Here is a 57,671-nt window from a genome sequence, read left to right as displayed (position 1 = left end):
GCTCCCCTCGCCGCTAAAACCCTCTTTGGTGCATGACCACAAATAGCATACGCTTAAAAATAAACTAATGATTATCAAATACTTATTATATAAATTTTTCATGGTTTTCTAATTTTTTTGGTGGTTCTTACTTAGCTCTTTTTTTCCAAGCCATAATGACTTTATCTTTGAAAGGATTGCTGACGATGCGTCCATCAGGAGCAGTAGTCATAGGGGGAAAAACGCCCTCGTTGCGTGCTACTACACTGACCTTGTTAGGAAGTTCGCTCAAATCCACGACTACTAAGTCGGTGGCATTGTCTGCATACAAAAAGTTATTTTTTATCGCAATATCCACATTTCCCGCAATGTGCAAAAAGCCTATCTTTTGAGGAGAGGCAGGATTGCTGTTGTCAAAAACATGCACCCCTTTATACAATTCATTGATGAATAGTAAATTACCCTTAGTGTATATCTTCCCTACTTCTTTCAAATCTACAGAAGTATTAGCCCAGAACACCGAGTTTGGCAGTTCGCTCTTGCTAATATAAACAGGGTCATACTCGGAAACATTGTTTACTGTAACTCTAAACTCACAGGCGGACAAGCCTAAAAAGAGCAGGAGAGACAGATAATAAGCATATTGTAGGTTTTTCATAGATAAAAATTGGGTTAAAGTTTTGAAAAAGGAAAAGCATTACTATATATAGATACGGATTTGACAAGCGAATAGTGGCAAGGAGGCATCGTAAATTTATTTCGCTTTACTGCTCCAAGGATTGCCTTTGATTCGGAATCGCCAAGGGAGCAGGGCATCTTCTTCCGCATAAGCTACCCCTACTCTTGGGCTGGCAATGATTTGATTTTCAGGAATAGCTATCCCTTCGTCTGCTATCCAAATCTTGTTACCGCACAAATCTGTGCCGTAGTAGTCGGTCGTAATGCCTAAGGCTTTGGACATAGCCCCAGGTCCTGCGGTGAGCGAATGAGCCAAGTGGGAGAAGCCTCGCCTTTTCAACATCAACTCTATGCCCTCGATGGGTTCTATGCCTCTGATAAGCACTGCATCGGCTAAACCTTCTTGGTTAGTAACTACATTGAAAAGGTGATGTACCCCATAGCAAAGATATACATAAGCCACCCCACCTCTGGCAAACATGATAGAATTTCGTCTTGTCCTTTTGAAATGGGCATGACAGGCTTTGTCGGTAGCCCCGCAGTAGGCTTCGGTTTCTACGATTTTGCCTATGGTCAGCCCCTCTCCAAAATCCGTGCAGAGATATTTGCCCAAGAGTTGCTTAGCGACCTCTACTACGTCAGGGTTCAAGTAAAAAGAAGGCAAAAGTTTTTTCATCTTGCTTGCTGATAGGTTTGGTAAGTTTCTAACAAAGCACTCACATACGCCTTGTTTTTTTCATTCAACACTTTGAAATACGTAGGGCTGGTCAGGTGCGCTAACTCCTCATGCGTAATGTCGTAAAGCTGAGCGACCAAACAGTCTATTTCTATCTGCAAAAAGGTTTTTTGCTTGTCGGTTTTGGGAAGTTCTATTGCTGCCCCACTCAAACCCGCAAGGTTTTTAAAACCTTGCGGGTTTAAACTTTCTTTCAACTGAGGATTGTTCGCCACGTTGAGCTTCCAAGCATTGATGATGAGTTTTTGATACACCTCATTTTCCAACAGTTCCTCATCACTTGGCTGAGGAATAGGCAAACGCATGACGATAGACTTGACTACATTCATATCCACCAAAAAACGAATAAGAAAATCTACTACCAAAGCATTGAATACAGCATTGACGAACAGCACACGTTCTATGGGAATGGCTCTTACTTTGATATTTTTACCTTCTAATACATACTGTTTTGGAATATGCGCAAACATAGAATGTCCAAAGGTTTGATGAGGAGGCAAAATTGTAGAAATTAGCGTGCGTTCATTTGTACCTCCTGCTATTCCTCTAAATACCAATCTTGGAAATTCAGTGTCAAAAATCACTGCTTTCCTCAGGTCTTCGTAGCTCATGTCTAAGTATTTCATCACAAAGGCACGCTGGTTATCCTTGCCATTTTTTATGGGAATTTGCGGATAAATATCACTTACGAGACGGCTTATCTCTGTGTCTATCAGCCTATTCTCAAAATCTTCTTTGTTTACCCAATACTGTGCCTCTCCAAACTTGCTATCAAACTGATGTATCATTTTGCCTTCGTAAAGCACCAAATCGTCGGGCTTTTCTTTGAAAATATCTCTATCGGCAGTCATGTGTATTTCATTCCTAAAATCTATAAATTCAGGAGAAATAGGCTCAAATTTTTGGTAACACTTGCGGATAATCTCCAAATCTTGTGCAGTCCTGACCTCAAACAAAGCCCAATGCTCAGGAGAAAGCTCTACAATGTCTGCCATAGGGTAGTGCAGGATTTCATCTTTCCCACCGTTGCGGTAGAGTATATCTGTATCCGTTTGCATAAAGCGAACAGGGAGATGCCTACCCTCTAAGTCCTCTCCTTTGGGGAGGGTTTGAGCGGGGCTAATGGTAATTTGAAAAATCGCAAATTTATAGCGACTATCCACATCAGGGAAAATGCCCTTTCTGTTTTCAAACTGATAGAAAAAATGCAAATGATAATTCTTAAAAATGTGCTTGCGGAGCGTAAGCGAACTGTCCTCGTATATCCATGCAGAAGGCGTTACATAGGTGAGAGAGCCATTTTTAGCAAGCAATCTTAAATTATGCTCTATAAAGAAGCGAAATAGGTTGTTGTCGCCTACGCCTGCATTATAGGGGTAGTGTGCTTTGAAATATTCGTTGCTTTGCGTAATAAAATCTTTTTTGGCTTCGTATTCTTCCTTTACGCCTTTGTAGTCCAAGACGGTAATCCTTACTTCCTCTTTTTCAGACTGTTTCATGGTGCGGTACGAACTGCGCCACATAGGGAAAAAGTCTTTGTCGTCAAACTTGGTCTTGTCCCAAGGCGGATTGCCTATAATCATGTCAAAACCTGCGTGTCCATTTTGGAAAACTTCGGCAAATTCTATTTCGTAGTTAAAGAAACTAAACTTTTGGGCTGTTTGGCTGATTTCTTGGATTAGTGCGTGGTTCTCTCCTTTGAAAATAGCCTTTTCAAAGCCTGTTAATGCGTTTTGCAATTCTATTTGCTTTTCCTTTGCTTTTTCTTTGTCAAACAAAATAGGAACAAAACGGCGATACGTATGAAAGTTGATGGCTAAATTGAGTTGCTCCAAGGCAGGCTCTATGTCCTTGTAAATCTGCTTAGACTTTTCTATTTCTTGGGCGGTAGAGTCTTTGAGTTCGCTCAGCACATTAAGCTGCTCTATGAGTTTTTTTATTTTATCCCTCAATTGAGTAGCAAAAAGGTCATGCGGGTCGGTTAAGTTATCAAACAATTCTTTTTTCGTACCTCCTATCAGTGCGTTCCCTTGCTTGATGTGATGCTCTATGAAGCTCAAAGGCGTACCCAAGATGAAGGTATCGAGCCAAAGGGAAAGGCGAGTAAGCTCGATAGCAAAGCTGTTCAAATCTACGCCAAAGATGATTTTTTTGAGCAAGATACGCCTCAGCAGTGTGTACTCATCAAGTTCTATGTTTTTGAGTACCCCGACCAAACCCTGCTCTATGATTTTCCGCTCTGTTTGCAGGGTTCGGTTTAGCTTTTCGTCTTTCCCTTCCAAGAGCCTTTGAATCGCCTTTTCGGTAAGTACATACAAACATTCAATTAGAAAATGTCCGCTCCCGCAAGCATTGTCCATTATCCTGATGTCCAAAATGCTTTCTTTCTGCACCAATGCCTTTTCTATCGCTTCTGTAACCATAAATTTGGTAATGTCAGAAGGCGTATAATACGAAGCCGTAGTTTTGCGGGTATTGGACTGGTTGGAAAGATAGATTTCGTTGCGATGATAAGTTCTTTCAGTAAGTATTTTTACTTTCTTATCGCTTTTAAGTCGTTGGTAATCATAACTATCAAAGTAACCTTCGCTTAGGTTTTTCCCTTGCTGATAGACCAAGTAGTAAGTAGGCTCAAAGGCAGGTCTGAACTCGGACTCGAGCAGCCCCTCGTAAATATTGCCGATGTGAGTAACAGAAAGCGTTTTGAAGTCGCGCCACGCCTTTGCGTCTTGGTGGTATAGTAGTTGGCTGAGTATCTGGTAGAGTTCTTGGTTATTGAGTACCAAAGGCATCGCGAGCAAGGGGGCTTTCGCCTCCGCAAACAATCCCCCGTCCAGCAAAGGAATTCTCAAATCAGGATTGCCTTTGTCCAAATATTGGAAAAGGGTTTTGAGGTCATTCCATGCTTCAAAATCTTCACTATCAAATTTGTTACTTTCTAATTTTTTCAGGATACTGCGAAGAGAATAGTATTTGTAGTTTTTGTGCTGCCCGAAAAGAATCTGAGAAAATTTATTTTCAAAGTAGGCAATGAAAAGCAAGCGGAAGGCAAAAAACAAAGAGTTAGCGTAAATCTCCCGAATGGAGTATTGATGTTGATACTTTGCAAAGAGGTTTTGCCCTATTTTCTCTATGATAGAATTATCTCCGTAAATCAATTCTTTCAAGTCGTTTTCTACTTGCAAGATATACCCTTTGCTCAGTTCCTCAAAGTTGGCTTGTTGAGTTTCTGGTAAAGGTTTTACGAGTTGTAAAAGATAGTTTTTATGAAAAATATAATAAAAATAATGGAAGGCTTCTATTTGGTTGTTTTCTATAATCCACTGTAAATCAATCTGATAAAAAATTTTATCTTTGTTTTGAATTTTTACATCATAAAAACGCCACAAACGCCCATTGGTCAAAAACCCATAGCCCAAATTCAAATCTTTCAAATACCTAATCAACTGAAAATGAGGGTTGTCTTCATTTGTTTTTTTATTATCCAAAGCCACGGGATACGCCTTGCTCTCACAAAGTGCCAAGATGTTCTCATTGCTTGCTTTGTCGTCTTTGTAGTGTGCATTTTTTATCTCCTCGCTTTCAAACAGGGCAAAGTCAGGCTTGTAGTTTTTTCCAAAGACTTTCTTATTAACTTGATAAGCAAAAGAATAGCCCAAGTTTTCTAAGACTTTTTTGATAAACTCCTGCTCCAATTGGGCTTCAGTAAGGTCTGCCAAGTCTAAGGCATGGTACATCGCTTTGATATTTTCAAAGGCAGTTTCAGGCTCTCCCCCTTGGAAATACTTAGGCATCTCATACTCGACAAAGTAAGAGTTGAAGTAGTTATTATCAATAAATTGGTCAATAGGCAAGGGCATAAGTAGCGCGATTTTGTAATTGTTAGACTCCTACCATTTCCAATACAGGCACTTCTGTTAGGGCATTTTCTACTATATCTTTTTCTATTTTCAAGTTCTCAATGATAAACTGCTGACGTTCAGGTGTATTTTTACCCATGTAATAAGAAAGTAGCTTGCTGATATGTGTTTCTTTTCGGAGCATCACGGGTTCTAAACGCATATCTTCGCCAATAAACTTACCAAATTCATCAGGAGAAATCTCGCCTAATCCTTTAAAGCGTGTAATCTCTGGCTTCCCTCCTAACTTTTTAATAGCTTGTTGTTTTTCTTCTTCTGAGTAGCAGTAGATAGTTTTTTGCTTATTTCTCACTCTAAACAGGGGAGTTTCAAGGATATACAAGTGTCCATTGCGGACTATATCTGGGAAATATTGCAAGAAAAAAGTCAGCATTAGCAAGCGAATGTGCATACCGTCCACATCAGCATCAGTCGCCAACACAATGCGGTTATAACGCAACTTTTCTAAGCCATCTTCTATGTCTAAGGCGTGTTGCAAGAGGTTGAACTCGTCGTTTTCATAGACCACTTTTTTAGTTAAACCAAAGCAGTTCAAGGGCTTACCTCTCAAACTAAATACGGCTTGTGTTTCTACATTTCTGGATTTGGTAATACTACCACTTGCCGAGTCGCCTTCGGTAATGAAAAGCGTACTTTCATAGCGTTTTTCATTTTTTACATCAGTATAGTGGATACGGCAATCTCTGAGTTTTTTATTGTGCAGATTGGCTTTTTTTGCCTTTTCATTGGCTAATTTTTGTATGCCTGCGATGTCTTTACGCTCTTTCTCAGACTGTTGGATTCTTTCCTCTAAAGCTTTGGCAGTCTGAGGGTTTTTATGCAAATAGTCGTCCAATTGCTTTTTCAAAAAGTCATTGACAAAAGAGCGAATCGACTGTCCCTCGGGAGCGATATTAATAGAGCCTAATTTGGTTTTGGTTTGCGATTCGAACACAGGCTCTTGTACCCTTATACTTACTGCGGCGGCAATGCCCATGCGCACATCGGCAGGCTCATAGTTTTTATTATAAAATTCTCTGACTGTCTTGACAAGTGCCTCTTTGAAGGCGGCTAAGTGCGTACCTCCTTGTGTAGTGTATTGTCCATTGACAAAAGAGTAATACTCCTCGCCGTATTGGTCGGTGTGTGTGATAGCTACCTCTATGTCCTCTCCTTTGAGATGAATAATAGGGTAGCGGCGATTGTCTTCGTTGGTTTTTCGTCCCAAGAGGTCAGCTAAGCCTTTGGCAGAATAGTATTCGTTGCCATTGAAATAGATTTTCAAACCTGAGTTCAAGAAAGCATAGTTCCAAATCTGGTCTTCAAGAAACTCAGGAATAAAGCGATAATTCCTAAAAATGGCATCGTCAGGCTCAAAAATGATGAGTGTGCCGTTTTTTTCTGTTGTTTTTTCTATGGGGTGGTCTTTGAGCAAGTTCCCAAATTGGAACTCAGCAGTTTTGCTTTCTCCCTCGCGAAAAGATTGTACCCTGAAATAAGAAGAAAGGGCATTCACCGCTTTTGTACCCACGCCGTTCAAGCCCACTGATTTTTGGAAAGCCTTAGAGTCGTACTTTCCTCCTGTGTTAATCTTTGACACGCAGTCTATTACCTTGCCCAAAGGAATCCCACGCCCGTAGTCGCGCACCGTAACTCGCCCTTCGTGAATATCTATACGAATCTGCTTGCCGTAGCCCATAGCGTGTTCGTCAATGCTATTATCCAAAATTTCCTTGACCAAGACATAAATCCCGTCATCTGCCGCCGAGCCGTCGCCAAGTTTGCCAATATACATGCCTGGGCGCAAGCGAATATGCTCACGCCAATCTAAGGATTTGATGCTGTCTTCGTTATAGATTACCTCTTGCATTTTTATCAATCAATGGTTAAATAGTTTTGAAAGTCAAATAGTTTGAAATGTAACGATTCAACTATTTTTATTTTCACAAAGATACAAAAATGCAATGCAAAGAAACAAGTAAATTTAATAATTATGTATAAAGTAAATAAATATTGTAAATTTGCTTAAAGAAAATAAAAAGCGGACTTTCTCTCCCCTTTAAAAATCACTCTGTATTGCTTTTATTCTATGAAGGTAATTTACTTTCAAAGATACCTGAAAATCTCAAAATAACATTTTTAACTATCTTATTTAGAAATGCTTGCTAAAAACTTGCACCCTTTTCATTTCTCATTCATTTTTTCAATCGCTTCCCGCCTATTTTTTACTTCCAAAATCTTGTAAATGTTATTGATATGCGTTTTTACTGTAGAAAGAGAAATAAAGAGCTTCTCAGCAATTTCTTTGTTGCTCAGTCCCTCCTTTATCAGTACTAATACTTCTATTTCTCTTGGCGAAAGCAAATGAGTGAAATTATTTTGCTCTCTGGCTTCAAGGTTTTGAGTGTATGCTGCGAGGATATTTTGCCGTTGCTTTTGTATTTCGAGTTTTAGCCAATACCTAACTGCAAAAAACGCAAACAAGAGCAGAAATACAGCAATGATGGGGTACATCTGCCAAAACCACAAGAAAGCAGTTCCATCAAATGAAAATCCAATAGAGCATAGTGCCAAGAAAATACTCAATGCGATGAGCAATTCTTGTTTGCGTTTTGCGGTCATCTTCCTTTTTAAAGATTAGAATGTTCTTTCAATTTTTGTAAGTTTCAACAAATATTTGACCTGTGGCGCACCCCACTCAAGAGAGGTGTTAAGAAGTGATAATCAATGTATTAGTTTCTATAAACTACCTTTTTAACAGTGAAAATTCCCTTTGTCTTTTTATGGACTTATCTTTTATTTTTGATTTTTTACTCATCGTCTAACCACATATTGCCAATTTTGTTGCGTTTTGCTTCCATCTGCTCGCCGTCCTTGATTTTTTTCCAAAACTGATAATTGACGGGAGTAGTGTAAGATTTGCCCGTATGGTCTTTTACAACGAGGTAGAAGTTTTCCATTTTATCTACCTCTCTCCAGTTTTCTTGGTTAGGAAGTTTAGTGTCGGGGTAACGCGGGTTGAGGTCGTAACCTTGCAAGGTATCGCGTTTGCCCACATCTACCCACTTCATGACCTCATAGGTATAGTAACGCTTCTTGACGGGTACTTGTTTGTATTGTACCTCATGGTAGGTTTCCGTCTTATAACCATATACGGGTTCGTCTTTATATACATCCTCGAAGTAACCATTCCCCAAGTCTTTTACCCCTACTTTTACTTTCTTAGTCCCTGTTTGTACTTTTACTTGCCTTGTTTTTGCTATCGTTCCATTGGGTACTTGGTCGTAGTGATGGAAATGTAATTCACTGTTTATGACCTTAGCACCATCGGGTACGTCGAAACTGCTTTCGGTTACTTTTTTGTACTGCTGCACTTGCAAAGAATACACCCAAAGGTGCTTGTCGACTGTAACTGTGAACTTCTCGGTACGAATGAGGTAGTACCAGCCCAAGAAACCAATAATCGCAGCAAACATCAGAAAGATAACAGTGCCTTTCCACGACTTTTTTTTAGCTTCCTGCCCTGAATTTTTGTGCTTTTTAAGCAATGCTTCTATCATTTCCTCTTCGCTTGCATACTGCTTACGCAAGCGCTCCTCGTGGTATTCTACGCTATCTTGGTTGTAAATGACTTTCTGCTCCCTATTTTTGTCATGGTGGTCGCGTGCATTGCCACAAGATTTGCACGCAGAGTTAATTGCTTTGTTCTCTGCACCGCAATAGTTGCACTCCCAATCCGCGCCCGATTTAGCCTCCCTAATCTTTTGTTCATTTTTTACCTCGCCCTCATCGTCCAAAAGATAAAACTTTACCTTTTGGTCGCGAGGTGCGCCGCAACTTTCGCAATGTGTCGAGGGTCCTAAATTTGCTTTATGCCCGCAAGCGGGACAGTCCCACCTTCCGACTCTGATGCTCATATCGAGTTCCTCCTTTGTTGATAGTATTTTTCTGGGTAATAGGTTCAGGAAAAAACTATACAAGTTATCCAAAAAAGCATGAATTTCAAAAAATTGGAGGGTAAAAATTTATCAATAAAGAAAAAATTACAAAAATGATAAAGTGTTTAGAAATTTAAGGCATTGATTTTTCATAAATGGCAAAAATAAAAGCCCCATAGGGGCTTTTCAAGAAATGGAGCATGTGTATTTTCTACCAAGATTCCATGCCTAAGGTGTTCAGAACAGCCTTTTCGTATTTTTCAAAAAATGGCTCGCTATTTTCTAAACATAGTCTAAAGATTAGAATGTTCTTTCAATTTTTGTAAAAATAGCAATTTGCCAATTAATACACTTGCTACTGCCCACGAAAGAATAGAGCTTGTGTACTTGTTCAGGATTAGAAAATAAGCCCCACTTTCATTGAAAATAAAGGTAAAAGGCACAACAAGATAAAGCACTGCCAAAGCAATAAGTTGGTTTTTGCTTAGGTTGTGCTTGGTCAGAAGTAGTAAAATCAAAATACATGTCTGCCCAGCCCAAACGGCATATTTAAAAGAGGTGTCCAGCAGTAGTTGTGTATTTTCTGTGGAAAATGTAAATGTCAGCGGCATTAATCCGACAAAAATGGCTAAGCCAAACAACAGTCCTGAAGTTGAATTTTTTGTGTTCATATTATTTTTCTTTTTTGTGTGAAACATGAGGCAAAAATATACTCGGCGTGTGTGATTATTCCTATGCAGAGAGGCGGAAAGAGGGTGGAAAGGTAGGTGGAAAATTCAATCCACCTGTTTATAAATTTTATAAATACTTGATTTTCAGTACTTTTTGATTGCTTCTGAATAAGCATGCTCTAATAATTTCCCTACTACACGAGCCGACATATGATTTTCTACTACTCCTCTGATTCTGTGGCTAATCTCCTTTAATTTGTCTGTATCAGCACAAAACTTGATGATTTGGTCTGCGGCTTTACCTATGTTATTTTCTAAAACAATGCCTATACCATGCCTCGAGATAAAATCTTTCATATATACTCCTTCGGAAACTATCAAAGGAAGCCCCGCACTTGCTGCCTCAAAGATAGATATGCCAAAGGCTTCCCATCGCGAATTTTGAATATAAGCGGTAGCGTTTTGAAAAACATTTAATTTTTCCTCCCCAAAAGCAGGGTTATGGAGAAATACCTTACGCAGTTGCAAGTCTTGAATTATACACTTCAAATTTACTAAATCCTCTCCCATGCCGTATAAGTGCAGTGATAAATTGACTTGCTTTTCTTCTATTGCTTTAAATATTTTGAGCAGAGTATCTAAGCCTTTGTGTTGCATATCGTAACGTCCCATATACACAATGTACTTCTCTTGAAGTGATTGTGAATCAGTATAATGGGTAGAATCTATCCAATCATTTTCTAAATCAATTGGATTAGGAATAGTAAAAACCAATCCTTTATAACTCAATTTCTCTATGCTCAATTTTTCCTTTTCGGCAACACAAAAAATGGCATTGGCATTGCCAATCAAAGATTTTTCAAAGAAAAAGTAATAGACTTGTTTTTTGAGCCAATCTCTTTTGAGGATATTGGGGTCATAGCCACCGTGAGGCGTAATCACATACTTGTAATGAAGTCTTTTGAAGCAAAAAGCAAAAAGTTTATTGAGCGGAATAAAAACACTGTGTATATGAAAAATATCAATTTTATCAGGATTTTGTTGGAGAAAACGATAAATATTGGGGAGAAAGGTAAAAAGAGTCTGTCCCTCAAAACCTCTCTTCGTAATGTTATCTTTGTTCGTTTCTATAAAAGCTCGTGGAGAACGAAAATAAAAATACACTTTATGACCTAAGCTAACAAGTATTTTTGCTTGCATATAAGCAGAAACAACGACTCCATTAACGGCATTTTCTTCATAGTTACCTACAAAAGCTATATTCATCAAGATAAATGTGTTTAACTTGTAAAAAAAACCATCATCTTTGATTTACTTAGGGAAGTAAACTTGGAATACGCTTCCTACACCTTCTTGGCTTTGCACATCTACCAGTCCGTTGAGGGATTCTATCTGCGTTTTTACTAAAAAAAGTCCCATGCCTTTGCCTTCTACATGGTCGTGCATGCGTTGGTAAAGCCCAAAAATTTTGTATTTATCGATATTTTGCAAATCTATGCCTATACCATTGTCAGCAACAGACAAGCAAATATAGTTATTTATTAATTCAGTTCTACAATGAATTTTTAATTCATGCCCATTTTTTCTGTACTTGATAGCATTGGAAAGTAGTTGATAAAAAATATCCTGTACGTAGCTGCGTACCGTATATAGGCTGCTCACTATATAAAAATCCGAAGTAATTTGGGCATTAGACTTTTGTATTTCGTCTATAAGCATATCTTTGCTAATGTCCAAAATGTCGTCCAATTCCACATATTCCTTTGTCTTGTCCAAGCTATTGCGGATAGAAACAATTTGGGTGAGGTCTTTGATGATTGTATCTAAGTCTAAGGACGTGTCTTTAAGCTTTTGTAAAATTTCCTTGTTGAAATTATCATTAAAGTTTTCATAGTTAAAGATATTGACCAAACCTGTAATACGTGCCACTGGTGCGCGTAGGTTGTGCGAAACGATGTAGGAAAACTGTGCTAAGTCTTGATTTTGCTTGACGATATTTTCCAAAACCAACTGCAATTCCTGAGTGCGCTCGCTGACTTTTTCCTCCAAAAACTCGCTAAAGGCTTGTATTTCCTCTTTCTGCACAGCAAGTTCGTAGTTTTGTGTTTCTATTTCTTTATTTTTCCCTTCTAATTCCGCCGTTCTTTCTTTTACCTTTGCTTCTAAAACTTGGTTTTGCTCTTTGATGAGTTCCATATTCTTCTTTTGTATCTCCTCATTATTTTTTCTCAGTATTTGTATTCTATTAAAAATAGCCATAGAAGAAATGACTGTTTCCAACACAATAGCCGTAGGGTATAGGTACTTCACAAAACTGTAAAATGGCAAAAAATCCATGTAAAAAGATACTCCTACTATGGTTAGTAAAGTAAAAATTCCCCAGCTACTGAAGTAGTAAATTGCATAAGGCTGTTTTTGGGCTAAAAAGTAAGCTCCCGTAGTTACATAAAACATCATATTAAAAACTACAAAGCCAATCGTACTTTGGAAAATAAAATCCCCCTTTCTAAACAAAGTCAGTACGACTTGCAGGCAAGCAATCCATAGAAGCACTTGTAAGAGGCGATAAAAAACTTGGCTATATTGCTTGATGTGTAAAAAATGAATGGTAAATAAAGTGATAAAGGGAATATATAGAACACTGGAAAGATAAGTATATTGATTAATAATTTCTCTGTAGTCAGGGAAAAAAAGGCTCAAGTAACCACGCGTATTAAAGACATTAAAAGCAATAATAAAAGTATAGATGACATAGTACAGATAAGCGATGTCCCTAAGCGAAATATAGATGAACAAATTGTAAATAATAGCTAAAATGATGATACCAAAATATAATAACTCTAAGGCATAACGCTGTATCAGCACAGTGGGTAATAAGTCAGTACATATTAGTTGCATTTCTAAGTTCATATAGCGGACTGAGGTGAGCCGCAAGTAGTAAGTCTGAGGTTGCTCACTATGGACTTCTGGCAAAGCGATGATACAATGCGTAGAGGGTATATCTTCGCTCGTCAAAGGGAACTTTTTACCCGTCATTTTCACTTGATACTTACCCTCTGCATCTGGAAAATAGAAAAGTACGCTGTCAAGATTAGTGTTATCAATTTGCAAGTAATACCGCTCCTTACTTTTTTTATCAAGAATTATCTTTATCCAAACAGCAGAAGCAGTTGCTCCTAAATTGAGTATCTCCTCAGGAAACTGTTGCGCAAACTTCTGAAAAGTAACTTGTCTAATTTCATTAAATACTAACTTTCTGCTTTTATCCTCATAGTACTGCACGTACTTACCCAAATCAATGGTTTTCTGCTCACCATTGATTTGGATAACGTCTTGTGCCTTAGCAGATATAAATAACAGCAACAGTACTGCACTTAACCAATATTTTTGCATTAAAACATAGCAATCTAATGTTCTAAAATAACAGAAAAATATTGGATATAAAAGCAAGTACTTGTGTAAATTTTCTTTTGCATAGAAACTCTTACTTCTGAACTAAAATTATCTTAATTGGTTTATAACAAATAATATAATGCCTAAATCTTGAAATACTTATGAAAGCACTTCACTATCTCATCTATCTTTCTTTATTTTTGTTTCTCTGTGCGTACAAGCAAGAACGCAAACCTTTGAAAATCACTTTTACCAACGTCAAAGACACACAAGCGACCATTCGGGTAGGTGTATATCGCCCACAAGACAACTTTCCCAAAGGCGACATCGCTTACAAGGGTTATGAAATCAAACCTGAAGGGAAAAATACTGTGGTGCTTTCCATTACAGATTTGGAATATGGAGAATACGCTATCGCCGTTTACCAAGATAAAAATGGAGATAAAAAGCTCAATACAGGAATGTTTGGGATTCCCAAAGAGCCTTATGCCTTTTCCAATAACTTCAAACCAACCTTTTCTGCCCCTAAGTATAGTGATTGCAAGTTTGACTACAAGGCAGAAAAAAATGAAATATCCATTGCCCTTTTGGATTAAATAAAGTTTTTTCTCTTGTGTAGTTTGCATTTTCTACGAAAATTCTCCAATTTTGGAGAATGAGTATAGTTTTTTTTTCTCTATCTCTTTCCTTTTAACATCTCTACTAAATGCAATACCTTGTATGACAGTATTTTAATTGTATCCATCTATACCTGATTATGATAGTTTCACCATTAGAACCATTCCAAATAGTTTATTCTCTGTTTCAGCACCAATTTTTAGGTTTTCTTTTTGAGTCTTTTGTGGTGCAATTAGATGCCAATAGGCGTCTGACTTTGAAGTACCAAAACATCTCTTCACAAAATGCAGCAGAGTTTGCAAGTGGGCTAAATGAAACGGATTATGAACTCATCAAACTCATGGATTCTATTCAGCAAGATGCAGTTACGCGCCAGTATTCCAATAAAAAAATGCTGCCCAATGCCTTTTTCCTCAAAGTATATGATGCGAAAACGGGCGACAAAGTCTTGCAAAATACCATTCACCAAAGTTTAGAGAGAAAGCGAGCCTTGATTTTAGAAAAGCTCAAAGGGAAGTTGCTTTTTGAGATGGGCAATGACGGCAACCCCACTAACAAAAGAATACACATAGAAAAAGAAAAAGCTACTGTGCTTTTCCATTTCCGTAGAAATGAGGAAGATACACACTATTTCCCTACTATTAAGCACAAAGGAGAAAAACTGGAGTTCCAATACCAAAACGCTATGCTTATTTGTAGCGAACCTGCATGGCTATTACTAAAAGGGCATTTATATCATTTTGAAAAAGAAGTAGATGGGCATAAGCTAAAACCTTTTTTGAACAAAAAATTTATTGCTGTCCCCAGAAAATTAGAAGAAGATTATTACAAAAAATTTGTTACCCCTCTCATTGAAAGCTTTGACGTATATGCCAAAGGCTTTGAAATCAAAACGATAGAAACTGAGTTAAAACCCATTTTATATTTTTATGAGCTGGCAGGGAATAGCACGACTTCGCTTTTTGGTGGAGACAGAGAGTTAGAAAGCAACATTGGCAAGATTGTTTTTGAATTAATTTTTGATTACAAGGGATACAGATTCAAGGCAGATAACCTAAACCCTGTGAATGTGCAGTTAGAAAAATATCAGGAAAATTATACTTTTTACAGGGTTAAGCGAAATCTGCTCAAAGAAGAAGGCATACAAATTAGTTTAATAGCTCAGGGTTTACCCTTAAAAAATGGCAAAGTTGCCTTAGAAAAAACCCTTGCTTTTCAGTGGCTTAGTGAACATCAGACATGGCTCAGAGAAGAAGGAATCGTTATTTATCAACAAGGCAAGGAAGAAAAAAGGTATTTTGTAGGTAAAACTCACATCAATTTGGAAATTAAAGAAAATTATGATTGGTTCGATATCAATGCCAAAGTTACTTTTGGAGATTTTGAAATTCCTTTCTTAAAAATCCGTAAACTGATTTTAAGCGGCAAGTACGAATTTACTCTGCCCAATGGAGAAATTGCGGTGATTCCAGAAGCGTGGTTTACCCAATATGGCGATTTGATGCATTTTATAGATGAAAAAACAGATGCCTTTACCTTAAAAAAACACCACTTATCGCTTGTGCAAGAGCTTCAGACGGGAGGCTATGCTCAGGTAGCTATGAGCAGAAAATTAGAACAACTGCGTGATTTTGAGCAAATAGAAGATAGCCAGCTGCCTGTGCATTTCAGAGGAGAACTTCGCCCTTACCAAAAAGCGGGTTTCAACTGGCTGATGTTTTTGAATCAATATCGCTTTGGAGGATGCTTAGCTGATGACATGGGTTTGGGGAAAACCGTACAAACCTTAGCTCTCCTTCAAGCACAAAAAGAAAATGCAGAAAAAAATGGAGAAACTAAACCTGTTTCTTTGCTCGTTATGCCTACTTCCTTGCTTTACAACTGGGAAATGGAAGCAAACAAGTTCACGCCAAAGCTAAAAATCCTTATCTATAACAAAACCAATCGAATTAAAAATACCGCAATTTTCAACTACTATGACCTTGTTTTAACTTCTTATGGCATAGTGCGTTTGGATATAGAAATACTCAAACAGTTTTATTTTCATTATGTTATCTTGGACGAATCCCAAGCGATTAAAAATCCTGAATCTGCTATTTCGCAGCTTGTCAGAGAGTTAAAATCAAAATTCCGACTGGTGCTTACAGGTACGCCCATAGAAAACAGCACTATGGACTTGTGGTCGCAAATGTCCTTTGTGAATGGAGGTTTGCTGGGTAGTCAGTCTTTTTTCCAAAAAGAATTTTTACAACCTATAGAAAAAAACCAAGACCTGAGCAAATTGCAAAAGTTACAGACTATCATCAAACCTTTTGTATTGCGAAGGCATAAATCCCAAGTAGCCAAAGACTTGCCAGACAAAGAGGAGCATATCCACTACTCAGAAATGAGTGAATTGCAAGAGAAAAAATATGAAGAAATCAAGTCGCACTACCGCAACCAAATCTTAGACCTGATAGAAAAGCAAGGCTTGGCACAGTCCCAACTCATTGTCTTACAGGGCTTAACAAAACTTCGTCAAGTGGCTAATCACCCCCGCATGATAGAAGAAGGCTATGAAGGCGACTCTGGCAAGCTAAGAGATGTACTGCATAAATTGGAAACTGCTCTGAGCGAAAAGCATAAAGTGCTTATCTTCAGCCAATTTGTTAAGCATCTTACCATCATTCGCCAAGAATTAGAAAAAAGGAATGTGCGTTATGCTTACTTAGACGGGGCGACCAAAGATAGACAAGAGCAAGTGGACTTATTCCAAAAAAATGCCTGTATCCCTGTTTTTCTGATTTCTTTGAAAGCAGGAGGTACAGGGCTAAACCTGACTGCGGCAGACTACGTTTTCCTGCTCGACCCTTGGTGGAATCCAGCCGTAGAAGCCCAAGCCATAGACAGAGCGCATAGGATAGGACAAGAAAACAAGGTACTTATTTATAAATTTATTACTAAAAATACAGTTGAAGAAAAAATCTTACTTCTTCAGCAAGGCAAAATCAAGTTAGCAAGTGAACTAATTACTACAGAGGAAAGTTTTGTAAAACAGCTAACACAGGCAGACATTGAGCGGTTATTGATGTAACCTTTTGGGGCTGATAAATAAGTTTTCCTGCTTCAATAAAAATGGCTATATTTTTTTATCTTTATTCATCAATAAGTTTGAAGTCTGCTCAATCCTACGCACCTAAACTCATGTATTTCAAAAAGGATTTCATATTGTCGTTGTTTTTTTTATGTTCTTTCTTTCTTGCTTTTGCTCAAAACAGCAAGAAGGTGGATAGCTTACAAGCTTTATTGGAAAAAAAGCAACTTTCAGATAGCTTGCACTTAGAAATACTGAGTAGCTTATTGCAAAACTGTCAGCATACATCTGCCAACTGCCTCCAATTCATTCAAAAAGGATTAACTTTAGCCCAAAAAAATCATAATCTTCTAAAAGAAGCAGAATTTTTAGCTCATTGGGGGAGTCTTAATCTAACCATAGGCGATTATCCTAAGTCCATAGAATACACGCTCCAAGCCTTGAAAATAGATGAAGAGTTAGGCAATCAAACAGGAATCTCCCGAGATTTGAACAATTTGGGCGTGGTTTACTCTGCCAAAGGAGAAATAGACAAAGCCTTAAAATACTATGAGCAATCTTTCAAAATAGACCATTTTATTAATGATAATTCAAAACTATCTATCACACTCAATAACATTGGGGTTATTTACTATCAAAAAAAACAGCTTAGTAAAGCCTTAGATTATTTTTGGAAAGGCTTAATAGAGGCAGAGAAGCAACAAGATAAGCACCGTGTCGGAGTTTCTCTCAACAATATTGGCGATGTGTATTATGATATTGGTGAATACCAAAAATCTAATCTTTTTCAGTACCAAGCCCTCAAAGTAGAGCAAGAAATACAAGACTACGAGGGAATAGCCTATTCGTATAACGCACTTGCCAAAACATACACAGAATTGAGTAAATTTGACTCAGCAGAGTATTTCGCACAGAAAGCACTTGAGTTCAATAAAAAATTTGGCTTTAATCCACAAGTTAAAGACAATCTGCAAACTTTGAAAGAGCTTTTCTACAAAAAAGGAGATTTTAAAAAGGCTTTTCTCTATGCAGACTCGGCTCTGACCATGATGGACAGCCTTTTTAGCGAAGATAAAAATAAAATAATCAATCAGTTACAGCAGAAATTTGAATTGGACAAAAAACAATCAGAAATAGAATCCTTGCAAAAAGATAACATTATTAAACAGCAAGAAATTGAAAATCAAAATCTTTGGAGGAATATATGGATTTTTAGCTTGGGAGTTACTTTGGCTTTTATAGCCGTATTGTTCTATTCTAACTACCAAAGAAAGAAAATCAATGACAGATTAAATGCTAAAAATGAGGCACTTAAAAACCTCAATGCCACCAAAGATAAGCTATTTTCTATTATCTCGCATGACCTTCGTAGCCCTTTTAACACACTTAAAAGCACATTGGAACTGATGAAGGAAAATGCCTTCTCTCCCAAAGAAATAGAATTGGTTTCCAAGCAAATGCAGAAAAATATAGAAAGCATTTCTTACACTTTGGACAATCTCCTGCAATGGTCGCTTTCGCAGATGAAGGGAGGAAATACCAACATAGAAAAAGTAGAATTGGGTGAAATCATCACCGAAACCATTAACTTTTACCAAGAAGTAGCTAAGCAAAAAGCCTTGCAAATAGTCAATCAGATAGATAGTCCTATGTTTGTATTGGCTGACAAAAATCAGTTGAGGCTTATTCTGAGAAACTTATTAAATAATGCAATTAAGTTTTCTTTTATCAAAGGAAGTATTAGCTTTTCATATATCATCAACGGCAAAGAAGTAGAAATAGCAGTAAGCGATACAGGGATAGGCATGACAGAGGAGCAGCTCAAAAACTTATTTTCGCCTGCTAACCGCTCCACACCCGGTACTTCAGGAGAAAAAGGAACAGGTTTGGGCTTACTGCTTTGCAAAGAGTTCGTAGAAAACAACGGCGGGAAAATCAACGTACAAAGCACGCTCTATAAAGGAACTACCATCGTCTTCTCTCTAAAATTAGCCTAACTTAGCGCTTATTTGACCAAAGTTTTACTCAAAAAAATATTTTGTATAGACTTTAAAAAAGGCATAGGTGGCACGGAAGCCATGATTTGCAAGTCGGTAACAAAGTTTGTTTTTTCATTTAGAAAAGCCAGCACCCGCTCAATAGGATTATTTCTGAACAAATCTGTAAAAATTTCCTTGATACTCTCTCCTTTGCGATTCATAATATTCAAAATCATTGCATCGTAAATCTCAAACTGCTTTCCATTTTTTTCTTTATAAAAAGGGTGTCCGCTTTGTACTAATGAATTGATTATCTCAGCGGTGTCTTGTTGAATCCGCAAAAAAGCATAACCTGTAGAGGGTTTGGCTCTGCCTCCTGCTACCCCAATTTTCATCATTCTTTTGCCTTGTTTTCTTTGGAATTTGTAATCTGTCATAGGAATAGTACCAAATTCAATTTCTTTGATTTGGTATTGACTAATTTTAAGCTGATAGGAGAAATAATCCTTTAATTTCTCATCATATTCTTCATGGGGCAGAAGATTTTTAGAAAATAAGGTATATTCGACTAAGGCTTCCGTTTCAGAAAAAGGAAGCACATAAAAAAAGCGTACCTCTCTGCTCTGCTCAGTGCGAAAATCAAACATTCTAATTCTGCTCGTATCAAAACTTTTCTCCTCAGTTTCCACTACCCAACCTTTGAAGTGCTGAATAAGGTAGTGATTGTGAGGCATATCCGCAGAAAACTGCCTTCCGTCAAAGCGAGAATCAAATACCCAGTCCGCAGAGTAGCCTTGTTGAGAAGTCTGAACCATTACTTTTTCACTATCTTCCTGCCAATCCACTACTTCATCATTTACTATCTCTATATTGGGATTTGCTGCGATTTTTTGCAAACACTCTTGGTAAAAATCAATCCCGCGAATCATCTTGTAGGTAAAGTTTTTCAGGGGAGCATGGAGAGTAAAATCATCGCTAAGAAATTCTATAATTTTCCATTGACGAAAAACAATATGGTCAAAAGGAGTAGCTTCATCAGTCCAAAAACACCAAGTGCGGTCGTTTTTGTTTTTCTGCTCTTTGTCTATGATTAATATTTTTTTGTCTTTTAATTTGCTCTGATTCAGTTGATAAGCTAAACTCAATCCTGCGCACCCTCCTCCAATAATGATATAATCGTAATGGTTCATAAGGTTTTAAAATTATTAGAAAAATCTCTATTGCTGATAAAACAGACAAAATACAGATAAGTTCTTTATATTAGAATAATTTTCACCTAAAATTACACCGAAATTAAAACTATTCTTTACTTTTATTTTTGATTCACTCTAAATTATATGCCGATGAGAAAAATATACTTTTTGTTGCTTAATCTATTTATTATTTGGCAGTTAGAGGCTCAGGATAAGCCCAAGACTGCTGTAGCTGACAAAAACACACCAGAGCCAAGTCTTTCTGTTACTTCGCACAGTATCAGGGTCAAAGGTCAAGTAATTAACTACAAAGCTACTACGGGCTATATGCTCATGCGTGAGGAAGATGGTAAGCCTAAAGCTAACATTTTCTTTATCTACTATGCCAAAGAAGGCGTTACTGACCCCCGCACCCGTCCTATCACTTTTTCTTTTAATGGAGGTCCGGGTTCTTCTTCTGTATGGTTACACATGGGGGCTTTAGGACCGAAGAGAATCCTAATGACCGACGAAGGGGAAATGACTAAACCGCCTTACGAGGTAGTAGATAACGAATACACTTGGCTTGATGAAACAGATTTGGTTTTCATAGACCCTGTGATTACAGGCTACAGCCGCCCAGCCGAAGGAGTAGATAAAAAAGAGTTCCACGGATATGTAGAGGATATTACCTCTGTGGGAGATTTTATCAGATTATTTACTACGCGTTTTCAGCGTTGGAACTCTCCTAAGTTTCTGGCAGGAGAAAGCTACGGGACTACCAGAGCCGCAGGACTTTCAGGCTATCTGCAAGACCGTCACGGCTTGTATCTCAATGGCTTAGTTTTGATTTCTTCCATTCTCAATTTCCAAACTGCTCGTTTTGAAAAAGGGAATGACCTACCTTTTATCTTATTTTTGCCTACCTATGCCGCTACCGCTTGGTATCATAAAAAAGTAAGCCCTGAATACAAAGACTTAAAAGCCTTCTTAGCTGAGGTAGAGCAGTTTGCTATGGGCGAATATACGCTTGCCCTCATGAAAGGAGAAAAGCTCACTGAGGCAGAAGAAACTAATATCACCAATAAGTTAGCCAAATACACAGGCTTATCACCTGAGTATATCAAGCAAACCAACTTGCGTATAGAAATCCAACGCTTTTGCAAGGAACTCAAACGCAAGGACTCCGAAACCGTAGGCAGACTGGACAGCAGAATCAAAGGCAAAGACTATGACTATGCAGGAGAACGCAACGAGTACGACCCAAGTTTGGCGGGAGCGATTTCAGGTCCTTACACTATGGCGATTAATGACTATGTACGTAGGGTTTTGAAATACGAAAACGACTTACCTTATGAAATCTTGACCAGCAGAGTACAACCTTGGAATTACAACAACGTACAAAATCAATACTTAAACGTAGCAGAAACGATGCGAAGTGCCATATCAAAAAATCCTTACCTCAAGGTATTAGTTTGCAATGGATACTACGACTTGGCAACGCCCTACTTTGCTACGGACTATACCATGAATCACCTTTTTTTAGACAAGTCATTGAGAAACAATATCAAAATGACTTATTATGAGGCTGGACACATGATGTATATTCACAAGCCTTCGCTAATAAAAATGAAAGACGATGTAAGTAGCTTTATGAAAGAAGCCTTGAAATAAATAATCTTTTACAAAAGAGTTCTTGCGAAAGCGCCTATTTCCCTCTCAAAAGGAGAGGCAGGGGAAAGGCGATAAAAAAACACTTTCGCAAGAAGTCTAATCTGAATATAAAATTGCATTTATGCGATGCTAAATAACTGAAAAGTAAGCCTTTCGCATAAATGCAAATATGTTCTTTTGAGTATCTAATCTCTGATTTGCACATGAAACATCTATTCAAACTTTTTTCGCTGTGGTTTCTTTATCTGGTGTTACAAAGCTGTGCCAACGAGCCATCTACTTTGCCACAGACTGCCCTACCACAATTAGTCCCAGCCAAATATGAAGATTTGGTAGCATTGTTTAGGGAATGGAGAAACTTTGAAACACCTCCGCTTCGTGAGGGGGCGCCTGATTATACCGTTTCTACTTTTGAGCAGAGAATGCCTACTTTCAAACACTTGCAAGCCAAACTTTTGTCTATGGACACAGCAAAGTGGACAGTGGAGCAGAAAGTGGACTGGTGCATCGTAAAGGCAGAGATGAACGGTTTTGATTTTAACTACCGCATACTTAGACCTTGGGAAAGAGACCCTGCTTTCTACAAGTCCGTTTGGACAGAACGCAGCGATGTTCCCGCCCATGAAGGACCTATTCATCATGCCATTATTGACCTTTGGACTTATACTTTCCCTTTGAGCGAAGAGGAAAAAAAGAAGCTAATCAAAGCCTTGCAAGTGATTCCGCCACTCAACGAACAAGCAAAGGTAAACTTAGTAGGCAATGCCAAAGATTTATGGATTGCTGGGATTAGGGATATTCGCTCTCAAAGTAAAGATTTGCAAGAACTGCTCAATTTCCCCTCTGTCAAAGAAGATAATGAGTTGGTCGCAACAATCAATCAAGCGATACAGTCCACCGAGGCACTGGTAAGTTGGTTAGAAGCACAAGCCAAGTCAAAAAATGGGGCATCGGGCATCGGAAAAGAGAACTACACTTGGTATCAGCAAAATGTGCATTTAGTACCACTTACTTGGGAGCAGGAAGTTATGCTCCTCAAAAGAGAACTTGCTCGCGCTTGGTCTGCCTTGAAACTGGAAGAGCATCGGAATAGGAAACTGCCTGAACTTATCGATGCAGATTCGCCAGAAGCCTACCAAAAATTAGCTAAACAATCTGCCCAAAGTTTGTTAAAATTTTTGGAAAAAGAGGAAATACTTAGTACGAAACCTTATTTTGAGCCTGCGTTAAGAGCGCATTTGGGAAAATACATTCCCAAAGAAAAACGACATTTCTTTTGGATTACTGCTCACTATGACCCCCGTCCTCTTTACTCACACTTTTATCATTGGTTTGAGTTAGCCCAGATGGACAAAGAACCGCATCAAAGCGAAATTCGCCGCAGTCCCTTGTTATACAACATTTTTGATTCTCATAATGAGGGCATTGCGACTGCGGTAGAGGAGATGTTTATGCAAGCAGGGTTGTACGATGACGCTCCAAGGGTGAAAGAAATCGTCTATATCATGCTTGCCCAGCGTGCTGCGCGTGGCTTGGGTTCGTTGTATGCCCACGCCAACCTAATGACTATGGAAGAGGCAGGAAACATTCATACCGAATACACACCAAGAGGCTGGATGAAAACAGAAAAAGAACTACGTATTTTTGAGCAACACCTTTACATGCGCCAGCCGGGTTATGGAACAAGCTACATTACAGGTAAGTATTTGATAGAAAATGCTATCATGGAATTTGCAAAAAAACAAGAAGAAGAAAACAAGCCCTTTCAAATCAAAACTTTCTTAGACCAGTTCAATGCCATAGGAAATATTCCCGTAGTGCTTGCTCAGTGGCAGATGACGGAACAGTATCCTTTTTCTGATAAAGTCATGCTAATCAAATAGATATAGAATAATGATGCAGGCTATTTAATTTAATCTAAAATTTTGCGTACATTGCGGCATAAATCAAACTAACCAATAAATGCAAATGACAACGCAAGATTTTATGCCTTTGAACGGCACAGACCACATAGAGTTTTATGTGGGCAATGCTAAACAAGCCGCCTACTATTATCAAAGTGCTTTTGGCTTTGAATTGGTAGCTTATTGCGGTCCGGAAACAGGAGTAAAAGACAAAGTTTCGTATGTACTCCAACAAAACAAGCTGAGATTTGTACTCACAGGGGCTTTGCACTCTCATTCGCCTATTGCCGAACACGTAAAAAAGCATGGTGACGGAGTAAAAGTTTTGGCTTTGTGGGTAGATGATGCGGAAAGTGCCTTTTATAATGCCATGAGTCGCGGTGCAAAAGAAGCCATGCCTCCACATACCCTCAAAGACGAATTTGGGGAGGTGGTAGTGGCAAGTATTCATACTTACGGTGAAACTTTGCATACTTTCGTAGAAAGAACTCACTACAAAGGAGCATTTATGCCGGGCTATATACCCGTCAAATCCAGAATGAACGTCAATCCTATTGGTTTGAAGCACGTCGACCATTGCGTAGGCAACGTCCAATTAGGGGAGATGAATAAGTGGGTAGAATTTTACGAAAAGGTCATGGGATTCAAGCTACTGATTACCTTTGACGATAAAGATATTTCCACCGAATACAGTGCCTTGATGTCCAAAGTAGTTGCTAATGGCTCAGGGTATGTCAAATTCCCAATCAACGAACCTGCACAAGGAAAAAGAAAATCTCAAATAGAGGAGTATTTGGAGTTTTACGAAGGAGCAGGCGTGCAGCACATTGCCATTGCTACTGATGACATTATCAGTACGGTAAGTAGCCTAAGAGATAGAGGGGTGGATTTTCTATATGTTCCTGAAACCTACTATGATGACCTTTTTGAGCGTGTAGGAAAGATAGATGAGGAGTTAGAGGCATTAAAGAAACTCAATATCTTAGTAGATAGGGACGAGGAGGGCTATTTACTGCAAATTTTTACAAAACCCTTGGTGGATAGACCTACTTTGTTTTTTGAAATAATCCAACGCAAAGGAGCTACCTCTTTTGGCAAAGGAAATTTTAAAGCACTTTTTGAGTCTATTGAGAGAGAGCAGGCGTTGAGAGGGAATTTATAATTTCTTTGTAAAAAAATTTACAAGCTGGCAGTGTTTTGCCTACTGTCAGCTTGTATTTTTAGATTGTTTTATTGTATTTTTACCCTGCCAACTCAAAGGCTACCTTCTTAGGGAGGTTACTTTTATTATACATTTTACTCACTATCGCTTGATAATGAAATACTTATTGGGTTGCATATTTTCTTTGCTCTCTTGCTCCTTGCTACTGGCTCAGGAAGAAGCACCCAAGTTTTATCAACTTTCCGTAGAAGATGGACTTTCTAACAATAATGCTACTTGCATTTTCCAAGATTCAAAAGGCTTTATTTGGATAGGCACACATGATGGATTGAACCTATATGACGGCTATGAATTTACACATTTTAAGCACAACCCTAAAAACCCGAAAAGCATTTCTAATAATGTCATCTGGGCAATTCATGAAGACCGAGCAGGAAATTTGTGGATAGGAACGCAAAATGGCTTGAATCGTTTTGACCGAAAAACTTATACTTTTATCACCTACAAGCACTACCAAGACTCTGCGGCAAGTCTGATTAATAACCAAGTATATAGCCTTTTAGAAGATAGAGAAGGCTACTTGTGGGTGGGGACAGAAGAAGGCATCTCTCGCTTAGACAAAGAAAGAAAAAAATTTACGCACTTTCAGTTCTCCTCTTTTTATGACATAGAAAAGTATGCTACCGTCAAAGCACTGTTTCAAGACAAAGCTGGTAATATTTTGGCAGGCACCTACGGCTCAGGCATCATGATATGCACTCCAGACAGGAAGGATTTTCAATCTTTCTCGCTTTATCCCGATTCCCTCAAATACGAGTTTATACAGAGTATTTACCAAGACACCAAAGGCAACTATTGGATTGGCTCTATTAAAGGATTGAGAATTATCACTCCTGATAATCAATTTTTTACTTTTAAACCTTATCCTAATCATACAGAAGACCTCGATTTTAACCAAATTACAAGTATAGTAGCAGACTCCGAGCAAAATCTTTGGTTGGGAACGCTGGGCGGCGGGATAGTAAAAATTTACGCTCCGACCCAATTTGCTAAAATGAAGTTTCAAGTGTATAAAAATGATTTTAAAAATCCGCAAACACTTAGCAGAGATTTGGTAAATCAAATCTTTGTAGATAAAACAGGTACGGTTTGGGTAGGTACGCAAGGCGGAGGACTAAGCATATACGACGAGGGCAGAGATAAGTTTGAACTTTTTAGACACGAATCAGAAAATCCCAACTCTCTATCAAACAACATAGTCAATGCTTTTTATGAGGAAAAAAATGCCGTTTTGTGGATTGGGACAGGGGGAGGACTGAATAGATACGACTTAAAAAATAAGAAATTTACTGTTTTCAAACATAATCCTGCTAACAAAAATACGCTAAGTGATGACTATATTACCTGTATTTTTCCAAGCAAAAAAGGTGGACTTTGGATAGGCACAAGCAACGGATTAAATTATTTTGATGAAAAAAGAGGAACTTTCCAAGTTTTTAAAAAAGACCTCGACAAACAGCAAACGCTTAACGATAACCACATCCTTTCGCTTTGGGAAGATGAGCAGGGCATCTTGTGGATAGGGACTTTGGAAGGAGGCTTAAATAAATACAATCCTGAAAAAAATACCTTTACTATATTCCAAAATATTACCCAAAATCCAAATAACTCCTTGAGTGATAACACCGTGCAAGCCATTCTCCAAGACCGAGAAGGCATCTTGTGGATAGGGACAAGCGGGGGAGGGTTAAACCGATTTGACAAAAAAACAGAACAATTTACCATATTCAAGAACCAAGCAGGCGATTCTCTTTCGCTAAGCCACAATAGTATCAAATGCCTTTATGAAGATAAGCAAGGAAATATATGGATAGGTACGCATGGTGGTTTAGATAAATTGGACAAAAAAAAGGGTATTTTTTCTAATTTTAATCGCAATGACGGATTGCCCAGCAATATCATTCATGGCATTTTAGAGGACAAAAAAGGTTATTTGTGGCTAAGTACCAATATGGGAATTTCTCATTTTTGGACAGAAGAAAACCAGTTTCACAACTACGACCAATACGACAACCTACAGTCTAATGAGTTTAATACAGGTGCATTTTTTAAGAACCATGCGGGCAAGATGTATTTTGGTGGGAACATGGGCTTCAATGCTTTTTTACCTGATTCTGTAGAAAATAATATGATTAAGCCGCTGGTTTACTTCACTCATTTGCGTATCAATGGGAAAAAGGTAGAAGTAGGCACGCCCGATTCTCCTTTAAAATTTCATATCTCAGCTACCGAAAAAATTTCCTTAACGCATGAGCAAAATACGATTACTTTTGATTTTGTCGCTTTAAATTTTCGGCATAGTGAAAAAAATGAATATCAGTGGAAATTGGACGGATATGACCAAGACTGGACAAAACCAAGCAAGGCAAGAACTGCCACGTATGCCAACTTGCCGAGCGGGAAATATACGTTTTTAGTCAGAGCAAGCAACAATGATGGTGTTTGGAGCGAAGTTCCTGCCCAAATTGCAGTAGAAATTCAAAAAGCTATTTGGGACACTTGGTGGTTTCGTCTGTTGGTTTTATTAGTCATTGGAGCAGTGGTTTTTGGAGTTTACAAAGTAAGAGTTTACCAGATAGAACTGCAAAACAAGCGATTGGAAGAGCAAGTCAAAGAGCGCACTTTGGAGATTTCTCAACAAAAAGATGAAATTTTGAAAATCAACGAGGAGTTACAAACTAAACAAGAAGAAATTTTAGCACAAAAACAAGATATTATTGCTAAAAATGAATACTTGGAAGAGGCGAACAAGGCTATCTCCGAACAGAGAAATCAAATCGAGAAAGCATTGCACGATATTCAAGTCATCAGTGAGATAGGGCAAAAAATTACCAGCCTCTCACATCACGAATTTTTTATAGAAACGGTTTTTGACAATATTTCTGACTTAGTAGAGGTAGATATGTTTAGAGTAGGGGTCATAGATAAACAGACTAAGAAAATTGTTTTCCAAGGGTTTTCAGAAAAAAAGCGAATCACCACTTATTACCATGATTTTTCTACCAGCGAAGGGCAGCATCTTTCGCTATGGTGTATCGAGAATAAAAAAGAAATTTTTATCAATGACTTTGACAAAGAATATAATCTATACATTCCAAATGGGAAACTCAATGCCTCTATCAAAAATCAACCTAAGTCATTGATTTACTTGCCACTGATGATAGAAGAAGAGTGCATAGGGGTAATGACCTTGCAGAGTTATAAGAAAAACGCTTACACCCAAGAAAATTTGAGCATACTAAAAACGCTCAGTACCTTTACTTCTATCGCTTTGGATAACTACGCCAATCACAATAACTTACAAGAGGCAAACAAAAAAATAGCCCAAAACAATGAGAACATTTTGAGCAGTATCCGCTACGCCGAGAAAATCCAACAGGCTATCCTCCCTGATGACCATTTGCTAAAAAATGTCTTAGGAGATTATTTTGTAATTTTTTTACCGCAAGCCATAGTTTCAGGTGATTTTTATTGGTGCAAGCAAATAGAGGATAAAACCTTTCTGGCAGTGGTAGATTGCACAGGGCATGGGGTACCGGGTGCCTTTATGTCTATCATTGGCAATACCCTACTCAATGATATAGTATCAAGAAGAATTTACGAACCTTCACAAATTTTGGAGGAGCTACACATGGGCATAAGGTTAGCTCTCAAACAAGATAACAAGGTCAATGATGACGGTATGGACATAGGGCTTTGTTTATTAGAAAAACAAAATGATGAAAACGGGCAAAATCAAACCAAAGTTACCTATGCGGGAGCGAAAAGACCGCTTTATTACGTGGTGAATGGACAGTTGGAAACTTTAGCAGGAAACAAAAGATCGCTTGGAGGTGGACGAAACGTTGCCTATTTACCTTTCTCCCAAGAAACCATTTATCTGCCCAAAGGGGCAATGATTTATCTTACTACTGATGGCTTTGCTGACCAAAACAACCCTGCAAAAGAAAAAATAGGCTCTCCAAAACTAAAAGAATGGTTGCAAGACATTGCAGAAAAAGAATTGCATCTCCAAGATATTGAATTACTTACCAAACTAAGCGAGTACATGATAGATGACTCTTATCAGCGAGATGACATTACGATTTTAGGAGTAAGGTTATAAGACTTTGCCAAAGTCCATTAATACTACTTTGCTTGCAAAATTTTTACTAAATATTCTACTGAACTATTGCTAACATTTAAAATCAAACTTGGGAAAAGACCAAAAACTACTGCCAATACTCCCAAAGTAACCAACATGAGTTTTTCTCTGATAGTTAAGTCGGTCAAAGCCTCTACTCGGATAGATTCTTTCACAGAAAACTTACCAAAAAACATTTTTTGCAATGTCCAAAGAAAGTAACCTGCCCCTATCAGTAAAGTAAAAATACTCAACATGGGCAACCACAGGGGAAGCGTTCCTACTGCACCTGCCTCAAATGCTCCTAAGAAAACCATCAGTTCCCCAATAAAGCCTGAGAAAGTAGGTAAGCCCAAAGAAGCAAAAAAAGCAAGCGTTACTAACACGGCATATTGGGGCATTTTACTTGCCAAACCTCTGTAATTTTCCATTTCCAAGTGGTGAGTTCGGCTGTAAATTACTCCCGCACACAAGAAAAGCATAGAGGACAAAATCCCATGGCTAAATAGCTGATAAATCGCTCCATTGATACCTTCTACGGTGGCGGAGGCAAGTCCTAAAAGGATAAAACCCATGTGAGAAACAGAGGAATAGGCTATCATGCGTTTTAGGTTAGTCTGCCCTAAGGCAACAAAAGCCCCATAAAGCATAGACAAAACACCAATCAAAGCTACATAGAAAGAGAACTGAAAAGCAATCTCAGGAAAAATGCAATAAGCAGTACGTATCAGTCCATAGCCACCCACTTTTAGCAATATTCCTGCTAAAACCACTGAGATAGGAGTAGGGGCTTCTACGTGAGCATCAGGCAACCAAGTATGCATAGGAACAGCAGGAAGTTTGATGATAAAACCTAAGAAAAGCAGTATAAACGCCCACTCTCTTGTTGAAAAAGAAAACAAAGTAAAATCATTAGCGGGGTGAAAGACTGTATCGGGTCTGAAATTGGCTAATTGGGTCATGGCTAACATATCAAAACTTTGTGTGGAGAGATATAAGCCTATCAAGACTATCAAAATAAAGATAGAGCCTAAAAAGGTGTAAATGAAAAACTTAACCGCCGCATACTCTCTCCTTTTGCCTCCCCATAAGCCTATCAAAAAATACATAGGCAGGAGCATAAACTCAAAAAATAGGAAAAATAAGAAGAAATCCAAAGCAACAAAACAACCTGTTACAGAAGTAGATAAGAGCATATACAAAGAAAAATAGCCCTTTTCTTTTTCTTGGATTTCCCAAGAACTCACCGACCCTATCCAAAGTACAAAAGTACTTAGTACAAAAAGTGCGGCATTTAGCCCATCGATGCCTAAAAAATAGTCTATTTTAAATCTTCCTAACTGACCTATCTGTACGTCTATCCATGTATATTTTTCTACCAGACCAAGTGTAGCCATATCAGTAATGCCTATTAAAGCCTGCTCCCCTTTGGGCAAAACCAAGTAGGCAACTAAGCTAAGCACAAACTGAATAAAAGTAACGGCAACGCTCCCCATTTTAAAAATTTTGCTTTGCTGAGAGGGGACAAAGCAAAAGATAAGCAAGAAAAATAAAGGAAGAAAAACAATGATAGAAAGCAAATAAGTCATCGTATTAGTCAGAATTTGTCTGTCTTGTGGTTTTGTTTTTCGCAAAAGTAAATAAAAAAGCTACAAATCCACCAATTTGAAATGATTTGTGAATTTGTAGCCTACTTTTATAGAGCGTGCAAACTGATTACATCTACTTACTTTTTACCAAGTTTTTGGTCTAACATAGCCAATCTTTTCTGTGCATTGGCTTTTTCAGAAGATTGTTCAAACTCATCTACGATGCGTTTGTAGGTTTCTCTTGCTCCTTCTAAGTCTTTGTTCTGCTCCTGAGCCAAAGCTAACTTACTCATATAGATAGGTGTAAAGTACTCATTAGGATTGTAGTTAGAGGCTTTTTTGTAGTAAGAAATCGCATTAACGAAGTCATTTTTTTCCATATACGCATCGCCAATCAAACTGTAAACTCTGGCTTGCAAAAGTAAATCTCCCGGATTAAAATTTTCCAAAGCCTCAATTGCCTCATCGTACTTGCCTTCTTTGAGTTTGGCTATTCCAATATAGAAGTTAGCTAACTTACCTGCTTTTGTGCTTCCGTATTCTTCTGCAATAGCTTCTAAACCTATGGTAGTGTTGGCGTTATCTCCTTTTAATGCTTTTCTGATAGAATCTTTTTCAAAATAAAATTGAGCAGGGAAAAGTTCCTTTTGGGCTTCTGCATTGCGAGATTGAATGTTCCACTGATACAGAATAATACCCAATACAATCACAACAATCCCTATTCCGACACCTGCAAGTAGCTTTTGATTGTTTTTAGCAAATTCTTCAGTCTTGCTCAAACGACTTTGCAGAGCCTCCGCACTTTCAAATATTTCCAAATTAGTATTTTCTTTGGAAGTTGCTGTTTTCTTTACTTCAGTTTGCACTGTATCTGTTTTTGTCTTTGCCATTTTCTTACTCTGATTTTTTGAACCGCAAAATTAGGAAATCTTTATGAATTAAAATACTTTTTCTAAAAAAAATGTTAGCGAAAAGAAACCTTGATTTCTATATTTTCGTTCATAGAAGTTTTTGGCTCATCATGGATTTTATCACAAAACTTAATTTTTCATTTGATGGCACATAGCCAGCAGGCTACACAATAAACGCCTTTGGGCATAACATATTGATAGAAAACAACTAATGCTATGATACTCAAACCCCGTAGGGGTAGTCTATTTTCCCCTCAAAACAAAGCTGACACCTGCATTCTCCCGATATGCACCACTGCATTGCTTTCAGATTTCCTGCCTTCGTATTGGAAAATGAGTTGCAAGCCATTGCTGAGCCGCTGTTGCCAATTCACTGACCACTGCACGTTTTGCCCTACTTGCAAGGCTTCTAACATCTCATACCCCAAAGGAGAGTTGCTTTGTCCATTGTAAGCAATATTGACGTATCTCATTCTTGCAGAGATAGTTCTACTGGTCGCTTTGGCAATTCTGCTTTCTAAACTTAGTTCGTTCAAAGTGGCTTTTTCCCCTGTTTCTCCCAAAGTGTTTTGCTTGTTTTGAAAAAAATAAGTCAAGGTAAAGCGAAGATTTTGAGAAGGTTGGTATGAAATTTCAGGTCTAAACTTGTGATTTTTAATCACATAGTTCCTGTTTTCTAAAAAATCTGAACGGTTGCTTTTGCTCTCATCGGCTAAGAGCAAACGCACATTCCAAGTAGCCGCTAAGTTATAGCGGGCATTGAACTGCAATTCACTTTGGCTTCTTGCCTCAAAACCATTGGTAAGTAGTTGTTTATTTGTATTTTGCAAAAAAGTAAAATCCGCCCCAAATTTGGTAGCGGTGCGGTCATAGAAAAAAGTAGTCCGCAAGTTTGCCAAATCAGAAAGAAGTTTTCCCTCATCTGCCACACTGATAAAAGGGGCAAAGCGAGGCAACAAGTCGCTGTCCGTAGTGCGGCGATTGATAGTCCACGAGGTAACACTACTCAACTTGCTGATAAACCTTTTGAAGCCTTTGGTTTTCAGCCAAGTACGAGGCGGGTTGAAGTTCAGACGATAGCTAAAATTGTTGGTATAGGCAAGCAAATATTCATCAGTAGGGGTAAAAAATTTGACATAATTTTTCTCATCTGGATTGATTGCCAAATAAAACTCATTCAACTGCTGTACGCCATCACCATTATCATCTCGCCAAGTGTGTGTACCCGTTCCTGGGTTTACTTGCAAATAGACAAACTCTCGTCTTAATTCTCGTCCTGTCCCATTCACCAAAGTAAATTCTGATTTCACTATCCCTTTGCCCAAGTCAAAATTCCAATCCAAGCGATTCATAATGGTTTCTTCTGGGATTTGAGTAGGCGTACTATTCTTCTGCAAGTTATCAAATTTTCTATAAGTAAATTGGAGGTTAAAAAGTTGGGAAGTCGTTTGCCTTCGCAAGTTGATATTGAAAGTATTGGCACGAAAAGCCTTTGCCAACTCTCCATTTTGGGGCGTATTGTCCTCCCTGAAACTGTAATCTGCTCCATACTGCCACTTGGTCGAGTCCCCATTTTTGAGGTAAAACTTATGCTCATCAAAGTTCATCGCAGTTGCAAAAATAGAATCATTGGCAGATTGCCGAACTGCATTTTTGTCTATAGAATAAACGTAGCCTGTTACTAAATGCTTGCTTTTGTGAGAAATATCTGTAAGCCAACGCACCCAATCTGCCCTTGCGCTGTCTTGCTGGTTTTTCATCAAGAAAAAATTACTTCGCACAAAAAAACGCTTCCAAGACCAAGCTCCATCTATATATTGTTGAAAACCATTGACTTGTGTACCTCTGTTTCGCCTTGTATGTTTTAAGGAAATAAAATTGTTAAAGTCTTTTTTCAAACCTATGCTTGCATTCAAAATGTGTTCGCTATTGGGCAGGTCGGTATTGGCTGACCAATCTCTGTCAAATTCTACATAACGAAAGCGGTCTATGGGACGGAAGTAGGAGTTATCGTATTCGTAGTCAATGGAGTAGGAAAGCATAGTCTGCCCTACCCCCTGCCCCCTCTCCTTCGGGGAGGGGGCAGGGGGTAGGGCAGTTCTCGCCGTTGTTGGCGTTTTCACCAACAACTCTCTCTCTCCCATGTACCCCACTTTTACCGCCCAACCTTCATTGGGTAAGGTGCTTTTTGCAGAAAAAAGATTGTTGTCATGATTGCTCAAAGCGGTTTCTACAAAGACTTTTTCGTTTTGGCGCACTTGGTAACTTGCGCCTAAGACGGTCATTTGCTTTTGGTTAGGGGCGGGCAGTTGGCGCACTGGGCTGTAGCTTCCCTGTCCACTCCCAACCCATTGATACTCCCGCCCATTGGCAGTTGGGCTTCCTATCTCATAATCGCCATTGCCCAGCCCGACTTCTGAAAAACTCACGTTATAAAGTGGGCTATCTCCTCTTTTTGCCCTCACATAAATTTTTTTAATCGTTCCATTCAGTATCGTGTCTTTTTCTGTATATAAAATCCTATCTTCTTGGAAATCAGGAACTCTAACCGCACTTTGGGCGACAGCCAAAGTCAAATCATCTCCAATTTCAGAGAGCAATCTTCTGTTAGCCGTATCTAATTGGGCTAAAATCGGGTTGTTAGGATTGTCTTTTTCTCTATAAAAACTGCCAAAAAGGGAGAGTTTCCCGATTTCCTGCTGATGACTCGCAGTCAAAATAGTGCGGCTATAATTTTGTGTAGAATACTCAAAATCAACACGCACACGTGTAAACTGAGTAATAATAACCTTGGGGGTAAAAGTAATTTCTGCTGTATTGTAGTCAATTACGTAGTCATAATTAAATCCCCGCATCAAAAGCCTTCCGTCCACATAGACTTTTTCCGAGTTGGCAATAATGATGATAAAGCGTTCATTGCCCTGTCCTCTTAGCCGATAAGGACCTTGAACTCCCTCATTGATAGGCACTTGGTAGGAATAAAACTGCCCTTTTGCCACTGCAAACCCCAATTTACTATTAGCCCTATTTTTTGGCAAGTTTTGTTCTGCTAACTTTTTGGTACTGTCCACTGCTGCCCCATAGTTGGTTTCTATCAAGCCACCCAAGACGTTTTTGTAAAAACGCAAAAATTGGGACGGCGAGTTTTGCAACACCACATCTCCCGCACTTAGCGAAACTGCCTTGTGAGAAAGTTTGATAAAAACTCGGTCAAACTCTTGTAACTGTTGCGTATTGCCTTCGGGTTGGAAAGGTACATTTTGGTCGGTCATGACCGCAGTCAAGTGAATATCTGGCGAGATTTTTCCGTCCAATTGCAGGTTCAGGGCAGAATTAACAAAAACATCTTGGCGATTCCCAAAGGAAATGCCTCTTGTCAGGCTTCCGCTTTTGCTCAGTCCTTCATAGCTAAAAAGTTCTTCTCTTTCCTGAACTTGTTGCAAAAGAGGAGATTGGAAGTTTTCCTTGTTTTTTAAAGTATAAAAGCCTGAATCGTAAAGGGTTTGGCTTCGCTTGTAATGCGTTTTGCTAAACAAAAAAGGAAAAACTCTGTAACAAATTAAAATAGAGTCTATTAGCGCTAAGTTTTCTCCTTCCAAAGTAAGCTCATTGGTAGTCAGGCTATAAGAGAGTTTAATTTCCTGTTTTTTAGGCAAAATACTGATGATTTTGATGCTGTCAGGGACGAGGGAGAGGGTATCAAGGGTAAATACAATTTTGTTTGAGATTGTTTGAGGTTGTTGGTTGTTGGTTGTTTGAGATTGTTTGAGGTTGTTGGTTGTTTGATTATTGTTAATTGATAACTGATAATTGATAATTAGCCATTTGCAACGCTTGTTGGAGAGTTGGGCATTGGCGAGAGAAGTTGAAAGACAGAGAAATATGATGCAAAAGTATTTGAGCAACTTTGTGAACTTTTATTTCAAATATAGTAAAATTCTCTCTCAAAATCTATCTTTTGATTGATTTTAGCAAATTTGACTGCTCAGAAACACTACTTTAACACATCTTTGAGCAGTTGGAACTCCGCAGTAGGCAGTGCTTTTTCATACAAGATATGATAAACTGCCTTTGTAATAGGCATATTCACCTTATACTTTTTGTTGATTTCGTAAATAATTTTTACAGCATAATAACCTTCTGCTATCATTTTCATCTCCAATTGGGCAGACTTGACGGAGTAGCCGCGCCCTATCATGCTTCCAAAAGTTCTATTCCGACTAAATTGCGAATAAGTAGTTACCAGCAAATCTCCTAAGTAGGCAGAACCATTCAAGTCGCGTGGGTGCGGCTCTATGACATCGAGAAAACGCCTGATTTCCTGCATGGCATTAGAAACCAAGACTGCGTGAAAGTTGTCCCCATAGCCCAAACCATGAGCTATCCCACAAGCAAGTGCAATGACATTTTTCATTACAGCACAGTATTCCACTCCATCTATGTCTGTAACTACACTTGCTTTGATGTAGCGACCTTTGAGCAGGTTGGCAAACTGCTGTGCCTTGTCTATGTCTTGCCCACCTATGGTCAAGTAAGATTGTTTTTCTAAGGCAACCTCCTCCGCATGACAAGGTCCTGCTATGGCTAAAAGATGAGAGGCAGGAACGTTGAACTTTCTCATTACATACTTGGTGATGAGTGAATTTTCTATGGGAATCATGCCTTTGATAGCAGAAACTACGACTTTATTTTTCAAATCATCTATGGCGAGGCGTTTTAAAACATCTGCAATGAAAGCCGCAGGCACAGCCAAAACCACTATTTCTGCTTCTGCTATGCTTTTCCGCAAGTCATAGGTAGGATTTACTTTTTCCAAATTAATTTCTACTCCACTCAGGTAACTGGGGTTGTGCCGATAGTGAATGATGTGTGCTATATCAGTTTGAGAACGCATCCACCAATGAACATACACATTATTCTCACATAGCATTTTCACAATCGCTGTCGCCCAACTGCCACCGCCTATCATGGCAATCTGAGTCGGGGAATGTTGATAAGTAGTAGCCAATGTTAGTTAATTTATTGTAAATAAATATCTTGCTGAAAAGAAGTGCATGAAAGAGCAATAAAAATTAGCATTTGACGCTTTAAAATTAGAGGAAATTTTTGACTTCCTACAAAAAATTTGCTTACTTGCTGATAAATTTTTTTGCGTATCTACTGTATAAAGTATTCTAAATCAATGTAAAACATGGTAAAATTAAATTTTAAATACATTGAGTGGAAAGAACGTACTAATTTTTTAATCTATTTACATCACCAATCAATCAAACTGATGAAGGTAAGCAATGGAGAAAAATTTTATCAAATACCTTTTCAGTTTCAAAAAATAGTATATTGCCAAAAAAACGTCAAGGAGATATGAGTAGTAAGTACAAATTTGTAATAGAATATGAAATTCATGCAAGCGTAAAAATGATATATCCCTACCTTTCTACGGCAAGTGGACTGGCAGAGTGGTTTGCCGAGGAGGTCAAAACCTTAGAAGATAAGACCTTTGACATAGTTTGGGATGGGCAAAGCCACCCCGCTAAGTTAGTTTCTGCACGCACCAATAGCCACATCAAGTATGTCTTTTCTCCTCTTAATGCAGAGGACTCGGAAGACCCTTCCTATCTGGAATTCAAGCTATCTCATAGCGAAATGACCGATACTACTTTCCTGAAAATCATTGATTATTCCGAAATGAACAATGAAAAAGACTTAAGAGAACTTTGGGATAATTTGATTTACAACCTCAGAGAACTGCTCGGAGCGGGACATGAGTAAGAGCAATAAAATCTCTTTTTTGTAAATAGCAATTCTGTGTTTCATAAATAGCTGGAATATAGATTTTGAAAAATTAGACTTAGAAAAAAGCGATTGATAAATAAACACTTTAACCTTCATGACTTTACCTATCCAACAAGATTTTTCCTTACAAGCCTTCAATACTTTTGGCATAGAAGCCCAAGCCCGCTTTTTTGCTGAGGTGCAAAGCAATGAAGATTTAATGAGCCTTCTTTTCTTTAAGGGCTTTAAAAACATTCATAGACTTATTTTAGGCGGGGGAAGTAATATTTTGCTGACTCAGGATTTTGAGGGGCTGGTTATCAAAATCGGTATCAAGGGCATAGAGAAAATTAGGGAAGATGAGGAAAGCGTATGGGTAAACGTAGGAGCAGGGGAAAATTGGCACGAGTTTGTGCTGTACTGCCTTGATAATGGGTGGAATGGAGTAGAGAATCTTTCGCTAATCCCGGGTACGGTAGGTGCCGCCCCTATGCAAAATATTGGAGCGTATGGGGTAGAAATCAAAGAAGTATTTGACTCCTTAGTCGCTATAAATATGACGAATGGAGAGCTGCGAACTTTTACTAAGGAAGAATGTAAGTTTGGCTATCGGGAAAGCATTTTTAAAAATGAATTAAAAAATCAGTATGCCATCGTCAATGTAACTTTTCGCCTTACTAAAAAAGCTAATTTTAATATTTCTTATGGAGCGGTTGCCCAGACCTTAGCAGATATGGGCGTTACTACCCTCTCAGCCAAAGCAATTAGCCAAGCTGTCATTAAGATTCGCCAAAGTAAACTCCCTAATCCTGAGCAGATTGGTAATGCAGGAAGTTTCTTTAAAAATCCAGAAATCAGCAAGCAACTATTTGAGGAACTCAAAGAAAAATATCCTTCTATTCCCAGCTATCCTATTGACGAGCAGAGAGTAAAAGTACCTGCGGGCTGGCTCATAGAGCAGTGCGGTTGGAAAGGTAAACGCATAGGCAATACAGGGACGCACAAAGACCAAGCTTTAGTCTTGGTAAACTACGGAGGAGCTACAGGACAGGAAATCAAATCTTTAGCAGAGCAAATCCAACAATCTGTCGTAGAAAAATTTGGGATTTGTTTGAGTATGGAGGTAAATATTATCTAAATAAATACTTGCTGGCGTTGTTTATTAAAAACACCTAATACTTTGCCTTTCAACTCTTTACCTATAAAAGGGGAGTTCTTAGATTGAGATTGAACCTCTTGTAAGTGATACGTCCAAGTTTGTTCAGGAGCAAACAACGTAAGATTAGCGATTTGTCCCACTGCGATTATAGGTTGCTGGATTTTTAAAATCTTTCGTGGATTGATAGTGAACTTTTCAAGGAGTTGGGTTAAATCCAAATCTTTTCTAAAAGTATTTGCCACTGCAAAAGCTGTTTCTAAGCCAATGATGCCAAACTCCGCCATGTCAAACTCCAATCGCTTGCTCTCTTCGTCTTGTGGCTGGTGGTCAGAGGTAATCGCATCTATCGTTCCATCTTTTAAGCCTTCTATAAGTGCCTCAATGTCTTTGGCTGTCCTAAAAGGAGGCTTTACTTTTAAGTTGGTATCAAAATCCTTCAAATCTTCGTCTGTAAAAGCCAAGTGATGCGCCGCAATGTCCGCAGTAACTGCCATTCCTTTTGCCTTGGCTTCCCTGATGAGTTGGACTGACCTTTCCGTAGAAATACCTGAAAAATGAATTTTTCCGCCAGCGTAGCTCATCAGTTCTAAGTCCCTGATGATGCCCATTTGCTCTGCAAGAGCAGGTATGCCTTTCATTCCTAAATACGTGCTACTAATTCCTTCGTGCATCATGCCATTTTTGCTCAGATTTTTCTCATCAGGCATATTGATAAATAAGCCGTCAAACTGATGTAGGTATTGTAAAATTTTAACTATCAAAGCAGAGTTGGTAGTTGGATTAGTCCCATCACAAAAAGCGACTGCCCCTGCGATAAAAAGGTCATACATTTCAGTCATCTCCTCGCCTTTGAGGTCTTTGGAAGAGGAGGCAATAGGATAAAAGCTACATAACTTATTTTCAGTGCGTTTGATTAAAAAGTGTACGGCTTCTTTGCTCTGGATAGGGGGCTGACTAACAGGCAAAACAGCTACTTCGGTAAAGCCTCCACGCATAGCCGCTTGGCAGGCAGAGTCTATGCTTTCTTTGTATTCCAACCCTGGTTCAGGCACAGAAGCACGCATATCTATCCAACCCACAGAGAGGGAGGCTTGGCTACAATCCAATGTTTTATGGGCTTCTACGAGTTCGTTTGTATCAGTAATAGAGGTAATGAATCCATTTTTTAGCCCTATATTTTTTCTTTGTAAGTGGAAAGGGCTTTGTTTATCAATAATTTGTACTGATTTGAGCAGTAAGTCGTTCATTGTGAATTGCTAATTATAAATAGGCAAAAAACTAAGCCAAATAAAATTTTGCTTGCAAATATATGATTTCTAACTTGGAATCGTTTGTGTACTTTTATATTTTTACAAAACATAATTCTAATTTATATTATTACAAAACTTTTAAAACAATGAAAATGAAGAAAATCAATATCTTACTACTGATTTTAACCTGTGGCGTATGCTTATCAGCAAGTTGCTTTGGTCAGCAACAAAACCAGCCTAAGCCCGAAGCTACCGAAGTATGGGAACCAGAGCCTAAGGTAGTAACCCCAGGCGATGGGACAAAACCGCCTTCTGATGCCATTGTACTTTTTGATGGGAAGGATTTTTCCAATTGGGTAAGTGCCAAAGACGGAAGCGCACCTAAATGGACGCTGAAAGACGGAGCTATGGTGGTAGAAAGAGGAACTGGGGATATAGTTACTAAGCAAACTTTTGGCGATTTTCAGTTACATATAGAGTGGAGAACCCCAGATAAAGTAGAAGGAGAAGGACAAGGCAGAGGCAATAGTGGGATTTTCTTACAGGAACGCTACGAGGTGCAAGTGTTGGATTCTTACCAAAACCGCACTTATTCCAATGGTCAAGCAGGTAGCCTTTACAAGCAGTCTATCCCTTTGGTCAATGCTTGCAGAAAACCCGGAGAGTGGCAAACCTACGACATCATCTATACTGCGCCTCGCTTTCGTTGGAATGGCTCTTTGGAATCTCCTGCAAGAGTTACTGTAATCCATAACGGGGTACTTATTCAAAATAATACAGTCATTCATGGTACAACAGAGTATATCGGCACACCTAAAAATATTGCTCACGGCAAAGGAGGCATTCGCCTTCAAGACCACGGCAACCCTGTAAGCTATAGAAATATATGGATTAGAGAGTTGTAAAAATAAAGAATAAACCTATAGGATTTTAGAAATCTATAGGTTTATTCTTTGATAATGAGGCTACTATAAAAATTTTATTATTAAAGAACCCTTTTATACAGCCTCAGCAAATTATTCTGCTTCACCTTCCTCTTCTTCTTCTCCCTCTTCCTCTTCTAAATCTTCTTCTTGCTCATCAAAATCCTCGTCCACCTCCTCGGCTTCCTCAGTTTCCTCCTCTTCATCACTTGCTTTGATAGTTAGACCACCAATACCAATGATGAAAACTTCCATTTGTTTTGCTTGTTCTCCTACCAACAAAGTAGGATTTAAAATTGCCTTTTTCATATCTTTGATTTGTTTTAAGTTTGATTCAATATTAGGAAACTATCTTTGCAAAGGGAAATTTCCTACATCAACAAACCTTTAAAAATATGTGAAAAGTAAATTACTTATTGGCTAATTACGTAAGTGAAAACTTTAATTTCAAATATAATTTTTATATCACTTAAGTATATCTTTCAAATAATCAATCTTTTAAAAAAATATAAAAAAAATTAACAATAAATTTATAAGCCTATCACTTTTTTGGAATAAATAAATATTCTAATTTTACCGTTGTAAAACTAAATTTTGGACACGTGGAAGAGAATAAATCAAAAGATGAAATCTACTCAAAAAGAGTAAGGGCAGGAAAAAGAACGTACTTCTTTGATGTGAAGTCCACACGTTCTAACGATTATTATTTGACCATCACAGAAAGCAAAAAACGTTTTAAAGATGATGGTTTTGTGTACGAGAAACATAAAATTTTCCTTTACAAAGAGGACTTTGCAAAGTTTTTAGAGGCTTTGAATGAAACTATTGCACACGTAAAGGGAGATTTGATGCCAGATTTCGACTTCTCGCAGTTTGAGAAATCCAACGAAGAAGTAGAAGAAGTGTTGGAAGATGAAATAGACGAGGAGGTAAATGGAAGATTGCGTTGGGATTAGTGGACATACGAGGCTCAACACTACTTGAAAAACTATCATAAAAAGCTATTGCTGAAAACATATTCGGCAATAGCTTTTTGTTTGTTTAGTTCTATTCTTTATTTTGCGATTATTTTTATTAACGCAAGAATTAAATATAGGTTTGTTGAAAGTGAAAAACTGCATCGTAATTATACCTACGTATAATGAAATTGAGAATATTGAAGGTATTATCAAGGAAGTCTTATGCTTAACACATAAAAATGATAGCGTATTTGATATTTTGATAGTAGATGATGGCTCCCCTGATGGGACTGCCAATAAGGTCAAGGAGTTGCAAAAAGAATTTCCTAATAGAATCTTATTGGAGGAACGGCAAGGTAAACTGGGCTTAGGTACGGCTTACATTCATGGGTTTAAGATTGCCTTGCAAATGGGCTATGAGTATATTTGTGAGATGGACGCAGATTTTTCGCATCGCCCCGTAGATTTATTACAATTATATTTGACTTGCAAGCAAGAAAAAAAAGACTTAGCTATAGGTTCGCGCTATAGTAACGGGGTTACAGTAATTAATTGGCCTATAGGCAGAGTCCTCATGTCATATTTTGCAAGTTGGTATGTGCGTTTTATTACGGGTATGCCTATCATGGATACTACAGCAGGCTTCAAATGTTATCATCGCAAAGTATTAGAAACCATTGAGTTAGACCAAATAAAGTTCATAGGCTATGCCTTTCAAATAGAGATGAAATTTTTAGCTTGGAAGTATGGATTTAGCATTACAGAAGTACCTATTATTTTCCAAGACCGTACCAAAGGCGTTTCTAAAATGTCCACCAAAATTTTTAACGAAGCCTTCTTAGGTGTTATTCAGATGAAGCTCAGAAGTTTGTTTAGAACCTTTCACCGTAAAAGTTAAAAATTGCTAAGTACGTCTTGTAAACTTCCTGAATATTTATCTTTGCAAAGTACAAAATCTATTTTTTAAGTAAAATTCTACTAATTAGCTTGTTTTGTGAGATATTTTGGTGCAAGAAACATGTCTTTACCATTTCATATTGTTCTCGTTTGTATCTTGGCGTGGGTATGCCTCTGTCCAGCTAAGGCACAGAACACAGCCCAACAGCAAGCTATCCAAAGGCAGATAACGCTCAAAGGTAGTTTTCTCCCTGCCCAGCCCGATGCCAAAGCAAAACCAATATCAGTGAAAGTAGGGGAGTATATAGATTACGAACTGGTAGTGAAATATCCAGAAAATATGGAATTACGCTTCCCTGATTCATCATACAATTATGCTCCTTTTGAGTTTATAAAAAAAAGATACTTCCCTACCGTTACTAAGGATAAGATTAGCACTGATAGTACAATTTACCAATTAGCTACTTATCAAACAGATTCTATACAAAGTCTTACTTTGCCTATCTATGTACTCACCAATGGGGATACTACTTTGATATACACCAATACAGATAGCGTAATCATTAAACCCTTGATAGTTACGCTTTCAGATACAGTCAAACTCATTTCTAATACTAACTACAACGCAGTTGAGCGGCTAATCAACTATCCTTATATTATCATTGGAGTAGGTATTTTGGTTGTGCTGGCGTTGGCTTTATACCTGATTTTTGGGGAACGCATCAGAAAGGCTTATTACTTAAGCCGCTTAAAACGCAATCACGAGCGTTTTGCTACCCAATTTGAAAAATATCTGCAAAATACTTTGGATAATAAGCAGACTGAAAAGGGTTTAGGAATATGGAAGTCTTACTTAGAAAATTTACAAGATATTCCCTATACTACCTATACCTCAAAAGAAATAGAGGAAAAGATACATGATAAAGACTTGACGCTTTCGCTAAGACATTTAGACCGCGCTATTTATGGAAACATGATTGACGAAAGTATTAAACCAGCCTTGAACTTTCTATTCCAATATGCCCAAAAAGCGTATCAACTAAAAATAGAGGAGGTGAAAAATGCTTGAGTGGTTTTCTTTACAATGGTTTTTACCTTCCCAAATTCAGCAGTTTTCTTGGGAGAGCCCTGCCTACTTGTATGGAATTTTGCTGCTCCCCTTGCCCTACATTATGAGGTGGCTCTTGCACTTCAAATCACGACAAAAATTAGAGATAGCACTGATTGAAAGAGAAGTAGTTTCAAGTCCTGTGGCTTTTCTAAGGCATATCCCGAGTATGCTTATGCTGATTTTCATAGCCTTGATTTTAGTAGCTTTGGCACGTCCTCAAATTACTGATGAAAAAGTAGATAGATTTACAGAAGGCATAGACATCATATTAGCCTTAGACATTTCAGAGTCTATGCAAATCGAGGATTTTAAGCCTAATCGTCTGGAAGCCGCCAAAAATGTGGCATTGAACTTTATCAAAGGCAGATTCCAAGATAGGATAGGAATAGTAGTTTTCTCGGGAGATGCTTATTCGCTTGCTCCGCTTACTACTGACTACAATTTGCTCAAAACTTATGTCAGTGAGATAAATTTTGACATGGTGCAGAATCGGGGAACTGCTATTGGAAGTGCCTTAGCAGTAGCGACTAATCGCATGAGAGAATCCTCTGCCAAGTCAAAAGTGATTATTCTACTGAGCGACGGTGAAAATACAGCAGGAAGTATAGACCCTATTACAGCGGCAGAGTTAGCTCATGCTTATAGTTGCAAACTTTATACTATCGGCGTAGGTAAGGAAGGTCCCGTTCCCTTTGGAACAGATATGTTTGGACGTACTCGCTACGTAGAAAATACTATGGACGAAACTACCCTCAGAAGGATTGCTCAAATAGGCGATGGACAATATTTTAGGGCTGAGGATAACAAGACCCTTCAAGAGGTTTTTGCCCGCATAGACCGTTATGAAAAAGCTGAGATTAAGGAAACTCGCTTCAAAGACACCAAAGACTTTTATCAAATTTATCTCATGTGGGGCTTACTTGTTTTTTTACTCTGGATATTACTAAAAAATACTTTTTTGACCAATGCCTTAGAGGATTAAGCAAGACGTTTAGTTTTAGCTGTTTAACAAGTACTTAATATTAACTTTTACAATCACTTAACCAATCAACAATGATATGAAATCCGTATATATCGTTTCGGCAGTAAGAACGCCAATGGGCAGTTTTGGAGGTGTATTAGCAGGTTTTTCCGCTACCCAATTGGGGGCGATTGCCGTCAAAGGAGCGGTAGAAAAGGCAGGGATAGACCCTAATATAGTCAATGAAGTTTATATGGGCAATGTCATCTCGGCAGGTTTAGGGCAAGCCCCTGCACGTCAAGCAGCTATATTTGCAGGTTTGAGCAAACATACTCCTTGCACTACTATCAATAAAGTTTGTGCTTCTGGAATGAAAGCTATTATGCTCGCTACTCAAAACATTATGACGGGTGGTGCAGACATCATGGTGGCAGGCGGCATGGAAAGCATGAGCAATGTGCCTTACTACGTACCTAAGGCACGCTTTGGCTACAAATACGGCAATGCTGAGCTAATAGACGGTTTGGCTTTTGACGGGCTAACTGATGTATATAATAAAACAGCTATGGGCATCTCAGCAGATAATACCGCTAAGAAATATGATATTAGCAGAGAGGAGCAGGACGCCTACGCTATCCAATCCTATCAGCGCGCTGCTGAGGCTACACAAAACGCTTGGCTCAGAAATGAAATGGTAGCCGTAAGTGTGCCTCAACGCAAAGGCGAGCCTATACAACTACTCGAAGACGAGGAGTATAAAAATGTAGATTTTGCCAAAATACCTACGCTAAAACCTGTTTTTTCTAAAGATGGGACAGTAACCGCCGCCAACGCCTCTACGATTAACGATGGAGCATGCGCTTTGGTAGTGATGAGTGAGGACAAAGTTAAAGAACTCAATGTGAAGCCTTTGGCAAGGATAGTTGCTTTTGCCGATGCTGCACAAGAGCCAGAGTGGTTCACAACAGCCCCGACCCTTGCCGCCAATAAAGCCCTGCAATTAGCAGGAATGAACCTTGCTCAAATAGATTATTTTGAAGTCAATGAGGCTTTTGCTGTGGTAGCTTTGGCTTTTAACAAAATTATGGGAATAGACGTTGCCAAAGTGAATGTTTTTGGGGGAGCTGTGGCTCTTGGACACCCTCTGGGTTGCTCTGGAGCGAGGATAGTAGGCACTTTGACCAATGTCTTGCATCAAAAAAATGGTAAATATGGCTTAGCAGCTATTTGCAATGGGGGTGGTGGGGCTTCTGCCATGATAATTGAAAGGTTATAATAAGGTTTTTAGCACAAAGAAAAGTCATGTTTTTTATCCTACTCAAAGTTTTTATTGATAGAGATTTTGCAGATCTGCTCCAATTTGAATTAGCAGAAATTGGCTTTGATAGCTTTTGGGAAGAAAGCGAGGGTGTTTTTTTTACGTCCATAGAAGAAGAAAAATTTGACCAAGAAGCCACACAGGTTATTTTAGAAAAATATAAGCAACTCACTAAATTAGAATACCAGCTTGAGCGAGAACCTAAGCAAAACTGGAATAAGACTTGGGAAGAGAACTACGAGCCTGTTTTTATTGGAGAAAATTGTGTTATTAGAGCAGATTTTCATGCTTTAGATAAAAACTTTGAGTACGATATTATTATCAATCCTAAAATGTCTTTTGGCACAGGTCATCACGAAACGACTGCTTTGTGTGTGGAACAGCTGATGAACTTGGACTTAGAAGGGAAAAAAGTAGCTGACATCGGCTGTGGGACGGGTATTCTCTCCATTATGGCTTTAAAAAAAGGAGCAAAAGAAGTCATTGCTTGTGATGTAGAGGACTGGGCAGTAGCCAATGCAAAGGAAAACATACAAGTCAATGGATTCTCTTTGAGTAAGTTTTACGTCTTTCATGGTACTGCTGCTCAGATTCAGACTTGTGATTTTGATGTAGTATTAGCTAACATCAATTTGAATATTCTGCTTGCTGAAATGCCGATTTACAGCCAACTTTTGCTCAAAGGAGGGCTACTCCTTTTGAGTGGGTTTTATGAGCATGAAATCCCCCAAATAGTAACAGAAGGGGGAAAACTTGGCTTAAATTTGCAAAAACACTTAGTAAAAAATAACTGGACGGCACTATTGATGAAAAAATATTAGCCTTCCCAAAGTACAATTTCCTGCCCTTTCAGTACGGGGATTACCTCAAATTTGTCTTTTTGGATACAAAATTCTACATCTTTTCCTCCTTCTAAGTGGCTCAGGCGTTTGTAGTGAGAGGATTGGAGTAAGTAACTGTACATATCATTTTGAGCTACTTCATAAAGTGTTTGGGCCGCCAGTACGCTGTCATCTTCGCTGTGGAAGTCATTTTCAAGTTCTTTTGCCAAGGCACCTGCAAAAAGCGTATCTTCTATGCAAAACTTGCCCTTCCAGCCTGCACAAACGATTAGTACATCGTTATTTTGCTTTTTTAAATAATTAGCTAAAAAAGAAAGGTTTAAGAACGCACCGATAAGTATTTGCTCTGCTCCTTTGGAAAGCACTAAGGCTTGCGTGCCGTTGGTGGTAGTCATAGCAACTTTCTTCTCTCTGACTGCCTCACTCATGTACTCAAAAGGTGAATTTCCTAAGTCAAATCCTTCTACTCTGTGTCCATTGCGTTCTCCCGCTCCTATGAAACCCTGCTCCATTAGGTTAGTACACTCTTCCAAACTTGCGACAGGGGTAATGCTTTTTACACCACTTGCCAGACCCGCTACCATACAAGAAGTAGCTCTGAGTATATCTACTATTACCACTATTTTTTCTTCCAATTTGTATAAATTCAGTAGATTAGGGGAAAGGCAAATATCAACTTTTTTCATGAATACTGATAAAGTTTTAAATATGCGATTTTGAATATAGTGAAAACAAATAACGTTCATAAGACCACAGACTTACAAACGTTATTAGGGTACAGAGTCGAGAAATTAGATTGACCTAAAACTTTGTTAAAATGCCATCCACAATGCCATAAGCAACAGATTCTTCTGCATTCATCCAATAATCGCGATTCATGTCTTTCATCACTCGCTCATAGGGTTGGTTACAGTTTTCAGATAAGATTTTTGCACCTAATTCTTTGATTTTCAATATTTCTTTGGTTGCAATTTCTATATCTGAAGTTGTCCCTTGCGCTCCTCCGCTTGGTTGGTGAATCATTACTCGGGCGTAAGGATAAACAAAACGCTTGCCTTTTGCACCTGCGGAGAGCAAAATAGACCCCATAGAGGCGGCTAAACCCATGCAAACCGTAGAAACAGGGGAGGTAATGGCTTTCATAGAATCGTGAATGGCAAAACCTGAAGTAACCATGCCACCAGGGCTATTGATATAGAGGGTAATTTCTTCTCCGGGCTTCTCGAGTTCTAAGTAGAAAAGTCGGTCTATGACGTGTTTCGCCGAGTTATCATCTACTACGCCCCAAAGAAAGATTTTGCGTTGCTCAAGCAGCTTTTTTTCAATACTGGGAAAACTACCTATTTTTTCAACGAGATTTTCTAATTCCATGTGTTTTTGAATAAAATTAAAGTTTAGATTCTTTGACTTCCCAATGCCTTTCACAAATCTTGCACCTCCCTACTTTTCTATGACAAATTGGCAGAAGATAAAGAAAGTAAATTTTTAAAAATTATTTTGCCAAATGCTCAAATATTTTGAAAAAATTGTTGAATTTTATTTTGCAATCGTTTTAGATTTGAGAAATTTTATTTTGAAAATTACTTACATACTAAACTTAAAATGAAATAAAAATATGGAAATGAATGTGAACGCTAATCGTTTATTTTTAGCAAGTAGAATTGCACTCATCGTTACAGCCATGTCTTTTGCTATTCGTGGAGGGCTATTGGGAGATGCCGATTTCAGAGCTGAGTTTAATCTTTCAGAAGCCGAGTATGGTCTTGCCTTTGCTCCTGCTTTTTGGGGATTCACTTTGGCTATGATTTTTGGAGGACCACTTTGCGACATTTTGGGCATGGGTAGGTTATTGTGGTTTGCCTTTGCAGGACACGTATTGGGAATTATCCTTACTATTTTTTCTGCACCTTTAGGAGGTTTCTATCCGCTATTTATTTCTACCTTGTTGGTAGGGGTAGGAAATGGTTTAGTAGAAGCCGCTTGCAACCCCTTAGTAGCTACTCTTTATCCTGACAAGAAAGTGGAAAAACTAAACGCCTTTCACGTATGGTTTCCCGGAGGCATTGTAATCGGTAGTATTGTAGTAGCTCTGTTCAGAGAAATAGGCTTAGGTTGGAAAATACACATGCTCACTATGCTGATTCCTGCGGCTATCTATGCGTACTTATTTTGGAAACAAAAATTCCCTGAAACTGAACGCGTAGCTATGGGCGTATCTACAGGCGATATGTTCAAAGAGTGTGTGAAGCCTTTATTTATTTTCATGGTACTCTGTATGTTTTTAACTGCTGCTACAGAATTAGGCACCAATCAATGGATAGATGCCTTGCTTCAGGGTGCAGGGGTTTCAGGTATTTTAGTATTGGCATTTATCAATGGTATCATGGCTATAGGCAGAACTTTTGCAGGGCAAGTGGTACATAGGCTTTCTACTACGGGTATGTTGCTTTTCTCTGCTATTTTCTCTGCGATAGGACTTTTCTGGCTGAGCAGCGCAAGTGGCATGACGGCTTTTGTGGCAGCAGGTATTTTTGCAGTAGGTATTTGCTTTTTCTGGCCTACTATGCTGGGCTTTGTTTCAGAGTATATGCCTAAGACAGGTGCGCTTGGCTTGGCAATTATGGGTGGGGCTGGTATGTTTTCTGTTTCAATCGTATTGCCTATCATGGGTTCTGTCTTTGGAGAAATGGGGGGACAAACTGCCATGCGTTATACTTCTTTTCTACCTATGATTCTTATAGTGGCTTTTGGTGCTTTGCACGCTGTATATCGCAAGAAAGCTCCTGAGAGTTTAGCATCTGCAAGTCATTGATTAGGTGATAAGTCCAAGTTTATCCATTAGAAACTTAGCAATTAGATAAATACAGCAATTCAGTAAAAGAAGTTCTACCTTGCTTTAACAGGTAGAACTTCTTTTTATTTCTTCTTAAAAAAATCTATAACACACTGGACAACTTTTTCTAACTGACTATCCTTCATCTCATAGAATAAAGGCAGACGTACTAAGCAATCAGAAAACCTATCCGCATTGGGAAGTTCTCGCAAGCCATGTTTAGAAACATAAAAAGGACTTTTATGCAAAGAAATGTAGTGAAAAACTAAGTTTACATCCTGTTGTTTACAAAACTGAATGAGTTGGTTTCTCTGCTCTATATCCTTGCATACCAAATAAAAGATATGTGCATTATTGGTCGCATAATCAGGAATATAAGGTAAATCCACTTGGCAATTTTCTTTGAGTTCTTGAAAGTGAGAAAAATAGGTTTGCCAAATGTGTTTTCTTTTGTTTTGAATGTCCTCCAAGTTTTCTAACTGAGCGTACAAAAAAGCGGCAATAATGTCCGAAGGAAGAAAAGACGAACCTAAGTCCACCCAGTTGTATTTGTCCACTTCGCCGCGAAAGAAAGCTGAGCGATTTGTTCCTTTTTCTCGGATTATTTCAGCTCTTTTTATGAATTGGGGGGCATTGATAGTCAGCATGCCTCCCTCGCCAGCAATCAAATTTTTGGTTTCGTGAAAAGAGAACGCCCCAAAATGTCCAATGCTACCCAAAGGTTTATTTTGATAAAAAGAATCTATGGCTTGGGCGGCATCTTCGATGACATACAAATTATATTTTTGGGCTAATTCATTGATTTTGTTCATTTCACAAGCCACCCCTGCATAGTGTACGACTACGATAGCTTTAGTCTTAGGCGTAATGAGAGCCTCGAGAGCGTCTGCGTCAATATTGGGGTGAGAGGCAAGACTGTCAGCAAATATGATTTTTGCTCCTCTCAGTACAAAGGCATTTGCTGTGGATACAAAAGTAAAAGAGGGCATGATGACCTCATCATTGGGCTGAATGTCTATGAGTAGTGCCGCCATTTCCAGTGCATCTGTGCAAGAGGTAGTAAGTAGGCATTTGGAGAATCCATATTTTTGCTCGAAAAATTGATGACATTTCTTGGTAAATAGCCCGTCGCCCGAGATTTTCAAAGAATTAACAGACTCTATGATGTATTCTATTTCCTTGCCAGAAAGGTAAGGCTTATTAAACGGAATGTGCATAAAAACAGGGAATCAACTATTTTTTTTGTTTTTTTTCAGATATTCTTTAGCTTCCTTATGCAAGATATGATTTTTGTCGGTATGCTCTTTAATTTTTTCATAATATTGCTTTGCCAAAGAGATATTTTTTTCTTTATCAGCATAGTGAGCCAGCTCCGCCATTGCATAGTGATAGTAGCCTGCATCAAAAGATTTAGTTTTCTCTGTAAATTGTACGGTTCTTTGGTAGTAATGCTTTGCTTTTTCCTTATCACCTTTGATGCGGTAGATGTGTCCCAAGAAAAAGGCAGCATAGCGACCACTAATCTCCTCGTAGCCTACTCTATTTGAGTCAATTTTACTGATAATATCTAAGGAAACAGGTTCTAACTCGTGCATTTCACCATTTTGGTACAACATTCTGGCATAGTAGCGATGGAAGTAGGCATTGTCAGGGAAAGTTTTATATAGATATTTAGACATTTCAAATGCCTTATGACTCATCTCTTCGTCAGGATAAATACGCATCAAAAAGTATTGGGCTTCCGTTTTGGTGTAAAAAGCATCACTGGCAACTTTTTCTAACTGTTGCAATCCTTTTTTTCTATCTCCTTTCCTAAAAAACCATAACACGGGTTTTAAAAACTTATAATTCTGAGGTATCCATTCTGCAAAGTAGTTGTAAAGGGCATCGCCAAACAGAAACTCAATGCTTAGTTCGCTTTTATCTATGGCTTTTTCCATGTATTTAATGGCATTTTTTCCTGCAAAAGTAGCTTTTGTCCACTGCTTTCTTTCAGAAAAAAGCCTTCCTTTGAATCCATAAGCGGCAGCAAGGAAAAAAGCGGCTTCGGGGTTTTTATTATTTTTTTCGTATAAAGCCTCAGCTTTGGCGATAGAGGAGTCCATATAAGCTAAAAACTTAGCATCGTATTTTTCATTGTCTATGTTAGGTACTATCTTCCACCAGTTGCTCAAACCCATAAGGAAGTAGGGAAGCGGATGTTCTGGGTACTTACGTCTGAGCCAGCCAAATTGGCTTTCTGCGCGACTGAATTTAAAATTGTATAAGTCATTTACGCCTGCCGTACATTCTATCTGAATAGCCATATTGGTCAATAACATATCTACACTGTCCATTTCAGGCAATCGCTGAGCGTGTAAGTCATTGAAAGTGAGTATAAGAAGGAGATACAGAAAAATATTTTTTCTCATAACTTGTATTGGCTCTAAAAAATGCAGGTTCAAATTTATCTTAACAAAACGGATTTTAGAAATAAATCGTTTGGCAAAAGTATTTTCTTAACGATTTTTAATGTTCTATTTTCTCTATCCCTATGCCTGCGGCTACCGCACTCAGGGCAGGAGCGAAAAGCACACCTACCACAGGAATAAGAATGAGTAAGTTGAAAACCAATCCATTAGCGATGGCAAAACCTCTGTGCTTCCTTACGATGAGAATACTTTGGCGAAAGGGAATCTTTTTGTACTCGTTGCGGTAGTCTATCATAGAAAAGCCTATATAATAGCTTTCTATTAGTAAAATCAGTACTATGGTAAAAGGGGACAGGAAAGGAACAACAAGACTCAAAAACATGAGAATAGAGGTAAAAAGTAGTTCCCAAACCAAATTTCGTAAGCTAATCAACACTCCTCTGAGTACATCTTTGAGTAGCTGAGGAAGGTCAAAAGGGGCTTCTTGTTGGTGTAAAATGTCTTGCACTTTATTGGCTATCAAGCCCAGAAAAGGAGAAAGCAAGATAAGCATGAGGTAGCGATAAAGTTTGAGGTAGGCAAGTCCTGCAAATAACCAAACTAAGGTATTGACTATCCATTGGGCTATTTTGTACCAAAAACCTTCCAGAGAGGTCTTGTTGAGCAGACGGTCTAAGTAAGTCATCAGTTCTTCTATATAAAAGTAAGCCACAAAGGCTAATCCAATGAAAATCAAGACACTGAAAATAGCAGGAAGCAAAAAATAAGTTCTTAGCTTATGTTTTTTGATAAAGTCAATCGCTGAGGAATAAGTCGAGATACCCAGCCAAAATTCTCTGAAGAACTGCCTCATATCAAATTTTTTAAATCTCGTACATAGCGAACATTCTCGATTGTGTAAAAAGCGTTGGGGTGGTGTTTGTCTATCAAAGCAACAAACTCAGGCAAATCTTGGCGTTTCAGGACAGAAAAAATTACGTTTACATCTCCATATTTGCCCTCTGCTTTGATATTGGTAAAGCCAAACTTAGACACAGTCAGCATTTTAACTAACTCTACGGCTTCGTTTTTAGTAATAATTCTTACAATTACCTTGCCCAATGCCAATTTGTTTTCAATATACATTCCTACAAAAGTTCCTGTAGCAAAACCGCCCGCATAGCCAAAATATGTTAGCACATTGCCTAAATTTTTCATAATTTGCCCTATCATCAGTATCCAAATCATGGCTTCAAAAAAACCCAAAAGCGGGGCAATTTTCCGTCTGCCGCCAGCTACAAACATTACGCGAAGAGTAGAGAGAGAAACATCGGTTACTCTGGCACAGAAAATAACAATAGGTAGGACAAGCCAATAATAAAGTGAAGGCTCAATGCCGAAATAACCAATAAATAAATCTTCCATAATTTTATGCCAATAAGTCTGTAATAGCTTCTTCTATCTTAGTAAATTTGAATTGATAACCTGCTTTTTCTATTTTTTCAGAGGAAACCCGATTCCCTCCTAAGACGATTCCCGCCATTTCGCCAAGTGCAAGTTTTAGTGCAAAAGCGGGTACATTGAGAGGCAAAATAGGTCGGTTTAGAACCTTCCCGATAGTTTTGGTTAGCACTTCATTGGTAACGGGGTTAGGAGCTACTCCATTATAGATGCCGCTCATCTGACTATCTTCTAAGGCTTTCACAAATATCTCACACAAATCATCAATGTGAATCCAAGAAATGTACTGTAAGCCACTGCCCAGTGCTGCCCCTGTGTAAAAGCGAACTGGTTGTGCCATTTTCTCTAATGCTCCTCCTTTTTGGCTCAGTACTACCCCTATGCGTATAGCAACGGTACGGACTTTTTGCGTTTTAAAAATAGTGCTTTCCCATGCCTTTACTACCTCTGCCAAAAAGTCTTTGGCTTGGCTTTCTATATTTTCGTACTGCCAAGCGTTGCCCGTGTCTAGTCCATAGTAACCTATGGCACTTGCACTTACAAATGCCTGAACTTGATTAGGAGCGTTGTTGATTTTATCTATTAAAAGTTGGGTGGACAGCGTTCTACTTTCCAAGATTTCCTTTTTGCGGAGTGGTGTCCATTTCTCATCAGCTACACCCGCCCCCGCCAAGTGAATGATATAATCTGCTTGTTGTATAGCTTCTTGCTCTATCTCATTTTTCTTAATATTCCACTCATAAAGTTTGATTTGGGGGGAATGGAGATGAGTAGCATTTTTCTTATTGCGGGTCAAATAACTTATGGAATAGCCTTTATCAAGTAATATTTCACTTAGCCTCTGTCCCACTAAACCTGTCCCCCCTGTAATGAGTACGTTTTTAGCCATGAGTGATATAATTTGAGTGTTTTATGAAAGACGATAGACTGCTTTATTTTCTAACAAAGTTACTAATCTTTTTAAAATTAGCTAAGTAATCTATCTCAATTTTGCTTACTTCCTTCTGCGATGAGGTATTGGGCTACCATGTAGGTCAGCATTACCCATAAGCCATTGTAGGGAATTTGTAACATGAACTTGTTGAGTGCGATTAGACTATCGGAAAGCACAAAAAATAACGCTCCTCTAAAAATTAGCTTGAAACTCAGAAGAGAAACATTATTCTTTCTGTTCAGAGCAAAAATTGCCATAGCGGTAATGACTATGGTATATAGGAGTACAGGAATGGTAAAGCCTTGTAAATTAGGGTAAAGGAAATAAAAAAAGCCTATTCCGTACAAAAAAAGTGGTACAAATAAAAGAGGCTTTTCTTGGAAAAAGGGCTTTTGAATATGAGTATTGAACGCAATTATATAAAAGATATGTGCGACCAAAAAGAAGGCTAAACCTAATAAAAATAACTGACTGTTGAATTTTTCAAGCATCAGGGCAATATCTCCCAGCCAAGAAAATACAAATCCTATGATGATAAATTTAATAAACTTACTTAGTCTTCCCTGCACAGAAAAATAAAGGTATAGAGCTAAGCAGGGCATTATCAAAGGCTTAAAAATATAGTCCAACAAAGGAGAAGAGAACCACCTCCCAGCTATCTGTCCGATAAAAATAATGATAAAAGCTATTTTAAAAATCTTTTGCATAGTCAAAAATAAGTGAAAGTTTTTGCAGTTTACACAATTTATCTATATTTGAAAAACTATTTTTTTTACTTTTCAAATCCAATCCCTCTTTGTTGTCTTGACTTTTTATTATCCCAAACTATGACAAAACCTATTGAAAAAGTAGCTATCATCATGGCGATGAAGCAAGAGGCAAAGCCTTTGATAGAAGAATATAATTTTTACAAACTGCCTAAAATTTTTGATGAGGAGCTACCTATGGAAGCCTATCACATCGACAAAGAAGGCATAGACATTACCATTATCTTAAATGGCACGGATAGAGATTTCCAGTTGGATTGTGTAGCTACCCAACCTGCTACTTTGTCTGCATTTTTAGCAGTACAACATTTCCGACCAGACCTAATTATCAATGCGGGGACGGCAGGAGGCTTTGCTCAAAGAGGGAGCGAAATAGGAGATGTGTATGTAAGCCATAAATATATTCGCTACCACGACCGACGTATTCCTCTGCCGGGGTTTGATAAATATGGCATGGGCAACTATCCTTGCCTAAATGCTTCCCGCTTAGCCCAAAAATTAGGAATGAAGTTAGCCAATGTTTCTACGGGCAACTCTTTAGACATTACCCCCACGGACTTAGCCATCATCAACGTAGAAACTCCCGTAGTCAAAGAGATGGAAGCCGCCGCTATTGCTTGGGTGGCTCACTTATATCGGATTCCTTTCATAGCCGTTAAGTCCATTACCGACTTGATTGATAACGAGCAAGCAGTTGAGCAAGAGTTCATTAAGAACTTGGCGATTGCCTCTAATAACCTCAAAAAGAAAATGATGGGTGTTATTGATTATTTAGTAGGGAAGTCTATAGAAGAACTATAGTAAAAAAAAATTTGATATTGGTAGAGGATTTTCTACTGAATTTTGAATAACTATTGTTTTAACTAATTGATAATTAGTTATTTGATAACGTATTTTCTATTATCCTATCAGCATTAATACTCCTGAATTTCTCTCCTCAGCTTTAACTACTAATAGCATAAAAGCATACAGATAATTAGCAATCAAGTACTTATATTTTTAAATATTTGTATTTCATTCTATAACTTTCCTGATATTCCCTACTAATTCCCTAATCATGGCTGACATGGTTGCGTTTATTCTCTTGTAAATCAATCTAAAATTATTAAAACAATTCACTAAAATTATTTTATTATGAAAGCTAAATATTTGTTTGTTTGCGTACTTGTGTTATCGCTTATAAGTGCTTCTTATGTTGAGGCGAATGTGTTACCGCCAAGATTAAAAATGTCAAGAGCCAAAGTTCAATATTGGAACAGTAGCTTAGAAAAATGGAGTGGTTGGCCTACTGAATGGAGTCTTTTTCAAGAAGGCAATGAGCCTGTTTTTAGAATAACCGCCCTTGGCAATAGTAATCCTCGTTTTTGGGTGGAATCATGGATTAATGGTAGATATAGAGAGTTTACTGTGAGATACACTGATTATGATGCCCAGAATGATTGGTTCAAATACACGGTGGAAGATGGAAGTGGAGATCAGATATGTGTAGTAGGTTCTACCCTGTCATATCTTTCTCAAAACGGATGGCCTTCTAACAAAGTACAAATCTATATGTGGATTTACTCAGCAAGTTTTGCGATTGTATTAGAATAAGTGAGATTAGCTGATATGCGGACTATTTTAAAACAAAAAGTATTAGCACTAAAAGAGATGCTAATACTTTTTTGATTGCTTAATAAGCCTTATTTTCGTACACCGTACGGGAATCGAACCCGTGTTTCATCCGTGAAAGGGATGCGTCCTAACCCCTAGACGAACGGTGCGTTTTGTTTTTGGTGGTGCAAAGGTAGTAGGTTTTTCTATAACTACCAAATTTGAAAAGAATTTTTTGTAAATTTTATTTGTAAAAGTAACTTAAAAAAGAAATGAATTTACAACAAAGATTAGTAAAATATTGATTATTAGACTTTTACTCCAATAACTGTAACATCATCTATTTGAGAGTAGTCGCCTATCCAATCTCTGAAAGTAGCCTGCACGAGTATTTCCTGTTCCTTCATTGGGCGTTGGTGAATACTGAAAAGTAGTTCTTTCAAGTTTTTAGTAAGAAACTTTTTATTTTCGCTACCTCCAAACTGGTCAGGGAAGCCGTCAGAAAAAATATAAAATGTAGTAGGAATGGAAATATCAATCGTATGTTTGACAAAAATTTTTACCTCTTCTCGGTCTATGTCGCCTACTGTGCTTTTATTTCCTTTGATAAAATACAGTTGATTATTCTGTATGTATAACAGGGGAGATTTTGCCCCAGCAAATTCTAATACTTTGTTTTTCAGGTCTATTACACAGAGGGCTGCGTCCATGCTATCTCTGTTTTGTGTTTGCTTTTGTTGGAGTACTTCATTTACCCCTGCATTCATGGCTGAGAGAATCACCTCTGGCATAGTTACGCCCATGTTCAGCACGATTTGATTGAGCAAATTATTGCCTATCAAAGACATGAATGCTCCCGGCACCCCATGCCCTGTGCAATCCACTGCTGCTAAAACTATTTTCTTTTCTACCTCAGCAAACCAATAAAAATCCCCACTTACT

Annotated in this window: 45 protein-coding genes and 1 tRNA gene (2 of these 46 cut by a window edge); 19 read left to right on the top strand and 27 right to left on the bottom strand. The window is 38.3% G+C overall.

Annotated features, from left to right (window positions below; translation table 11 throughout):
- The 10 genes from BM141_RS00430 to BM141_RS00385 form a co-directional block, all read right to left on the bottom strand.
- Nucleotides 1-102 carry the start of an LVIVD repeat-containing protein gene (locus BM141_RS00430; protein ID WP_143090728.1) on the bottom strand. It extends 657 nt beyond the left edge of the window, so the window shows 102 of its 759 coding nt (coding positions 1-102); it begins with the start codon at nucleotides 100-102; the stop codon falls past the left edge of the window.
- Nucleotides 103-127: 25 nt separating this feature from the next.
- Entirely contained in the window at nucleotides 128-637 is a 510-nt protein-coding gene (locus tag BM141_RS00425; RefSeq protein ID WP_091538259.1) for an LVIVD repeat-containing protein, read from the bottom strand.
- 96 nt (nucleotides 638-733) lie between these two features.
- Nucleotides 734-1,333: a DNA-3-methyladenine glycosylase gene (locus BM141_RS00420; RefSeq protein ID WP_091538256.1), complete on the bottom strand. Its 600-nt coding sequence runs from the start codon at nucleotides 1,331-1,333 to the stop codon at nucleotides 734-736.
- Entirely contained in the window at nucleotides 1,330-5,253 is a 3,924-nt protein-coding gene (locus tag BM141_RS00415; RefSeq protein ID WP_091538253.1) for an Eco57I restriction-modification methylase domain-containing protein, read from the bottom strand. The genes BM141_RS00420 and BM141_RS00415 overlap by 4 nt, the downstream gene beginning before the upstream one ends.
- Nucleotides 5,254-5,275: 22 nt before the next feature.
- Nucleotides 5,276-7,162 carry a DNA topoisomerase IV subunit B gene (locus BM141_RS00410; protein WP_091538252.1) on the bottom strand — a complete coding sequence of 629 codons (1,887 nt, stop codon included), beginning with the start codon at nucleotides 7,160-7,162 and terminating at the stop codon, nucleotides 5,276-5,278.
- Nucleotides 7,163-7,476: 314 nt separating this feature from the next.
- Nucleotides 7,477-7,914 (bottom strand): response regulator transcription factor, encoded by a 438-nt coding sequence (locus BM141_RS00405; protein ID WP_177217217.1) that lies wholly within the window; start codon nucleotides 7,912-7,914, stop codon nucleotides 7,477-7,479.
- A gap of 188 nt (nucleotides 7,915-8,102) precedes the next feature.
- Nucleotides 8,103-9,209 (bottom strand): zinc finger Ran-binding domain-containing protein, encoded by a 1,107-nt coding sequence (locus tag BM141_RS00400; RefSeq protein WP_091538250.1) that lies wholly within the window; start codon nucleotides 9,207-9,209, stop codon nucleotides 8,103-8,105.
- A 314-nt stretch (nucleotides 9,210-9,523) separates the two neighbouring features.
- On the bottom strand, nucleotides 9,524-9,901 hold the full coding sequence (locus tag BM141_RS00395; protein WP_091538248.1) for a hypothetical protein: 378 nt from the start codon (nucleotides 9,899-9,901) through the stop codon (nucleotides 9,524-9,526).
- Between the two features lie 144 nt (nucleotides 9,902-10,045).
- Nucleotides 10,046-11,167 carry a glycosyltransferase family 4 protein gene (locus BM141_RS00390; RefSeq protein WP_091538246.1) on the bottom strand — a complete coding sequence of 374 codons (1,122 nt, stop codon included), beginning with the start codon at nucleotides 11,165-11,167 and terminating at the stop codon, nucleotides 10,046-10,048.
- Between the two features lie 45 nt (nucleotides 11,168-11,212).
- The gene (locus BM141_RS00385) at nucleotides 11,213-13,294 is read right to left on the bottom strand and encodes a sensor histidine kinase (protein WP_091538243.1); all 2,082 of its coding nucleotides are present in this window, start codon (nucleotides 13,292-13,294) and stop codon (nucleotides 11,213-11,215) included.
- Nucleotides 13,295-13,455: 161 nt separating this feature from the next.
- On the opposite strand from BM141_RS00385, the gene BM141_RS00380 reads away from it, so the two are divergent.
- The 3 genes from BM141_RS00380 (at nucleotide 13,456) to BM141_RS00370 (ending at nucleotide 18,982) form a co-directional block, all read left to right on the top strand.
- The gene (locus BM141_RS00380) at nucleotides 13,456-13,890 is read left to right on the top strand and encodes a DUF2141 domain-containing protein (protein WP_091538241.1); all 435 of its coding nucleotides are present in this window, start codon (nucleotides 13,456-13,458) and stop codon (nucleotides 13,888-13,890) included.
- A 161-nt stretch (nucleotides 13,891-14,051) separates the two neighbouring features.
- Entirely contained in the window at nucleotides 14,052-16,985 is a 2,934-nt protein-coding gene (locus BM141_RS00375) for a DEAD/DEAH box helicase (protein ID WP_091538239.1), read from the top strand.
- A 191-nt stretch (nucleotides 16,986-17,176) separates the two neighbouring features.
- A complete protein-coding gene (locus tag BM141_RS00370) occupies nucleotides 17,177-18,982 on the top strand; it encodes a tetratricopeptide repeat-containing sensor histidine kinase (protein ID WP_177217216.1) in 1,806 nt (601 codons plus the stop codon).
- Nucleotides 18,983-18,990: 8 nt separating this feature from the next.
- Here BM141_RS00370 and BM141_RS00365 read toward each other — a convergent pair whose 3' ends face one another.
- Nucleotides 18,991-20,154 carry a lycopene cyclase family protein gene (locus BM141_RS00365; RefSeq protein ID WP_091538235.1) on the bottom strand — a complete coding sequence of 388 codons (1,164 nt, stop codon included), beginning with the start codon at nucleotides 20,152-20,154 and terminating at the stop codon, nucleotides 18,991-18,993.
- Between the two features lie 153 nt (nucleotides 20,155-20,307).
- Between BM141_RS00365 and BM141_RS00360 the strand changes: the two genes are divergently transcribed.
- The 4 genes from BM141_RS00360 (at nucleotide 20,308) to BM141_RS00345 (ending at nucleotide 29,041) form a co-directional block, all read left to right on the top strand.
- The gene (locus tag BM141_RS00360) at nucleotides 20,308-21,810 is read left to right on the top strand and encodes a S10 family peptidase (protein WP_091538233.1); all 1,503 of its coding nucleotides are present in this window, start codon (nucleotides 20,308-20,310) and stop codon (nucleotides 21,808-21,810) included.
- A 203-nt stretch (nucleotides 21,811-22,013) separates the two neighbouring features.
- On the top strand, nucleotides 22,014-23,693 hold the full coding sequence (locus tag BM141_RS00355) for a hypothetical protein (protein ID WP_091538232.1): 1,680 nt from the start codon (nucleotides 22,014-22,016) through the stop codon (nucleotides 23,691-23,693).
- A gap of 79 nt (nucleotides 23,694-23,772) precedes the next feature.
- On the top strand, nucleotides 23,773-24,876 hold the full coding sequence (gene hppD, locus BM141_RS00350) for a 4-hydroxyphenylpyruvate dioxygenase (RefSeq protein ID WP_394331664.1): 1,104 nt from the start codon (nucleotides 23,773-23,775) through the stop codon (nucleotides 24,874-24,876).
- A gap of 154 nt (nucleotides 24,877-25,030) precedes the next feature.
- Nucleotides 25,031-29,041 carry a two-component regulator propeller domain-containing protein gene (locus BM141_RS00345; RefSeq protein ID WP_091538230.1) on the top strand — a complete coding sequence of 1,337 codons (4,011 nt, stop codon included), beginning with the start codon at nucleotides 25,031-25,033 and terminating at the stop codon, nucleotides 29,039-29,041.
- 23 nt (nucleotides 29,042-29,064) lie between these two features.
- Here the strand turns inward: BM141_RS00345 and BM141_RS00340 are convergent, their stop codons facing one another.
- The 4 genes from BM141_RS00340 to BM141_RS00325 form a co-directional block, all read right to left on the bottom strand.
- Nucleotides 29,065-30,693 (bottom strand): complex I subunit 4 family protein, encoded by a 1,629-nt coding sequence (locus BM141_RS00340; protein WP_245763948.1) that lies wholly within the window; start codon nucleotides 30,691-30,693, stop codon nucleotides 29,065-29,067.
- 92 nt (nucleotides 30,694-30,785) lie between these two features.
- Nucleotides 30,786-31,538 (bottom strand): tetratricopeptide repeat protein, encoded by a 753-nt coding sequence (locus BM141_RS00335; protein ID WP_091538227.1) that lies wholly within the window; start codon nucleotides 31,536-31,538, stop codon nucleotides 30,786-30,788.
- A 275-nt stretch (nucleotides 31,539-31,813) separates the two neighbouring features.
- On the bottom strand, nucleotides 31,814-35,464 hold the full coding sequence (locus tag BM141_RS00330) for a hypothetical protein (RefSeq protein ID WP_091538225.1): 3,651 nt from the start codon (nucleotides 35,462-35,464) through the stop codon (nucleotides 31,814-31,816).
- Between the two features lie 89 nt (nucleotides 35,465-35,553).
- Nucleotides 35,554-36,528, bottom strand: a complete 975-nt coding sequence (locus BM141_RS00325; RefSeq protein WP_091538530.1) for an NAD(P)H-dependent glycerol-3-phosphate dehydrogenase — start codon at nucleotides 36,526-36,528, stop codon at nucleotides 35,554-35,556.
- A 392-nt stretch (nucleotides 36,529-36,920) separates the two neighbouring features.
- Here BM141_RS00325 and BM141_RS00320 point away from each other — a divergent pair, with 392 nt between their 5' ends.
- A complete protein-coding gene (locus tag BM141_RS00320; protein WP_091538223.1) occupies nucleotides 36,921-37,328 on the top strand; it encodes an START-like domain-containing protein in 408 nt (135 codons plus the stop codon).
- Nucleotides 37,329-37,446: 118 nt separating this feature from the next.
- Nucleotides 37,447-38,469 carry a UDP-N-acetylmuramate dehydrogenase gene (gene murB / locus BM141_RS00315; protein ID WP_091538221.1) on the top strand — a complete coding sequence of 341 codons (1,023 nt, stop codon included), beginning with the start codon at nucleotides 37,447-37,449 and terminating at the stop codon, nucleotides 38,467-38,469.
- Here the strand turns inward: murB and BM141_RS00310 are convergent.
- A complete protein-coding gene (locus tag BM141_RS00310; protein ID WP_091538219.1) occupies nucleotides 38,466-39,737 on the bottom strand; it encodes a dihydroorotase in 1,272 nt (423 codons plus the stop codon). The two genes, murB and BM141_RS00310, sit on opposite strands and share 4 nt — an antisense overlap.
- A 155-nt stretch (nucleotides 39,738-39,892) precedes the next feature.
- Here BM141_RS00310 and BM141_RS00305 point away from each other — a divergent pair, with 155 nt between their 5' ends.
- Nucleotides 39,893-40,645, top strand: coding sequence for a 3-keto-disaccharide hydrolase (locus tag BM141_RS00305; RefSeq protein WP_091538526.1), 753 nt, complete (start codon nucleotides 39,893-39,895; stop codon nucleotides 40,643-40,645).
- Nucleotides 40,646-40,756: 111 nt separating this feature from the next.
- Here BM141_RS00305 and BM141_RS22730 read toward each other — a convergent pair whose 3' ends face one another.
- The gene (locus BM141_RS22730; RefSeq protein ID WP_177217215.1) at nucleotides 40,757-40,972 is read right to left on the bottom strand and encodes a hypothetical protein; all 216 of its coding nucleotides are present in this window, start codon (nucleotides 40,970-40,972) and stop codon (nucleotides 40,757-40,759) included.
- Between the two features lie 293 nt (nucleotides 40,973-41,265).
- Here BM141_RS22730 and BM141_RS00295 point away from each other — a divergent pair, with 293 nt between their 5' ends.
- From BM141_RS00295 to prmA, 6 genes are all read left to right on the top strand, one after another.
- Complete coding sequence (locus tag BM141_RS00295; RefSeq protein WP_091538217.1) at nucleotides 41,266-41,619, top strand: DUF3276 family protein; 354 nt, start codon at nucleotides 41,266-41,268, stop codon at nucleotides 41,617-41,619.
- A gap of 151 nt (nucleotides 41,620-41,770) precedes the next feature.
- Nucleotides 41,771-42,520: a polyprenol monophosphomannose synthase gene (locus tag BM141_RS00290; RefSeq protein ID WP_177217214.1), complete on the top strand. Its 750-nt coding sequence runs from the start codon at nucleotides 41,771-41,773 to the stop codon at nucleotides 42,518-42,520.
- A gap of 120 nt (nucleotides 42,521-42,640) precedes the next feature.
- Nucleotides 42,641-43,588, top strand: coding sequence for a hypothetical protein (locus BM141_RS00285; RefSeq protein ID WP_143090727.1), 948 nt, complete (start codon nucleotides 42,641-42,643; stop codon nucleotides 43,586-43,588).
- Nucleotides 43,581-44,612: a vWA domain-containing protein gene (locus tag BM141_RS00280; protein WP_091538213.1), complete on the top strand. Its 1,032-nt coding sequence runs from the start codon at nucleotides 43,581-43,583 to the stop codon at nucleotides 44,610-44,612. The genes BM141_RS00285 and BM141_RS00280 overlap by 8 nt, the downstream gene beginning before the upstream one ends.
- 76 nt (nucleotides 44,613-44,688) lie before the next feature.
- Nucleotides 44,689-45,867: a thiolase family protein gene (locus BM141_RS00275; RefSeq protein ID WP_091538212.1), complete on the top strand. Its 1,179-nt coding sequence runs from the start codon at nucleotides 44,689-44,691 to the stop codon at nucleotides 45,865-45,867.
- Between the two features lie 26 nt (nucleotides 45,868-45,893).
- Nucleotides 45,894-46,730 carry a 50S ribosomal protein L11 methyltransferase gene (prmA, locus tag BM141_RS00270; RefSeq protein ID WP_091538210.1) on the top strand — a complete coding sequence of 279 codons (837 nt, stop codon included), beginning with the start codon at nucleotides 45,894-45,896 and terminating at the stop codon, nucleotides 46,728-46,730.
- On the opposite strand, the gene BM141_RS00265 is transcribed toward prmA, so the two are convergent.
- Nucleotides 46,727-47,437, bottom strand: coding sequence for a 2-phosphosulfolactate phosphatase (locus BM141_RS00265; RefSeq protein WP_091538519.1), 711 nt, complete (start codon nucleotides 47,435-47,437; stop codon nucleotides 46,727-46,729). The genes prmA and BM141_RS00265 overlap by 4 nt on opposite strands.
- A gap of 115 nt (nucleotides 47,438-47,552) precedes the next feature.
- The gene (locus BM141_RS00260; RefSeq protein ID WP_091538515.1) at nucleotides 47,553-48,122 is read right to left on the bottom strand and encodes a ClpP family protease; all 570 of its coding nucleotides are present in this window, start codon (nucleotides 48,120-48,122) and stop codon (nucleotides 47,553-47,555) included.
- A 244-nt stretch (nucleotides 48,123-48,366) separates the two neighbouring features.
- Between BM141_RS00260 and BM141_RS00255 the strand changes: the two genes are divergently transcribed.
- The gene (locus BM141_RS00255; protein WP_091538209.1) at nucleotides 48,367-49,563 is read left to right on the top strand and encodes an MFS transporter; all 1,197 of its coding nucleotides are present in this window, start codon (nucleotides 48,367-48,369) and stop codon (nucleotides 49,561-49,563) included.
- A gap of 104 nt (nucleotides 49,564-49,667) precedes the next feature.
- On the opposite strand, the gene rffA is transcribed toward BM141_RS00255, so the two are convergent.
- The 6 genes from rffA to BM141_RS00225 all read right to left on the bottom strand — a co-directional run bounded on the left by rffA (nucleotide 49,668) and on the right by BM141_RS00225 (nucleotide 55,076).
- Nucleotides 49,668-50,801, bottom strand: a complete 1,134-nt coding sequence (gene rffA, locus BM141_RS00250) for a dTDP-4-amino-4,6-dideoxygalactose transaminase (protein WP_091538207.1) — start codon at nucleotides 50,799-50,801, stop codon at nucleotides 49,668-49,670.
- 12 nt (nucleotides 50,802-50,813) lie between these two features.
- Complete coding sequence (locus BM141_RS00245; RefSeq protein ID WP_091538205.1) at nucleotides 50,814-51,995, bottom strand: tetratricopeptide repeat protein; 1,182 nt, start codon at nucleotides 51,993-51,995, stop codon at nucleotides 50,814-50,816.
- A 97-nt stretch (nucleotides 51,996-52,092) separates the two neighbouring features.
- Nucleotides 52,093-52,848: an EI24 domain-containing protein gene (locus BM141_RS00240; protein WP_091538203.1), complete on the bottom strand. Its 756-nt coding sequence runs from the start codon at nucleotides 52,846-52,848 to the stop codon at nucleotides 52,093-52,095.
- Nucleotides 52,845-53,399, bottom strand: coding sequence for a DUF2179 domain-containing protein (locus BM141_RS00235; RefSeq protein ID WP_091538201.1), 555 nt, complete (start codon nucleotides 53,397-53,399; stop codon nucleotides 52,845-52,847). The genes BM141_RS00240 and BM141_RS00235 overlap by 4 nt, the downstream gene beginning before the upstream one ends.
- Before the next feature lie 4 nt (nucleotides 53,400-53,403).
- Entirely contained in the window at nucleotides 53,404-54,324 is a 921-nt protein-coding gene (locus BM141_RS00230) for a TIGR01777 family oxidoreductase (protein ID WP_091538199.1), read from the bottom strand.
- Between the two features lie 95 nt (nucleotides 54,325-54,419).
- Nucleotides 54,420-55,076 (bottom strand): lysoplasmalogenase, encoded by a 657-nt coding sequence (locus BM141_RS00225; protein WP_091538197.1) that lies wholly within the window; start codon nucleotides 55,074-55,076, stop codon nucleotides 54,420-54,422.
- Nucleotides 55,077-55,196: 120 nt separating this feature from the next.
- On the opposite strand from BM141_RS00225, the gene BM141_RS00220 reads away from it, so the two are divergent.
- Both BM141_RS00220 and BM141_RS00215 read left to right on the top strand, forming a co-directional pair.
- Nucleotides 55,197-55,937, top strand: a complete 741-nt coding sequence (locus BM141_RS00220; protein WP_091538195.1) for a phosphorylase family protein — start codon at nucleotides 55,197-55,199, stop codon at nucleotides 55,935-55,937.
- A gap of 333 nt (nucleotides 55,938-56,270) precedes the next feature.
- The gene (locus tag BM141_RS00215; RefSeq protein WP_091538192.1) at nucleotides 56,271-56,729 is read left to right on the top strand and encodes a hypothetical protein; all 459 of its coding nucleotides are present in this window, start codon (nucleotides 56,271-56,273) and stop codon (nucleotides 56,727-56,729) included.
- Nucleotides 56,730-56,827: 98 nt separating this feature from the next.
- On the opposite strand, the gene BM141_RS00210 is transcribed toward BM141_RS00215, so the two are convergent.
- Both BM141_RS00210 and BM141_RS00205 read right to left on the bottom strand, forming a co-directional pair.
- A tRNA-Glu gene (locus BM141_RS00210) sits at nucleotides 56,828-56,899 on the bottom strand.
- A gap of 138 nt (nucleotides 56,900-57,037) precedes the next feature.
- On the bottom strand, nucleotides 57,038-57,671 hold the 3' portion of the coding sequence (locus BM141_RS00205; protein WP_091538190.1) for a tetratricopeptide repeat protein. The gene runs 1,301 nt beyond the window's last position; the window shows 634 of its 1,935 coding nt (coding positions 1,302-1,935); the start codon falls outside the window, past its right edge; the stop codon is at nucleotides 57,038-57,040.

Source organism: Thermoflexibacter ruber (genome assembly GCF_900113045.1).
In the GTDB taxonomy this organism is placed as follows: domain Bacteria; phylum Bacteroidota; class Bacteroidia; order Cytophagales; family Thermoflexibacteraceae; genus Thermoflexibacter; species Thermoflexibacter ruber.
Note: the sequence above shows the minus strand (reverse complement) of the source record. Positions and strands in the feature narration are given on the sequence as shown.

What these genes read in the sequence shown, in the direction of transcription:
- murB (WP_091538221.1), top strand. Translation starts at nt 37,447, where the DNA reads ATGACTTTACCTATCCAACAAGATTTTTCCTTACAAGCCTTCAATACT.
- BM141_RS00235 (WP_091538201.1), bottom strand. Translation starts at nt 53,399, where the DNA reads ATGGAAGATTTATTTATTGGTTATTTCGGCATTGAGCCTTCACTTTAT.
- BM141_RS00325 (WP_091538530.1), bottom strand. Translation starts at nt 36,528, where the DNA reads ATGATAGGCGGTGGCAGTTGGGCGACAGCGATTGTGAAAATGCTATGT.
- BM141_RS00240 (WP_091538203.1), bottom strand. Translation starts at nt 52,848, where the DNA reads ATGAGGCAGTTCTTCAGAGAATTTTGGCTGGGTATCTCGACTTATTCC.
- BM141_RS00405 (WP_177217217.1), bottom strand. Translation starts at nt 7,914, where the DNA reads ATGACCGCAAAACGCAAACAAGAATTGCTCATCGCATTGAGTATTTTC.
- BM141_RS22730 (WP_177217215.1), bottom strand. Translation starts at nt 40,972, where the DNA reads ATGAAAAAGGCAATTTTAAATCCTACTTTGTTGGTAGGAGAACAAGCA.
- BM141_RS00410 (WP_091538252.1), bottom strand. Translation starts at nt 7,162, where the DNA reads ATGCAAGAGGTAATCTATAACGAAGACAGCATCAAATCCTTAGATTGG.
- BM141_RS00400 (WP_091538250.1), bottom strand. Translation starts at nt 9,209, where the DNA reads ATGAGCATCAGAGTCGGAAGGTGGGACTGTCCCGCTTGCGGGCATAAA.
- rffA (WP_091538207.1), bottom strand. Translation starts at nt 50,801, where the DNA reads ATGCACATTCCGTTTAATAAGCCTTACCTTTCTGGCAAGGAAATAGAA.
- BM141_RS00345 (WP_091538230.1), top strand. Translation starts at nt 25,031, where the DNA reads ATGAAATACTTATTGGGTTGCATATTTTCTTTGCTCTCTTGCTCCTTG.
- BM141_RS00320 (WP_091538223.1), top strand. Translation starts at nt 36,921, where the DNA reads ATGAGTAGTAAGTACAAATTTGTAATAGAATATGAAATTCATGCAAGC.
- prmA (WP_091538210.1), top strand. Translation starts at nt 45,894, where the DNA reads ATGTTTTTTATCCTACTCAAAGTTTTTATTGATAGAGATTTTGCAGAT.
- BM141_RS00375 (WP_091538239.1), top strand. Translation starts at nt 14,052, where the DNA reads ATGATAGTTTCACCATTAGAACCATTCCAAATAGTTTATTCTCTGTTT.
- BM141_RS00255 (WP_091538209.1), top strand. Translation starts at nt 48,367, where the DNA reads ATGGAAATGAATGTGAACGCTAATCGTTTATTTTTAGCAAGTAGAATT.
- BM141_RS00425 (WP_091538259.1), bottom strand. Translation starts at nt 637, where the DNA reads ATGAAAAACCTACAATATGCTTATTATCTGTCTCTCCTGCTCTTTTTA.
- BM141_RS00245 (WP_091538205.1), bottom strand. Translation starts at nt 51,995, where the DNA reads ATGAGAAAAAATATTTTTCTGTATCTCCTTCTTATACTCACTTTCAAT.
- BM141_RS00275 (WP_091538212.1), top strand. Translation starts at nt 44,689, where the DNA reads ATGAAATCCGTATATATCGTTTCGGCAGTAAGAACGCCAATGGGCAGT.
- hppD (WP_394331664.1), top strand. Translation starts at nt 23,773, where the DNA reads ATGCAAATGACAACGCAAGATTTTATGCCTTTGAACGGCACAGACCAC.
- BM141_RS00305 (WP_091538526.1), top strand. Translation starts at nt 39,893, where the DNA reads ATGAAGAAAATCAATATCTTACTACTGATTTTAACCTGTGGCGTATGC.
- BM141_RS00390 (WP_091538246.1), bottom strand. Translation starts at nt 11,167, where the DNA reads ATGAATATAGCTTTTGTAGGTAACTATGAAGAAAATGCCGTTAATGGA.
- BM141_RS00285 (WP_143090727.1), top strand. Translation starts at nt 42,641, where the DNA reads ATGTCTTTACCATTTCATATTGTTCTCGTTTGTATCTTGGCGTGGGTA.
- BM141_RS00355 (WP_091538232.1), top strand. Translation starts at nt 22,014, where the DNA reads ATGAAACATCTATTCAAACTTTTTTCGCTGTGGTTTCTTTATCTGGTG.
- BM141_RS00280 (WP_091538213.1), top strand. Translation starts at nt 43,581, where the DNA reads ATGCTTGAGTGGTTTTCTTTACAATGGTTTTTACCTTCCCAAATTCAG.
- BM141_RS00230 (WP_091538199.1), bottom strand. Translation starts at nt 54,324, where the DNA reads ATGGCTAAAAACGTACTCATTACAGGGGGGACAGGTTTAGTGGGACAG.
- BM141_RS00395 (WP_091538248.1), bottom strand. Translation starts at nt 9,901, where the DNA reads ATGAACACAAAAAATTCAACTTCAGGACTGTTGTTTGGCTTAGCCATT.
- BM141_RS00260 (WP_091538515.1), bottom strand. Translation starts at nt 48,122, where the DNA reads ATGGAATTAGAAAATCTCGTTGAAAAAATAGGTAGTTTTCCCAGTATT.
- BM141_RS00385 (WP_091538243.1), bottom strand. Translation starts at nt 13,294, where the DNA reads ATGCAAAAATATTGGTTAAGTGCAGTACTGTTGCTGTTATTTATATCT.
- BM141_RS00220 (WP_091538195.1), top strand. Translation starts at nt 55,197, where the DNA reads ATGACAAAACCTATTGAAAAAGTAGCTATCATCATGGCGATGAAGCAA.
- BM141_RS00360 (WP_091538233.1), top strand. Translation starts at nt 20,308, where the DNA reads ATGAGAAAAATATACTTTTTGTTGCTTAATCTATTTATTATTTGGCAG.
- BM141_RS00215 (WP_091538192.1), top strand. Translation starts at nt 56,271, where the DNA reads ATGAAAGCTAAATATTTGTTTGTTTGCGTACTTGTGTTATCGCTTATA.
- BM141_RS00380 (WP_091538241.1), top strand. Translation starts at nt 13,456, where the DNA reads ATGAAAGCACTTCACTATCTCATCTATCTTTCTTTATTTTTGTTTCTC.
- BM141_RS00225 (WP_091538197.1), bottom strand. Translation starts at nt 55,076, where the DNA reads ATGCAAAAGATTTTTAAAATAGCTTTTATCATTATTTTTATCGGACAG.
- BM141_RS00265 (WP_091538519.1), bottom strand. Translation starts at nt 47,437, where the DNA reads ATGAAAAAAGTTGATATTTGCCTTTCCCCTAATCTACTGAATTTATAC.
- BM141_RS00415 (WP_091538253.1), bottom strand. Translation starts at nt 5,253, where the DNA reads ATGCCCTTGCCTATTGACCAATTTATTGATAATAACTACTTCAACTCT.
- BM141_RS00365 (WP_091538235.1), bottom strand. Translation starts at nt 20,154, where the DNA reads ATGAACCATTACGATTATATCATTATTGGAGGAGGGTGCGCAGGATTG.
- BM141_RS00420 (WP_091538256.1), bottom strand. Translation starts at nt 1,333, where the DNA reads ATGAAAAAACTTTTGCCTTCTTTTTACTTGAACCCTGACGTAGTAGAG.
- BM141_RS00310 (WP_091538219.1), bottom strand. Translation starts at nt 39,737, where the DNA reads ATGAACGACTTACTGCTCAAATCAGTACAAATTATTGATAAACAAAGC.
- BM141_RS00335 (WP_091538227.1), bottom strand. Translation starts at nt 31,538, where the DNA reads ATGGCAAAGACAAAAACAGATACAGTGCAAACTGAAGTAAAGAAAACA.